This window comes from Janthinobacterium sp. TPC_1 (genome assembly GCF_056037845.1).
Map to the genome: position 1 here is coordinate 1429123 of NZ_CP195157.1, position 57671 is coordinate 1486793.

General features: G+C 60.6%; 33 protein-coding genes, 4 tRNA genes, 6 rRNA genes and 4 pseudogenes (1 of these 47 running past the window's edge). 16 read left to right on the forward strand and 31 right to left on the reverse strand.

The genetic code is table 11. From position 1 onward, the window contains the following. From ACQVLG_RS06960 to ACQVLG_RS06985, 6 genes and pseudogenes are all read right to left on the reverse strand, one after another. Positions 1-1422 carry the 5' end (the start) of a hypothetical protein gene (locus tag ACQVLG_RS06960; protein ID WP_474293598.1) on the reverse strand. 2985 nt of this gene lie to the left of the window's left edge, so only the first 1422 of its 4407 coding nucleotides appear in the window; it begins with the start codon at positions 1420-1422; its stop codon lies off the left edge, out of view. A gap of 1903 nt (positions 1423-3325) precedes the next feature. Continuing rightward, positions 3326-9133, reverse strand: a complete 5808-nt coding sequence (locus ACQVLG_RS06965; RefSeq protein WP_474293600.1) for a two-partner secretion domain-containing protein — start codon at positions 9131-9133, stop codon at positions 3326-3328. 206 nt (positions 9134-9339) lie between these two features. Further along, complete coding sequence (locus tag ACQVLG_RS06970) at positions 9340-9756, reverse strand: FecR family protein (RefSeq protein WP_474295920.1); 417 nt, start codon at positions 9754-9756, stop codon at positions 9340-9342. Positions 9757-9865: 109 nt separating this feature from the next. Further along, positions 9866-10291: pseudogene (locus ACQVLG_RS06975) on the reverse strand (DUF4880 domain-containing protein); the annotation flags it as partial. After that, positions 10284-10841: an RNA polymerase sigma factor gene (locus ACQVLG_RS06980; protein ID WP_230542042.1), complete on the reverse strand. Its 558-nt coding sequence runs from the start codon at positions 10839-10841 to the stop codon at positions 10284-10286. The gene ACQVLG_RS06980 and the pseudogene ACQVLG_RS06975, both read right to left, overlap by 8 nt. Before the next feature lie 2 nt (positions 10842-10843). Then, positions 10844-11500 (reverse strand): secretin and TonB N-terminal domain-containing protein, encoded by a 657-nt coding sequence (locus ACQVLG_RS06985; RefSeq protein WP_474293603.1) that lies wholly within the window; start codon positions 11498-11500, stop codon positions 10844-10846. A 387-nt stretch (positions 11501-11887) separates the two neighbouring features. On the opposite strand from ACQVLG_RS06985, the gene ACQVLG_RS06990 reads away from it, so the two are divergent. The 5 genes from ACQVLG_RS06990 (at position 11888) to ACQVLG_RS07010 (ending at position 16066) form a co-directional block, all read left to right on the forward strand. Further along, entirely contained in the window at positions 11888-12133 is a 246-nt protein-coding gene (locus tag ACQVLG_RS06990; RefSeq protein WP_474293605.1) for a hypothetical protein, read from the forward strand. Positions 12134-12227: 94 nt separating this feature from the next. Beyond that, positions 12228-14579, forward strand: coding sequence for a Tex family protein (locus tag ACQVLG_RS06995; protein WP_474293607.1), 2352 nt, complete (start codon positions 12228-12230; stop codon positions 14577-14579). Positions 14580-14583: 4 nt separating this feature from the next. After that, positions 14584-15054, forward strand: a complete 471-nt coding sequence (locus ACQVLG_RS07000) for a GNAT family N-acetyltransferase (protein ID WP_474293609.1) — start codon at positions 14584-14586, stop codon at positions 15052-15054. Positions 15055-15159: 105 nt separating this feature from the next. Then, complete coding sequence (gene grxD, locus ACQVLG_RS07005) at positions 15160-15471, forward strand: Grx4 family monothiol glutaredoxin (RefSeq protein ID WP_034753766.1); 312 nt, start codon at positions 15160-15162, stop codon at positions 15469-15471. Further along, a complete protein-coding gene (locus tag ACQVLG_RS07010) occupies positions 15464-16066 on the forward strand; it encodes a UbiX family flavin prenyltransferase (protein WP_230542046.1) in 603 nt (200 codons plus the stop codon). Before grxD ends, ACQVLG_RS07010 begins: the two co-directional genes overlap by 8 nt. A gap of 202 nt (positions 16067-16268) precedes the next feature. On the opposite strand, the gene ACQVLG_RS07015 is transcribed toward ACQVLG_RS07010, so the two are convergent. Beyond that, positions 16269-16595, reverse strand: coding sequence for a hypothetical protein (locus ACQVLG_RS07015; RefSeq protein WP_131689791.1), 327 nt, complete (start codon positions 16593-16595; stop codon positions 16269-16271). An 89-nt stretch (positions 16596-16684) separates the two neighbouring features. Next, on the reverse strand, positions 16685-17092 hold the full coding sequence (locus ACQVLG_RS07020; protein WP_034753756.1) for a hypothetical protein: 408 nt from the start codon (positions 17090-17092) through the stop codon (positions 16685-16687). A 706-nt stretch (positions 17093-17798) separates the two neighbouring features. Here ACQVLG_RS07020 and ACQVLG_RS07025 point away from each other — a divergent pair. The 6 genes and pseudogenes from ACQVLG_RS07025 (at position 17799) to ACQVLG_RS07050 (ending at position 24474) form a co-directional block, all read left to right on the forward strand. Then, a pseudogene (locus ACQVLG_RS07025) lies at positions 17799-18204 on the forward strand (MerR family transcriptional regulator). 126 nt (positions 18205-18330) lie between these two features. Further along, positions 18331-19515 carry an isovaleryl-CoA dehydrogenase gene (locus ACQVLG_RS07030; RefSeq protein ID WP_070260712.1) on the forward strand — a complete coding sequence of 395 codons (1185 nt, stop codon included), beginning with the start codon at positions 18331-18333 and terminating at the stop codon, positions 19513-19515. Positions 19516-19568: 53 nt separating this feature from the next. Beyond that, positions 19569-21371: pseudogene (aceK, locus tag ACQVLG_RS07035) on the forward strand (bifunctional isocitrate dehydrogenase kinase/phosphatase). After that, positions 21368-22564, forward strand: coding sequence for an acetyl-CoA C-acyltransferase (locus ACQVLG_RS07040; RefSeq protein ID WP_474293612.1), 1197 nt, complete (start codon positions 21368-21370; stop codon positions 22562-22564). The pseudogene aceK and the gene ACQVLG_RS07040 overlap by 4 nt, the downstream one beginning before the upstream one ends. Before the next feature lie 73 nt (positions 22565-22637). Beyond that, a complete protein-coding gene (locus ACQVLG_RS07045) occupies positions 22638-23306 on the forward strand; it encodes an SDR family oxidoreductase (RefSeq protein ID WP_474293614.1) in 669 nt (222 codons plus the stop codon). Between the two features lie 40 nt (positions 23307-23346). Continuing rightward, positions 23347-24474: an acyl-CoA dehydrogenase family protein gene (locus tag ACQVLG_RS07050; RefSeq protein ID WP_474293616.1), complete on the forward strand. Its 1128-nt coding sequence runs from the start codon at positions 23347-23349 to the stop codon at positions 24472-24474. Positions 24475-24872: 398 nt separating this feature from the next. Here the strand turns inward: ACQVLG_RS07050 and ACQVLG_RS07055 are convergent, their stop codons facing one another. The 5 genes from ACQVLG_RS07055 to ACQVLG_RS07075 all read right to left on the reverse strand — a co-directional run bounded on the left by ACQVLG_RS07055 (position 24873) and on the right by ACQVLG_RS07075 (position 31812). Beyond that, the gene (locus tag ACQVLG_RS07055) at positions 24873-25766 is read right to left on the reverse strand and encodes a YihY/virulence factor BrkB family protein (RefSeq protein WP_230542061.1); all 894 of its coding nucleotides are present in this window, start codon (positions 25764-25766) and stop codon (positions 24873-24875) included. Between the two features lie 85 nt (positions 25767-25851). Next, positions 25852-26226 carry a hypothetical protein gene (locus tag ACQVLG_RS07060; RefSeq protein ID WP_474293618.1) on the reverse strand — a complete coding sequence of 125 codons (375 nt, stop codon included), beginning with the start codon at positions 26224-26226 and terminating at the stop codon, positions 25852-25854. Then, a complete protein-coding gene (locus ACQVLG_RS07065; RefSeq protein WP_474293620.1) occupies positions 26144-26932 on the reverse strand; it encodes a S66 peptidase family protein in 789 nt (262 codons plus the stop codon). The genes ACQVLG_RS07060 and ACQVLG_RS07065 overlap by 83 nt, the downstream gene beginning before the upstream one ends. Before the next feature lie 88 nt (positions 26933-27020). Beyond that, the gene (locus tag ACQVLG_RS07070) at positions 27021-29777 is read right to left on the reverse strand and encodes a TonB-dependent receptor (RefSeq protein WP_474293622.1); all 2757 of its coding nucleotides are present in this window, start codon (positions 29775-29777) and stop codon (positions 27021-27023) included. A gap of 217 nt (positions 29778-29994) precedes the next feature. After that, positions 29995-31812, reverse strand: a complete 1818-nt coding sequence (locus ACQVLG_RS07075) for an ABC transporter substrate-binding protein (protein WP_474295569.1) — start codon at positions 31810-31812, stop codon at positions 29995-29997. A 219-nt stretch (positions 31813-32031) separates the two neighbouring features. Between ACQVLG_RS07075 and ACQVLG_RS07080 the strand changes: the two genes are divergently transcribed. From ACQVLG_RS07080 to dacB, 3 genes are read left to right on the forward strand one after another with little or no spacing between them, the layout of a single operon-like run. Continuing rightward, the gene (locus ACQVLG_RS07080) at positions 32032-32487 is read left to right on the forward strand and encodes a nucleoside recognition domain-containing protein (protein ID WP_474293624.1); all 456 of its coding nucleotides are present in this window, start codon (positions 32032-32034) and stop codon (positions 32485-32487) included. Then, positions 32457-33269: a spore maturation protein gene (locus tag ACQVLG_RS07085; protein ID WP_474293626.1), complete on the forward strand. Its 813-nt coding sequence runs from the start codon at positions 32457-32459 to the stop codon at positions 33267-33269. Before ACQVLG_RS07080 ends, ACQVLG_RS07085 begins: the two co-directional genes overlap by 31 nt. Before the next feature lie 8 nt (positions 33270-33277). Then, a complete protein-coding gene (gene dacB / locus ACQVLG_RS07090) occupies positions 33278-34786 on the forward strand; it encodes a D-alanyl-D-alanine carboxypeptidase/D-alanyl-D-alanine endopeptidase (protein WP_474293628.1) in 1509 nt (502 codons plus the stop codon). Position 34787: 1 nt separating this feature from the next. Here the strand turns inward: dacB and ACQVLG_RS07095 are convergent, their stop codons facing one another. From ACQVLG_RS07095 to ACQVLG_RS07145, 11 genes are all read right to left on the reverse strand, one after another. Further along, positions 34788-35651, reverse strand: a complete 864-nt coding sequence (locus ACQVLG_RS07095; protein WP_474293630.1) for a lysostaphin resistance A-like protein — start codon at positions 35649-35651, stop codon at positions 34788-34790. A gap of 214 nt (positions 35652-35865) precedes the next feature. Continuing rightward, positions 35866-35978 (reverse strand): 5S ribosomal RNA (gene rrf / locus ACQVLG_RS07100). Positions 35979-36117: 139 nt separating this feature from the next. After that, positions 36118-38993: ribosomal RNA gene (locus ACQVLG_RS07105) — 23S ribosomal RNA — on the reverse strand. A gap of 247 nt (positions 38994-39240) precedes the next feature. Further along, a tRNA-Ala gene (locus ACQVLG_RS07110) sits at positions 39241-39316 on the reverse strand. An 18-nt stretch (positions 39317-39334) separates the two neighbouring features. Next, a tRNA-Ile gene (locus ACQVLG_RS07115) sits at positions 39335-39411 on the reverse strand. Between the two features lie 100 nt (positions 39412-39511). Beyond that, positions 39512-41042: ribosomal RNA gene (locus ACQVLG_RS07120) — 16S ribosomal RNA — on the reverse strand. Positions 41043-41742: 700 nt separating this feature from the next. Then, positions 41743-41855, reverse strand: a 5S ribosomal RNA gene (gene rrf, locus ACQVLG_RS07125). 164 nt (positions 41856-42019) lie between these two features. After that, positions 42020-44894, reverse strand: a 23S ribosomal RNA gene (locus tag ACQVLG_RS07130). Between the two features lie 247 nt (positions 44895-45141). Continuing rightward, positions 45142-45217: transfer RNA gene (locus ACQVLG_RS07135), tRNA-Ala, on the reverse strand. A 19-nt stretch (positions 45218-45236) separates the two neighbouring features. Then, positions 45237-45313 (reverse strand) — tRNA-Ile (locus ACQVLG_RS07140). Positions 45314-45411: 98 nt separating this feature from the next. Further along, positions 45412-46943 (reverse strand): 16S ribosomal RNA (locus tag ACQVLG_RS07145). Together the 16S, 23S and 5S rRNA genes with 4 tRNA genes alongside form the textbook arrangement of a ribosomal RNA operon. Before the next feature lie 506 nt (positions 46944-47449). On the opposite strand from ACQVLG_RS07145, the pseudogene ACQVLG_RS07150 reads away from it, so the two are divergent. After that, positions 47450-48828 (forward strand): annotated as a pseudogene (locus ACQVLG_RS07150) (sodium-dependent transporter). Here ACQVLG_RS07150 and ACQVLG_RS07155 read toward each other — a convergent pair. From ACQVLG_RS07155 to ACQVLG_RS07185, 7 genes are all read right to left on the reverse strand, one after another. Then, positions 48825-49442 (reverse strand): M15 family metallopeptidase, encoded by a 618-nt coding sequence (locus tag ACQVLG_RS07155; RefSeq protein ID WP_474293632.1) that lies wholly within the window; start codon positions 49440-49442, stop codon positions 48825-48827. The pseudogene ACQVLG_RS07150 and the gene ACQVLG_RS07155 overlap by 4 nt on opposite strands. Then, positions 49442-50344 carry a LysR family transcriptional regulator gene (locus ACQVLG_RS07160; protein ID WP_474293634.1) on the reverse strand — a complete coding sequence of 301 codons (903 nt, stop codon included), beginning with the start codon at positions 50342-50344 and terminating at the stop codon, positions 49442-49444. Before ACQVLG_RS07160 ends, ACQVLG_RS07155 begins: the two co-directional genes overlap by 1 nt. Before the next feature lie 82 nt (positions 50345-50426). Next, positions 50427-51227 carry an N-acetylmuramoyl-L-alanine amidase gene (locus tag ACQVLG_RS07165; RefSeq protein WP_474293636.1) on the reverse strand — a complete coding sequence of 267 codons (801 nt, stop codon included), beginning with the start codon at positions 51225-51227 and terminating at the stop codon, positions 50427-50429. Beyond that, positions 51224-52168: a BadF/BadG/BcrA/BcrD ATPase family protein gene (locus tag ACQVLG_RS07170; RefSeq protein WP_474293638.1), complete on the reverse strand. Its 945-nt coding sequence runs from the start codon at positions 52166-52168 to the stop codon at positions 51224-51226. The genes ACQVLG_RS07165 and ACQVLG_RS07170 overlap by 4 nt, the downstream gene beginning before the upstream one ends. 131 nt (positions 52169-52299) lie before the next feature. After that, a complete protein-coding gene (locus ACQVLG_RS07175; RefSeq protein ID WP_474293640.1) occupies positions 52300-53961 on the reverse strand; it encodes a glycoside hydrolase family 10-like protein in 1662 nt (553 codons plus the stop codon). A gap of 90 nt (positions 53962-54051) precedes the next feature. Beyond that, positions 54052-55350, reverse strand: a complete 1299-nt coding sequence (locus ACQVLG_RS07180; RefSeq protein WP_474293642.1) for an MFS transporter — start codon at positions 55348-55350, stop codon at positions 54052-54054. Between the two features lie 45 nt (positions 55351-55395). Further along, entirely contained in the window at positions 55396-56277 is an 882-nt protein-coding gene (locus ACQVLG_RS07185; RefSeq protein WP_230539998.1) for an N-acetylmuramic acid 6-phosphate etherase, read from the reverse strand. Between the two features lie 187 nt (positions 56278-56464). On the opposite strand from ACQVLG_RS07185, the gene ACQVLG_RS07190 reads away from it, so the two are divergent. After that, positions 56465-57523, forward strand: a complete 1059-nt coding sequence (locus ACQVLG_RS07190) for a helix-turn-helix transcriptional regulator (RefSeq protein WP_474293645.1) — start codon at positions 56465-56467, stop codon at positions 57521-57523. Positions 57524-57671: the final 148 nt, after the last annotated feature.

Here is a 57671-nt window from a genome sequence, read left to right on the forward strand (position 1 = left end):
ATTGCGCACGGCGCCGCCCAGCACCGTGCCGGCCGGCAATTCCACGGCGGCAGTCAGGGTGGCTTGCGACGGCAGCGCCGTGCCCGCCCGCAAGCTCATCGGTTTCATCGGCAGGTCGTAGTTCAGGGTGCGGCCGGACTGGAAGAAGGTGTCGTCGGCCAGCGTGACCAGCTGGCCATGCGGCACGATGACGTCGGCGCCGAACGGCACCCGGCCCTTGGCCAGCATCCAGCCCTTGTCGTCCGGCGTGACCGGCAAGGCCTTGCCATCGAAGCCGTCATTGATGCTGCCGAAGACGTTCAGGTTGCCGCCGGCGCGCAGCACCAGCGCGCCCGCTTCGCCGGAGCCGGCCACGCCGGTCTTCTGCGTGTGCGGATTGACGCTGGCGTAGCGGTGGCCCGACAGGTCGATGTCGCCATCGACATGCAGGTCGCCGTCCGGCGTGGCGCTGAGGATGGCCACGCCCGGACGCAGGTGGAAGGCGTCCCGGTAGTTGCGCAGGCCGGACAGGCGGCCGTTCATCAGCCCGTCATTCGCCAGGGCGCCCGTCATGAAAGCCACGCTATCGTCGTGCTTGCGGTCCAGGTAAGCCTGGTCGATGACCTGGTAAGGGCGGCCGTCCGCCGTCGTTTCCGTGCCCGGGCGGGCGTCCGTGTACGACCAGAAACCGTTGACCGTGATGGCGCGGGCGCCGTCGATGGCCAGCGGACCGGCCGCATCGATGGCGACGTCGTTGCCGGTGGCGCCGCCGAGGCGCCGGGCGTTCAGTTCCAGCGTGCCCAGCGAGGCGATGCGCTCGGCCTTGCCGGCCGTGCCGGCGCGCAAGTCCATGCGCGCGCCGGTATCGAGCACCAGGCGGCCGCTGCCGGCATCGATGTCGATCACGGCGCGGTTGGGCGCCTCGATCACCTGGCCGTAGCTGTCGACCCGCAGCACGCTGCCGTGGGCGTCGAGCAGCGCGCTGCCGGCCACGCTGACGCCGTCGCGCGCGGCCAGGCGGATGCTGCCCACCTGCTCGCCGCTGGCGTCGACGGTGCCGTTGACGGCCAGACGGCCGCCATCCACCGAAACCGTGATTTCGCGCGCCTTCAATTCATTCTCCAGCACCAGGTCGCCCTGCTTGAGCTGGAAGCTGCGGCTGCCGAACACGCCGCCCTTGCTCAGGCGCTGGTTCAAGCCCTTGAAATCCTCGATATGCTGGCCGCGCACGTCGAGGCCGCCCGCCGCGAACGGCACGTCGGTGCCGCCCGCGTCGTAGTGGCCGCTGCTGCCGCCGGTGATGCTGCCCAGCAACGCCACGCTGCCCGCCTGCGCGTCCAGCGCGGTGGCGGTGAGCTTGCCGGCGCGGTTGGAGACAGCCGAGAAATCGATGCTGGACGCGGCCGCCTGGCGCACGTCGCCGTGGCGGCTGTCGAGCACCACGTCGCCGCCCCCCAGCTGTACTTGGGCACGCCGTTGAAATCGATCTTGCGGCCGGCCAGGTCGAGCCGGGCACCGTCGCCCAGCACCACGTCTTGCTCAGCAGACACGCTGAGCTTGCCGCTTGGCAACAGCACGGCCGTGTCGAGCGTCACGCTGCGCCCGTCCAGCGCCACTTCGGCGCCCAGTGCGCCGGCCAGCGCGGCCGCATCCGGGGCGGTGGCGGCCGCGCCGGACGGCCTGGCGACATGGATGTCGCCGCCCGCCTTGATCTTGTTGACGGAGCCGGCGGCGCCCGTGAGCAGCGCCGTGTTCAGCGCCAGGTTGCCGCCGCTGCGCAGATAGCCCTTGCTGGCCGTATCCCAGCCGCTTTGCGACTGGTACACCGACAGCGAACCCGTATGGTTGGCGGTGATGCGCTCGCTGGCATTGATGGCGACATCGGCAAAGCCGAGGATCAGGCGGTCCATGCCGTGAATGGTGTCGGGCCGGCTGTTCGGACCATAGCCGAACTCGACCTGGCGGGCGTCGACCTGCAGGCGTCCGCTGCCGCCGCCGGCACCGCCGCTGGCGACCAGGCCGGGCGCCGTCGTGGCGCCGTTCCATACCAGCACATCGGTCTTGATGCGCGCCACGGCGTCGCTGCCGCCGGCGCCGTAGATCGCCGGGGTGCCGATCACCAGCCGTTCCAGCGACGATTTTCCCGTGCTCGCGTTGATGGTCGACAATTCGACGCTGTCATAGAAATTGATGGCGTCGCGCGCCGTCAGCGCCAGGCTTTCCAGCGCCGGCGCGCCCGCGCTGGCGTCGCCGCGCAGCAGGCGGTCGAGGATGCCCTGGTTCAGGGTCAGTCCGGCCGGCAACGCGTCGCGCGCAGCCATGGCGGCCAGCGACGCTTCGCTGCCCACATTGATGCCGCCCACGGCCAGCACCAGGTTGCGCGTGCCGTAGGTGGTGGCGTCGCGCAGGTTGAAGCTCTGGTCGGTGGCGGCGACAATGCTGCCTTCCGAATACAGCGGCGTGCTGCCGCTGCACACGGCGCCCGCCGCGCAGGCGCCGATGTCGATGCGGCCCGGTCCGGATCGCGGATCGGTACTCACGCCGGGCGCCAGCATGTCCAGCCGGCCATTCGACACGGCCAGCACGCTGGACTTGCCCGGCGCATACACATAGCCGTTGCCCGAATCCCAGGCGGCGGCGCCACGGCCCAGGGTATTGATGCCGCCCCCCTGCTCGATGACGATGCCGCCTGCCTTGCTATTGGTCACCAGGAACACTTCGCCAGCCTTGAGCACGGCGCCGTCGCGCACCACGATGTTATCGACGCCGCCCTGGAACTGGGCGATATTGGCTTGCTGGTTGCCGTTGGTGCTGCTGTAGTTGACGGTAGGCAAACCGCCGATGCCCAGGCGCGGGGCGCCGATGGCGTTCAGGGCGTCGACCCGCACCGCCATGCCCTTGAAGTCGACGGTGGGCGCGCTGGCGCCGCCGATGATTTCGTAGTTCTTGCCGGAGCCGCCCAGCAGCAGCGCGCTGCCGCCGAAACCGTCCTTGCCTGGCGTGTAGTTGGTCGTGCCGGCAAAGCGCAGCGCATCTTGCATCACGCCCGTGCCGCCAGCACCCGCATTGGACTGCACCAGTTCAATGTGCAGCGCCTTGGCGTCGCGTTCGAGCAGCGGCCGCGGCACGCCGTCGCGCACCGCCTGCGCCAGCGCGAATGCGCCGTAGCTCGTTTCATTGTATTGCGAATAGCTGCGCAGCACGTCGGCCGGCGTCAATACCGCCTGCGATGGCAGCGCCGCGCGCCGGTCGGTATTGCTGGTGCCCAGCTGCACTGCGGTGGCAAACGAGCCGTTGCGCATGGCCGTGGCCGACCCGACGGGCAAGCCGCCGGCGGCCAGGCCGTTCAATTCCACCCGGAACGCGCCGGGCAGCAGCGCAAAGCTCGACGGCAGCAAGGTATAGGTGCCGGCGGCCAGGCCCGGCACGCCGGCGCCGATGGTGATCTGCGCCCCAGCGCCGGATCGCCGGCGCCATTCTCGGCCACGATGGGCGCATACCCCGGCTGCGCGCCCGGAACGATGGCGTAGACGGGATTGGTGGCCAGGCCCGGCAGCACGAAGCTGCCTTTGCCGGACGTCTGCACCAGCGGGTTGAGGCGGGCGTCCGTCGAGCCGCCGCGTCCGGCCAGGAAGGCCGCGCCGGTCAGGGTGCCGCCGCCTGACAGGTCAAGCACGGCGCCGGCGCGCACATCGACGTGTTTGCCGGTGAGCACGACGGCCGGGTCATTGCCCACGCCCTTGTACACGACGTCGACGCCGTCCATCATGTAGCTCAGGCCATCGAGCGAGCCGCCGTACGGCATCACCAGGCCGTTGGCGCTGACCGACGTCACGCTGCCAGGCAGCAGATTGGTGTGGCCGGTCACTGCGCCATTCGTATTCTGGCCCAGCGTGATTTTGCCCAGCGGCGCGCGCACCACGCCCCCCTGGTTCACCATGCCGGCACTCAGTTCAAGCGAACCGAACACCGAGTAGGGCAGGGCCGGCAACGGCGCGGCAGGGTCGCCGCTGCGCTCGATGGTCAGCCTGCGGGCCGGATCGAACTCGGTCGCCAATTGCCCGAATTCGTTGATCACGTTACGTTTGCCCACCTCCACCTTGCCGGTAGCGCCGCTCACCGGATAGATTTGCGCGCCCGCCAGGGTCAGATTGCCGGGCGTGTACAGCGCGGCCGCCGTGCGCATGCGGATGTCGCCGCTCGAACGCAGCGCCAGCTCGCCAAAGGCATCGCGCTTGACTTCCAGGTCGGCGGCGGCGTTTTGCCCGATCACGCCGTTGCTGCCGACATTGACGGCATTGGCGAGGTCGATCATCGCGGCATTCAGCGTCAGGCTGGCGTGGTCGTCCACGTTGGGCACGCCCAGCTTGCCGGCGCCGACGCCGCCGTTGCCGGAGCCGCGCACCGGATTGGGCATCAGGTGGTCGTCGCTCTGGGTGCGGCTGGTGCCGGCCAGGCGGATGTAGGGCGCCGCCAGCTTGACTTGCGCGCTGGCGCCGTCGGCATGCCCGGCCAGGGCCAATGCACTGGATGTCAGGCGCAGGCTCTGCCCCAGCGACAGGTCGAGGTTGCCATCAAAACTGATCAAGCCGTTCGACAGCAAGGCCAGGTGGTCGAAGCCGCCGGCGGCCACGCGATCCGCACCGAGGCGGGCCACGCCGTAGCGCAGCGCAGGATCGCTGTCGCCCACCTGCAGGTCGGCGGCCAGGCTGCTTTCGCCCTGCAGGCGCGACAGCACCAGCTCGCGCGGCACGCGCACCGCGTCTTCCACGCCCAGGCCCTTCAAGTCGAGCTTGCCGACGATGCCGTAGTTCGGCGCTTCGAGGTTGAGCGCCAGCGTGCCGCCGGCAGCGCCTGTCCCGCCCGCTGCCGCATGCATGGTGCCGTCAAGCAACAAGCCGCGGAAGGAGCTCAGCGCGATGCTGCCGCCGTCGCTGGCCACCTGCACGCTGCCCTGACCGGGCAAGTCGAGCAAGGCGGCGGCGCCGGACGCTTCCAGGCGCGCGCCGGGGCGCACGATGACAAAGGCGTCGGCCGCCTCGACCTGGGTGGCGTCGAGGTTATGCCTGGCGCCGATCTCGATGGTGCCGCCGGCGCCCACATGGCCATACACGCCGCCCTGGGCGTCGGTGGCGGTGGCCGCCCGTCCGGCCACGTCGAGTACCGCGCGCTCGCCGATCCAGATCGACTGGGCATTGGCGCTGCCGTCTGGACGGTTGATCTCGCCACCGGTGATCAGCATGCCCGGCAACACGGAAATGCGGCCGCCGGCCGCGCTCAGCGTGCCTTCCACGGTGATCTGGCCATTGCCGGTCAGGCTGATGCTCTTGCCGTCATCCACGCGCAGCGTGGCGCCCTGGCCCACCACCAGCGGCGCCTTGGCGCTGCGGGTGCCGGCCGACAGCGCGATATCGGCGCCGGCGCGTTGCTTGAGCACGCCTTTTGCGGCATTTTCCTGCCACAGCGGGGCCAGCCACGGTTGCAGGACGGCGGCGGAATCGGCGCCGGTCGGCAATTGCGCCGCCAGCGCCAGGTCGGCGCGCAGCAAGGGCATGCTGACGTCGATGGTGGCGCCCTGCGCCACCTGCACGCCCTGCTGGCCGTTGATGTTGTAGTGCGCGAAGCCGCGCTGGAACAGCTCGTTGTCCAGCACCAGCAACGGCTTGACCACCAGGTCCTGCGGCGCACGGTTGCCGGCCAGCAAGCGCTCGCCCGCCTGCAAGGTCACATCAAACGCGAACGCGGTACCGGCGGCCACCCTGGCGTTGAAAGCGGGCACCGGCATGCCGTTCGGGAAGGCGTTGGCCGGCACCAGGTAGCCGGAACCGAGCTTGCCGCGCGCGCCCGTGAGCGTGACGCCGGCCGGCACGGTCATGCCGCTGGTGTAGACGATGCCTTTGCTGTCGGTGATGAAGATGAATTCATAGCTGATCGAGGCGGGCGGCACCACCCAGGCGACCGGCAGGGTGTAGGGGCGCGCCGCGCTGAAATCCGGCAAGTCCAGCAAGGGCTGGCCGGCAGGGACCAGGGTACTCACATAGCTGAAGTCGGCATCGAGCACGGTGCCGGCCTTGATGGTGAAGGCTTCCGCCAAGGTCAGGTGCACAGGGACGGACTGGCCTGCAAGCAACACGCCATTGCCGGCCAGCACGCCGCCGCCCAGCGCCACGCCGGTACCGCTGTCGATGGTCAGCGTGCCGCCGCCGTTGACGCCGTAGCCACGCAGTTCGCCATCGAGCACCAGCGTCTCCGACTTGACGCCGTTGGGATCGTTCTGATTCGAGCGCAAGCTGATGTCGCCGCCGCGTCCGCCCTTCAGTTTGCCATCGGCCAGCACGGCCGCGCCCGAGGACGTGTCGATCACGCTGCCGGCCGCCAGGTTGACGGTACCGCTGCTGACCAGCGCCACCGCGCCGCCGTTGACATAGGGCAAGCCGGACGTGTTGCCCGGATCCAGCTTGAGCTGGCTCCACAGGCCGCGCGTGTCGAGCGTCACGCCGGCCGTCACCTCGATGCCCACCTTCGCTCCGGCCGCCGGCGTGGCGACCGGCGTATCGAGCCAGGCGGCGGTGCCGGTGGTCGGCTTGCTGACGATGTCGCCCAGCGCAATGCTGCCGCCGCGCGCCGTCAGCCCGGCGTTGACCTTGACCTGGGGCGCATGCAGCGCGATTTCGCCGCCCGGCGTGACCTGCACCGCCGCATCGACCTCGATGGCGCTGCCGGCGTAGGCCTTGATGCCGCCCAGGTGTTGTGCGTTGAGCCAGCCGGCGTCCAGGTAGGTCTTGCCGACCAGATTCTCGGGCAGCGCGTCTTCGCGCAGGAGATCGCCGGCGCTGGCGCCGCCGGCGCCGATATGGATGGCCTGCAGCAGCGCCGCGGGATTGTCGCGCAGCTGCGCGCTGGCGGCGTCATACACGGGCGCCAGCTGGCCCAGCACCAGCTGGCCGCTGCGGGCGGCGGCCAGTTGCGACTGGCGATAGCCGTCGAGGGTGGCGTCGCGCGCATCCTGCTGACGCTCGCCCTGGAATACGCTCGATTCGATCGCGCCTTCGAGCACGGCCGATGTGGTTCCCACCACTACGCGGCCCGCATCGCGGCCCACGGTATAGCCGTTTTCCAGCCGTTGCTGGGCGCCGATCAGGGGATTGGCGAAATTTTCCGTCGTTTCCGCGCCCCAGCGCTGGTGGTGCGCGGCGTAGCCTTGGTAGACGCCCGTATACAGCACGTCGCCGGGCGCCGTCGACAGCCTGTACAGCTGGCCATCCTTGCCGCTGAGCCAGCTCTGGCGAATCATGCCCGTCTGGACGTCGAAAGTGCCGCCGGACACGTTGAGCTTAGAGCCGGCCTGGGTCACCAGTTCGCCGCCCTGGAAGGCCACCGTGCCGCCCTGCGCCGCCCATTCGCCGATGCCGTGGCCGCTGGTGTTCAGATAGCCGCTCACTTCGAGCAAGCCGCCGCCCGTGTACCAGCGGTCGGTCGGATAACCGTTGGTGCCGGCCGCGACCCGCACCAGGTCGCGCCGGTCGACCCACAGGTCGGTGCTGTTGAGGGCCTTGCTGTCGCGGTTGCCCGGTGCGTCGCGCTGCTCGTTGCCCTGCGCATTGATCAGCACATTGTTCGAAGCCATCGCCACGTTCACGCCGACGGCGCCGGAGACGTCGATGCTGGCGCCGCGCGCCACTTGCGTGCGGCGCGTGGCCAGCGCATTCACCTGGCCGCCGGTGGCCAGGGTCAGCGAACCGGTATCGAAAGCGATGTCACGGCCGGAGGCAATCTGGATCAGCGACAGGTCGCGGCGGTTGTAGGCGCCGTCGCTGGGCAGCGCCGAATCCTTGATGAGCGCGTCGCGCTGCACGTCCAGCGCGGTGGCGCCGCTGTCGTCAAGCAGCACCGTGGTGAGGCTGTCAGGGGCCAGGGTGACCAGGCCTTCGCTGCCGTCGGCCTTCAGGTGCACGGTGCCGCGTGTCGTCACGCTGGTGCTGCTGAGCAACACGCCGGCCTGCTTCACGTCGCGGCCCGTCAGGGTGACGTCGCCGGTCAGCGCCTGCACCAGACCCGCATTCGTCACCTTGCCGGCGCCGCTTTGCGCGTTGAACTTGACGTCGACCTCGTTGCCGCGGGTGCTAGAAGTCTGGTTGGCGTCCGTCCCCAGCCCCTTGCGGATGACGAAGCTGTCGCCGGCGGCCAGCGTGACTTGCCCGTTCGGCGCCGACAGGCTGCCGCCGTTATGCACTTCGCGGCCGGCCAGCAGCACGTAGCCGCCGCCTTCCGTCACCGTCTGCGGCTTGCGCGTGCCGATCTGCGCGCCGGCCTGCACCACCACGTCGGCCGTGGCGTTGGCGTGCGTGACCACGCTGCCGTTGAGCACCAGGTCATTGGCCAGCGTGGGCTTGAAGCCCGAGCCCTGCGTTTCGCTGTAGATGCCCTTGCGGAATTGACTGTCGCTCATGCCCACGGCGGCGGCCACCAGGCTGCGCGTGTCGACCTGGCTGCTGCCCGTAAACACGATGCCGTTGCGGTTGACCAGCATCACCGTGCCGTCGGCCTTGATCTGGCCACGCACCTGGCTGGGACGGGCCAGCGGATCGTTGACGCGGTTGAGTACGGACCAGTTCGCCAACTGGTCAAATTGCAGGGTGGTATTCTGGCCGATATTGAACGTTTCCCAGTTCAGGATCGCCTTGTCGGCCGTCTGCTTGACGGTGACCACGGTCTTGCCGTCGGCCTGCGCCTGCGTGGGGCCATTCGCATTGAACCAGCCGGCCGTCAGGCTGTTGCTGTCGACTTTCAAGCCGCCTTCGGCCAGGCCTTCCGGTACCTTCGAGCCGGCGGCGATGGCCGCCTGGCGCGCCGCCTGCTGGGCCGCCTGCTGCACGGCGATGGCGCGCGCGGCCAGTTGCAGATTGTTCAGCGAACTTTGCAGCTGCGCATTGGCTTTTTGCTGCTGCGCCTGCTTATTGTCCGTCGCGATGATCGGCTGGCCATTCGGCAAGCGTCCCGAACTGGCGGCAGCACCCTGGTTGGCGCCCTTGCCCGCAAACCAGGCGCCGCTGAACGGCTGCTGCGCCTGCGCGCCACCCGCCTGCAGCAGCATGGCGATGGCCAGCGCCAGCGGTTTCAATTGCACCGGGCGACCGCTCCGGTTGCCCGCCATGGCGGAGGAGGATGCGTGTTTCGTGACCGACTTGCTTCGCTGCATGGCGACATTCCCTTTTCATGTTCCGTTGCTGACCGATATCGCGAGGCGGCGCGCACCACGCACGAGGGCGGGCGGCAAGCACTGATTCGCGGCTTCCAGCAGCATTGACAGGGAACAAGGTCCGGGACTGCAAAAGGTCATGAAAATGTCATAATTCGCTGTCAGCCAAACAGCACGATGCCGCCCGGCAGCCGCGTCACGCGCGCGCCGTACGCGTCCTGGATCAGGGCGATCACGTCATCGAGGCGGTCGAGCGAAAAGCTCGCTTGCACGCGCGTCTGTTTCAAGGCGTCGCCATTGAGGATCAGCTTGCCGGGGCGGTAGCGGTTCACCTCGTCCACCACCTCGGCCAAAGTGCTTTGCTTGAACACCAGCAGCCGGTGGCGCCAGGCGCTGACGTCGCTTTTTGCCACCGCGCGGGCGATGCCGAAATGCTCGGGCCGGTAGCTCAGCTGCTGGCCGGCCGCCAGCTCCGCATCGTTGCCGGCCTGCGCCACGCGCAAGCGGCCCGCCAGGCACGTCACGCACACTTCCTGGCCAAACAGGCGGATATTGAAGCGCGCGCTGCCGGCCGACACGCTGCCATCGCCCGCCTGCACGCGCACGCGCGCGCGCCGCGCCGCGCAAGCCGGCCTGGAATTCCGCCTCGCCCGCCAGCAGCACCAGCGACGCGGCGCCGTCCTGCCCCTGCGCCGCATCGAGGCGCGTCTGCGTATTCATCTGCACCAGCACGCCGCCGTCGAGCGCCACTTCGCGCTGCTCGCCCGTGCCCGTGGCATAGTCGGCGGCAAGACCCGCGACGGCCGGCCACAGATCCGTCGGCGGGCGCAGCACCAGCAAGCCCAGCGAGGCCGCCACGGCACCGCCCAGCCAGGCGCGCCGCGCCACATTCACGGGCGCCTGCGCCCGCTTGACGGCGTGCGCGGCGGGCGCCATCGCGCCCCACACGGCGCGCGCCTCGGCAAAGGCATTGGCATGCCGGCGGCTGCGCGCGCACCAGTGGCGAAACACTTGCGCATCGCGCTCGCTGACCTGGCCCGAGGCCAGGCGCACGACCCACGCCTGCGCTTCCTTCTGGATGACACCCATGTCGTCTTCCGCTTGTTCAGTCATGATGTTTAGACGTTTTTCCCGCGCCGGGACCGAAGCGCTGGATGAAATCGCGTCCCATGCGTTCGCAGCAATGTTCGAGGCCGGCGCGCAATTCCTTCTCCACGGTGCGGGCGGAAATGCCGAAGCGCTCGGCGATGTCGCGGTGCGGCAACTGGTCGACGCGGGCGGCGATGACGATGGCGCGCCGGCGTTTCGGCAACTCCTGCAAGGCCCGCTCCAGTTCTTCCAGTTCGGCGCGCGCGCTGAAGGTGCGGGCCGGGTCGGCCAGCTCATCGGCCATCTCGTACAGATCGTCGATATCGGGCAGGCTGAGCAGGCGCGCATTGTCGCGGCGTTGATCTTCCGCAATATTGATGGCGATGCGCATCAAATACGCGGACGGATAGCTGATCGCTTCGGGCGCGTTCATCCGTTCCACGCGCAGATACGTTTCATGCAGCGCGTCATTGGCCAGGTCTTCCGAGCCCAGGCGGCGCTGCAGGTGGCGGCGAAACTGTCCGTAGCGTTCCAGGAACAGCTTGCGCAAGGAGGTCTTGAGTAATTCCGGCATGCTCAGGGCGCCCCGGCCAAGGCGAGATACGGTGCGCAATCGGCGTCCGGGTCGGGCCGCGGCGTCAGCAGGATCGTCAGCGGCTGCGGTAAGCCCGCCGGCGGCGCGCCATCCATCAGCAGGCTGCGCAGGCGCTGCAACACGGCGCGGTCGCGCTGTTCCACGCCGCTCGCTTCGAGCACGTGGACGGCGCGCACCTTGCCCCGCTCGTCGAGCCACAGCTGGAAAGCCAGGCGGTAGCGGCCGAAGGCGTCCGGATGCAGACGGCACAGGGCGCGCGTCAGCGAGCGCTGCAGGATGGCCGCATAGCCTTGCAATGGTGCGGCGGCGGGGGCAGCTTCGGCCGGCGCGGGCGCCGGCGCCACGGGAGCGTCGGCCAGCGCCAGCAAGGTAAACGCATTGCTGCCGCTGAAGCGCGCGCCCAGCTGGGTACCGGCCAGCAGGCGCTGCAGCGCCTCGGCCGGCGTGTAGTCGCCGAGCACGGGCGCCGCCGTGCGCCCCGCCGCCAGCTGGCTGCTGACGAGCACGGAATACCCGGTCACTTCGCCGAACGCCACCAGGGCCGCATCGAGCGGCTGGGCAGGCAAGTCGAAGCGCACGGTGGCCGGCGCGCCCGCATCATTACCGGCCGCGCCCGCCGCCGGCCGCATGAATGTCATGAATGTCATCAGCAAACAAGCGGACAGGGCCAGGGCATTGCCTGTTGCGGTGCGGCGGTGAGTTCGTGTCATTTTCCAGGGGAATCAACGAAAAATCCTGCTCATGAAGTGTCTTGACTGCAATGTTGTCTGCAGAATGGCAAGATGGTAGCTTCGTAAAATGACAACTGCATGACATCGGTCACATAGTTGGCGGGCTGGCGTGTCATCACTGCGACACATGGCTTTGCTATGCTGAACGCTTCCCCACCGCTCCGGGAGCCGCCATGGCACGCCTGTTATCGCTGTTGCTGTTGACCTGTGCCGCCCTGCCCGCGCAGGCGGACGAGCACACCGTCGTGGTGACGGCCGCCGCACCGCAAAAGGGCTGCGTGGAAGTGGAAGTCGATGGCAAGCGCGCGCAATCAATGTCTTGCCTGCCGCGAAAAATTACTGCCGCCGGCCAACGCCGCAGCCAGGCCGCAGCCCGCCCTGTCCGGTGCGGAAGCGACCATGCAGCGTCCGTCCAACCAGCTGGGCCTGTACAACCGCGCCGCCCTCGAACACCGCATGGGCAATGCCTTCGGCAAGTCCGTCACGCCGCAGAGGCCGGCACCGCCGCCGCCCGCCAGCCCGCTGCTGCCGCCCCGTTAAAGGTGTTGTCAACGCACAGTCCATTTGCGCTGTCAAGATTGCGCAATCGCGCCGATTGCGTATCATTCCAGGCTTGATCGCTCTGGAAACAACCATGCTGCCCACTATCGAACAACGCCTTGCCCTTGAACTTGCCGCCAAACCGGTGCAGGTTGCCGCCGCCATCGAACTGCTCGACGAAGGCGCCACCGTGCCCTTCATCGCCCGTTACCGCAAGGAAGCGACCGGCGGCCTCGACGATATCCAGCTACGCCTGCTCGAAGAGCGTTTGCGCTACCTGCGCGAACTGGAAGAGCGGCGCGCCGCCATCGTGGCCTCGATCACGGAACAGAACAAGATGACGCCCGAACTGCTCGACGCCGTCATGCACGCGGAAGACAAGACGCGCCTGGAAGACCTGTATTTGCCATATAAACAGAAGCGCCGCACGAAGGCGCAGATCGCCATCGAAGCGGGCCTGATGCCGCTGGCCGACGGTTTATTGGAGAACCCGGAACTGACGCCGGAAATGGAAGCGGGCAAGTTCCTGCGCGAGGCGTTTACGAGTGCCGACGGCAACAACCCGGGCGTGGCCGACACCAAGGCGGCCCTCGACGGCGCGCGCCAGATCCTGATGGAGCGCTTCGCCGAAGACGCGACCCTGCTGCAAACCTTGCGCGAATACGTGCAGGAACACGGCATCGTCGAATCGAAAGTGGTGGAAGGCAAGCAGGACGAAGGCGAAAAATTCGCCGATTATTTCGACTACTCGGAAACCATTTCCACCGTGCCATCTCACCGCGCGCTGGCGCTGCTGCGCGGCCGCCGCGAAGGCATCCTCGACGTCACCCTGCGCCTGGACACGGAAGCGGAAAAACCGAAATGGGATGCGCCGCACAACCCGTGCGAAGGCCGCATCGCCGCCCGCTTCGGCATCAAGCAGCAAGGCCGCCCGGCCGACAAGTGGCTGGCGGACACGGCGCGCTGGACCTGGCGCGTGAAAAGCTTCATGCACCTGGAAACGGAACTGATGGGCGCGCTGCGCGAACGCTCGGAACTCGACGCGATCAACGTCTTCGCCACCAATCTGAAGGCGCTGCTGCTGGCCGCGCCGGCCGGCCAGCGCGCCACCATGGGCCTCGATCCCGGCCTGCGCACGGGCGTCAAGGTCGCCGTCGTCGATGCCACCGGTAAAGTGGTCGACACGGCCGTGATCTACCCGCACCAGCCGAAGAACGACTGGGATGGCTCCTTGCACACCCTGGGCCGTCTTGCTGCCAAGCACAATGTGTCGCTGATTTCGATTGGCAACGGCACCGCCTCGCGCGAGACGGACAAGTTGGCGCAAGACTTGATCAAGCAGCACCCGGAAGCGAAGATGACGAAGATCGTCGTCTCGGAAGCGGGCGCGTCGGTGTATTCGGCGTCCGAATTCGCTTCGAAAGAGTTGCCGGACATGGATGTGTCCCTGCGCGGCGCCGTGTCGATCGCGCGCCGCCTGCAAGACCCGCTGGCCGAACTGGTCAAGATTGACCCGAAATCGATCGGCGTGGGCCAGTATCAGCATGATGTAAGTCAAAGCCAGTTGGCCCGCTCGCTCGATGCCGTGGTGGAAGATTGCGTGAACGCCGTGGGCGTGGACGTGAACACGGCGTCCGCTCCCCTGCTGGCGCGCGTGTCCGGCCTGTCGGCCAGCGTGGCGCAAAGCATCGTCACCTACCGCGACATGAAGGGCGCGTTCACCTCGCGCGCGGCCTTGAAAGCCGTGCCGCGCCTGGGAGATAAAACGTACGAACAGGCGGCGGGCTTCCTCCTGCGCGTGATGGGCGGCGAGAACCCGCTGGACGCCTCGGCCGTCCACCCGGAATCGTACCCGCTGGTGGAAAAGATTTTGGCGGACATCAAGAAGGATATCAAGGCCGTCATCGGCGAAACGGCGCTGCTGAAAACCCTCAGCCCGGCAAAGTACGCGGATGAAACCTTCGGTGTGCCGACCATTAGCGATATTCTGAAGGAACTGGAAAAGCCGGGCCGCGACCCGCGTCCGGAATTTACCACCGCCACCTTCAAGGAAGGCGTGGAAGAAATCCGCGACTTGCGCCCGGACATGATTTTAGAAGGCGTCGTCACCAACGTGGCCGCCTTTGGCGCCTTCGTCGACATCGGCGTGCACCAGGATGGCCTCGTGCACATCTCGGCCCTGTCGAACACCTTCGTCAAAGACCCGCACACGGTGGTCAAGGCCGGACAAGTCGTGCGCGTCAAAGTGCTGGAAGTCGACGAGAAGCGCAAACGCATCGCGCTGACCATGCGTTTGACGGACAGCGCGCCGCAGGCGGGCAGCAAGCCGGAGCAGCGTGGCGACCGCAACGACCGCCGCAGCATGGCGCAGCACCAGTCGCAGTCGCGCAACGCGCCGGAGCCGGCCGGCAGCATGGCCGCCGCCTTCGCCAAGCTGCGCGGCTAAGCCCATGGCCGCCGGGCATGACCTCGTCATCCTGGCGGTGGATGCCGCCGGCCCGGATGCCCGGCTGCTGCTCGACGCATTGTCGGACGCGCTGCTGCGCATCAATGGCGACAGCGGCCGCTCCTCCTTCGACGTGGAGGCGGCAACGCCGCGCGGCGGCTTTTATCTGGCCCGCGACAGCGCCGGCACCCTGCTCGGTTGCGCCGCCCTGCGGCCGCTGGGCGAAGCGGACAGCGCCATAGGCGAACTCAAGCGCATGTATGCGCGCCCCGGCAGCACCGGCGCGGGCGCGGCCCTGCTGGCCCATGTGGAGGCGCAGGCGCGTGGACATGGCTACCAGGCCCTGCATTTGTCCACCCGCGTGGCGAATGGCCGCGCGGTGGCGTTTTATGCCAAACACGGCTATGTGCCGGTCATTGCCTGGGGTAAATACGTGGGCGCGGCGCAATCGACCTGCCTGGGCAAGACCTTATAAGCGTCAACGTGGCTGACTTGCCCGATTTATGACCTGAGCGCATACCCGTGCCGTCGTTTTCTTATAAAATGACGGCATCTATTTATTTACCCATCAGAGGCAGCTATGAGCGACGTACAAACCTGGATCAAAGAAACCGTGACGAACACGCCAGTCGTGCTGTTCATGAAGGGCACGGCCCAGTTCCCGCAGTGCGGCTTTTCCGGCCGCGCCATCCAGATCCTGAAAGCATGCGGCGTAGAAAACATCGCCACCGTCAACGTGCTGGACGACCCGGAAGTGCGCCAGGGCATCAAGGATTACTCGAACTGGCCAACCATTCCACAGCTGTATGTCAAAGGCGAGTTCATCGGTGGTTCCGATATCATGAATGAAATGTTTGAATCGGGCGAACTGAAGTCCCTGCTGGATGCCTGATAGCCAAACGCAGCGGCCGCGCCGTATCGTCGTGGCCATCACGGGCGCCACGGGCGCCGTGTATGGCTTGCGGCTGCTGCAATTGCTCGGCGCCATCCCCGGCGTCGAGACGCATCTGATCCTGTCCGATGCCGCTGTTTTGACCCTGCACCAGGAAACGGGCGTGGGGCGCAAGGACATCGAAGCGCAGGCGCACGTGGTGCACAAGCTGCGCGATATCGGCGCGTCAATCGCCAGCGGCTCGTTTCAATCGGATGGCATGGTCGTCGCGCCGTGCTCGATGAAGACCCTGGCGGCCGTCGCGCATGGCTTGTCGGATAATCTGATCACGCGGGCAGCCGATGTGGTGCTCAAGGAGCGCCGGCGCCTGATCCTGATGGTGCGCGAAACGCCGTTCAACCTGGCGCACCTGCGCAATATGACGGCCGTGACCGAAATGGGCGGCATCATCTTCCCGCCATTACCGAGCTTTTACCACCACCCGCAGAGCATTGCGGACATGGTCGACCATACGGTGGCGCGCGTCATCGACCTGCTCGGCATCGAGCACGCCCTGGCGCCGCGGTGGAATGGCCTTAAAGCGTCAGAAACCTGACATCACCAACGCAATCAACTTATAAGCGGGGAAACCCCTGCCAAGTCACGATGCCTGACAAAAGCGTAGCGAGCGGCAGTGAGGCTCGGCGCCCCCTTGTGGCCAAGAAGCGCAACCGTGCTGAAGCACGGGGGCGCCGAGCCGGTGAGCATCGCAGACTACCTATGCCGACGCGCAGCAGCTTTGGTCAGGCATCCACCACTCAGCGTTTTTCGAACTGAACGGCACTGGCCTGCTTCAAATCCCTGGCTTCTTCAACCATCCTGCGGTGGGCGATCCGTTTGCGCATCACTTCCGCATGTTGCGCGGCAGTCATGGGGGGCACGGTCATCAAGTCTTTCAGCTGCGCGGTATTGCTGTAGTTACTTTTCATAAGACGGCTCAAATGCTCGGCTCCGTAGTGGATGAACTGGCTGCTTCTGATGTGATTATGCGCTGGTATTGGCCGCTGCGCCGCTGCGTGCGGGATTATTGTCAAATAATTCCGCTGCAGCGCAACATGCGAGGTCTTATTGTGCGGCAAAATCATGTCTCCAGTATGACCTTGCGCAAATAAAAGAACAGGAAGAGCACCGTCAGCAAAAAGCGGACGGCGCCGGCCGGGGATGGCCTGAATGCTTACTTTTGGTAGTTGACTCTCACCAGCATGCGAATAAATTCTCGCGCGATTTGACGATGATGTTCATCCAATCTTTGCAAATCGGCAATTAATTTCACATCAGCGGACTCAAAACGCGACAAAGCGCTGCCCGCTTCGCCATTCGGCGTGGCGCTTTCCGGACCGCCAAAACGCAACCATTCCGCCGGAACGCCCAACCATTGGGCAATCATGCGCAATTTCTCTTGCGTGGGAATTGCTTCACCTACTAACCATTTCCTAGCTGCATGCACAGTAATCGGGCGTCCGTCGAAACGGATGTTGAATTCCCGGGCCAGTCTGGTCGGGCTGTCTGGAGAGTAATGGGCGTTTTTGAGAGCCAACTGAAGTCGCTGGCTGAAGCTTTCGCGTTCGTTAGAAGAATTCATAGGTGTACTATTTCATGTTGTAACATGAAAGTCAGTTTCTTGAATGACCATACAGATTGTTACATTTGAAAAGAGTATCAATTAACAATTAACACTCCGGCCGGCCTTTCCGGGTGAAAATGTGGGCCGAATTTTCTCTTGCGATTCTGTGTGGCTTCGGGTCAAATTCGCGGCTAGCCTTGATTTTCGCACTGCAGCACGATTCAAAGCCTCGGTTTGGCATTACAACGTACGGTATCGGATAATGCCCTCCTCTATCGATACGCGCAATGCCTATGCCATACAATTTCTTGTAGACAAAGTTTTCAGAAGGGCCATTTTGTTTTCAATATAGAAACAATCTGAACAGCGTACTCATAGTGGAACGTTGTTTTTTGATCGTGCCTAATGGAAAGAATCTGCGCCAAAAAAATTTTACTGCCATCGTAGCGAAAAGAATGTCGCAGTTATGCCAGGAAAGCTCTTTTTGGTGTCATCTTGGCCACCAACTCTCGATCTTAAGCGCGTTTGCGCAAGAAGAATCAATTTATTTTCAGTAATTGTTGTCTTATTCGCCAAATAGCCCCCCTCTGCGCCTTCTTTTGTTGCAGCACGGGCAGGGCACGCTACAATAGTATTGACGTTGACGTAAACGGCACTTTGCCCCCTTTTCTCGCAGTACCCATCGAGCTACCGATCACCCATGCAACCGACACCGCCCGCCCCCATGACGACCTATACCATCACCGAACTGGCGCGGGAATTCGACATCACGGCGCGCGCCATCCGTTTCTATGAAGACCAGGGCTTGCTCAGCCCGAAACGCGCGAAGGCGCAGGCGGGCGCAGCCGGTCTACACGCCGCGCGACCGCACCCGCCTGAAGCTGACCCTGCGCGGCAAGCGCCTGGGCCTGGCGTTGTCGGAGATCAAGAGCCTGGTCGACATGTACGAGTCGCCGAAGGACACGCGCGCGCAGATGGACCGCTTCCTGGGCGTCCTGGCGCAGCACCGCCAGACCCTGGAGCAGCAGCGCATCGATATCGAAATGGCACTGGCGGAAATCAGCGCGCATGAAGACGCGTGCGCGCGCATGCTGGCGGACTTGAACCTTGATAAGGCGCAAACAAACTAAAGACGCAGGCAGGGGACAGTTGCCGCGCGCAGCGCTTTACGTTTACGTAAACGTCACAACTGAGTATCATAGCTTCACTGACCCGGCACCCATGACCGCCACACTTATAACGACGACGAGGACGACATGCTCCATCTCCCAGGCTTGACCTTTGACCACGGCGACGACATCGCCTCGCTGCGCGAAGCGATCCAACAATTTGCCGCCGCCGAAATCGCGCCGCGCGCGGCCGAGATCGACCGCACCGACCAGTTCCCCATGGATCTGTGGCGCAAGATGGGCGACATGGGCTTGCTCGGCATTACCGTCAGCGAAGAATACGGCGGCGCCGGCATGGGCTACCTGGCGCACATCATTGCCATGGAAGAAATCTCGCGCGCCTCGGCTTCCGTCGGCCTGTCCTACGGCGCCCACTCGAACCTGTGCGTGAACCAGATCAAGCGCAACGGCACGGCCGAGCAAAAAGCCAAATACCTGCCGAAACTGATCACGGGCGAGCACATCGGCGCCCTGGCCATGTCGGAACCGAATGCCGGTTCCGACGTCGTCAGCATGAAGCTGCGCGCCGACTTCAAGGGCGACCGCTGGGTCTTGAATGGCACCAAGATGTGGATCACCAACGGCCCCGATGCGGACGTGCTGGTGGTGTACGCGAAGAACGACCTGGAAGCGGGCCCGCGCGGCATGACGGCTTTCCTGATCGAAAAGAATTTCAAGGGCTTTTCCATCGCGCAAAAGCTCGACAAGCTGGGCATGCGCGGTTCGCACACGGGCGAACTGGTGTTCCAGGATTGCGAAGTGCCGGCCGAAAACGTGCTCGGCGGCCTGGGCAAGGGCGTCAACGTGCTGATGTCGGGCCTCGATTTCGAGCGCACCGTGCTGTCCGGCGGCCCGCTGGGCATCATGCAGGCCTGCATGGATCTGGTCGTGCCCTACGTGCATGACCGCAAGCAATTCGGCCAGCCCATCGGCGAATTCCAGTTGATGCAAGGTAAGCTGGCCGATATGTATTCGACCATGATGGCGTGCAAGGCCTATGTGTATGCCGTGGGCCAGGCTTGCGACCGCGCCACCACGCCGGAAGCCGTGCGCCAGCTGCGCAAGGATGCGGCCGGCGCCATTCTGTATAGTGCGGAGAAGGCAACCTGGATGGCAGGCGAAGCGATCCAGGCCCTGGGCGGCAACGGCTACATCAACGAGTATCCGGCCGGCCGCCTGTGGCGCGATGCCAAGCTGTACGAAATCGGCGCCGGGACCAGCGAAATCCGCCGCATGCTGATCGGCCGCGAACTGTTTGCGGAAACCAAGTAAGCACGGGCGCGCGGCGATCGACTGGGTGAGGAGCCATTCATGCGAGCACAGCTATGACGCACATTGCCTTCCCCAAATTGCTTTCTTCCCAGATTGCATTCGATATCGCGCGCACCATCCGCGACGGCTTCGACAAGCATTACCGCCTGTTCCGCGCAACGAGCCAGCAAGCCAAGCAGTATTTCGAGCAAGGCGCCTGGAGCGCGGCACAGGCGGCGGCCCGCGAACGCATCGACTTTTATGACAAGCGCGTGCAGGAATGCGTGCAGATGCTCGAAGATGAGTACGAAGAGTCGGAGTTGAGCGACGAAGTGTGGCGCGAACTCAAGCTGCACTACATCGGCATGCTGACGGAACACAAGCAGCCGGAACTGGCGGAAACCTTCTTCAATTCCGTCTGCTGCAACAAATCCTGCACCGCACGTATTTCAATAACGACTATATTTTCGTGCGCCCCGTCGTTTCCACGGAATACATCGAAACACAAGACCCCGCTCCTACTTACCGCGTGTATTACCCGGGCAAGGATGGCTTGCGCCACACCTTGCAGCGCATGGTGAGCAACTTCCAGCTGGACTGCGCATTTGCCAACCTGGAGCGCGACGTGGCCCAGGTGGAAGCGCGCCTGCGGCAGCTGTTCGGCAGCGACCGGCTGGAGCCGAACCACCAGCTCCAGGTACTGACCAGTTTGTTCTACCGCAACAAGGGCGCCTACCTGGTCGGCAAGGGCATCAACGGCAACCGCGAATACCCGTTCGTCGTGCCCATCTTGCACAACCGCCACGGCAAGCTGGTGCTCGACACGGTGCTGTTCGAGCAGCAGCAAATCGCCGTGCTGTTTTCGTTTACGCGCGCGTATTTCCTGGTGGATATGGAAGTGCCGTCCGCCTACGTGCAATTTCTCCGAAGTTTTGCTCCCGCGCAAGCCTCGCAGTGAGATTTATACGATACTGGGCTTGCAAAAGCAGGGCAAGACCTTGTTTTACCGCGACTACCTGCAGCATTTAAAACACTCGTCGGATCACTTCGAGAGCGCGCCCGGCATTCGCGGCCTGGTGATGCTGGTATTTGCCCTGCCGTCGTTTCCGTATGTCTTCAAGGTGATCAAGGATTTCTTTCCTCCTCCCAAGGAAACCACGCGCGCGCAAGTCCAGCAAAAGTATTTGCTGGTGAAACACCACGACCGCGTGGGCCGCATGGCCGACACGCTCGAGTATTCCAATGTGGCTTTTCCCCGTGCCCGTTTTGCCGCGGAACTGCTGGCAGAACTGAAGCAGTTCGCCCCCTCGCTGATCGAGGAAGAGCACGGGCAGATCATCATCCGCCACCTGTACATCGAGCGGCGCATGGTGCCGCTGAACATGTGGCTGAGCAATGCCGAAAAGGAAGGCCGCGACGACCTGGTCGAACACGCCATCGTCGAATACGGCAACGCCATCAAGGAATTGGTGGCGGCAAATATTTTTCCGGGCGACATGCTGTACAAAAACTTTGGCGTGACCCGTCATCAGCGTGTCGTATTTTACGATTACGATGAAATCGAGTACATCACCGATTGCCAGTTCCGCGCCATCCCGCAAGCCCGCACGGAGGAGGAAGAAATGTCGGCCGAACCGTGGTATCCCATCGGCAAGCACGATGTGTTTCCCGAGCAATTCGGCACCTTCCTGCTGGGTAATCCCCGCATCCGTAAATATTTCATGCAGCACCATGCCGACCTGCTGACGGCGCAATATTGGCAGGCGCGCAAGCAGCGCATCGAAGACGGCCATATCGAGGACGTCTTCCCGTATCCGCAGCACCTGCGTTTTTGTATGCAGTCACCTTCCCTACCCTCAACCGGAGATCCAACATGAATGATCCAGTCGTAATCGTCGGTGCCGCGCGCACCCCCATGGGCGCCTTCCAGGGCGACTTTGCCAACGTCACCGCCAGCGACCTGGGCGCTGTCGCCATCCGCGCCGCCGTCGAACGGTCCGGCGTGGCGCCGGATGCCGTGGAACACGTGTTTTTCGGCAATTGCCTGATGGCTGGCCAGGGCCAGGCGCCCGCGCGCCAGGCCTTGCGCAAGGCGGGCTTGCCCGATTCCACGGGCGCCGTGACCCTGTCGAAAATGTGCGGCTCGGCCATGCAGACGACCATGTTCGCGCACGACACCTTGCTCGCCGGCAGCGCCGATGTGGTGGTGGCGGGCGGCATGGAATCGATGACCAACGCCCCCTACCTGGTGCCAAAGGCGCGCGGCGGCTACCGCATCGGCCACGGCATGATCTATGACCACATGATGATGGATGGCCTGGAAGACGCCTACAGCCGCGACGAAAAGGGCAATGCCCGCTCGATGGGCACGTTTGCCGAAGAATGCGCCAGCCAGTACCAGTTCACGCGCGAAGCGCAGGACGCGTTTGCCATCGAATCCGTGAAACGCGCGCAAGCGGCCACCAAGGATGGCAGTTTCGAATGGGAAATCGTGCCAGTCACCGTTTCCGGCCGCGGCGGCGACACCGTCGTCAGCATCGATGAAGGCCCGCAAAAAGCCCGCCTGGAAAAAATCCCGACCTTGAAGGCGGCCTTCAAGAAGGATGGCACCATCACGGCCGCCTCGTCTTCGTCGATCAACGATGGCGCGGCAGCCCTGGTGCTGATGCGCGAATCGACGGCGAAAAAACTCGGCTGCACCGTCATCGCGAAAATCCACGGCCACGCCACGCACGCGCAGGCGCCGAACGAGTTCACCACGGCCCCCATCGGCGCAGTGAAAAAACTCTACGCCAAGACGGGCTGGAGCAGCAGCAATGTGGACTTGTTCGAGATCAATGAAGCGTTCGCCGCCGTGCCCATGGCTGCCATGCACGACCTGGACATTCCGCACAGCAAGATCAACATCCACGGCGGCGCCTGCGCGCTGGGCCACCCGATCGGCGCCTCGGGCGCGCGCATCATCGTCACTCTGCTGGGCGCCCTGAAAAAAACCGGCGGCAAGCGCGGCGTGGCGGCCCTGTGCATCGGCGGCGGCGAAGCGACGGCGATGGCGATCGAACTGGTATAAGCTCTTCCCGAGCACGGGCGCGCACGGCAGTTCACGGTGCGCGCCTTTCATTTTATTTTCAGGGAGAAAATATATGCCAACCGCATTGATCATCGGCGCCTCGCGCGGCATCGGCCACGAAATCGTCCGTCAATACCGCCACGACGGCTGGCGCGTGATCGCCACGGCGCGCACGCCGGACGCTTGCGACACCCTTGCGCAACTGGGCGCGGAAGCGCACCAGCTCGACGTGACGGATGTGGAAGGCTGTGCCGGCCTGGGCTGGAAGCTCGACGATGAAAAGCTCGACGTGGCGATCCTCAACGCGGGCGTGTACGGCCCCCGTCACGACGGTTTCCCTGCGCAAGCCGATTTCGACCTCGTCATGCACACCAACGTGCTGGCGGCCATGCGCCTGCTGCCGATATTGGCGCCGCTGGTGGCGAATGCCAAGGGCAAGCTGGCCGTGCTGTCCTCGCACATGGGCTCCCTGAGCGAACGGGGCAACCCCAGCGGTTCGCTGTACCGCGCCAGCAAGGCGGCCTTGAATTCCGTGCTGATCGACACGTCCCTCGTGCATGGCCCGCAAGGCGTCAGCTGCGTGGCCTTCCACCCGGGCTGGGTACGCACGGACATGGGCGGCGCCGGCGCCGATATTTCCCCCGAGGAAAGCGCAGCCGGCATCCGCGCCACGCTGGCCAGCCTGCCGGCCACGGACAAGGCCGTGTTCCGCAACTACGACGGCAAGCCCATCGCCTGGTAATTCCCTGAATCCACCATAAAAACAAACGAGACGACGTCCCATGATACTCAATGAAGAACAAACGATGATCCAGGAAGCGCTGCGCAGTTTTTCGCGCGAGCGCCTGGCGCCCAACGCGCCCCGCTGGGACAAGGAACATCATTTCCCGAAAGAAGAATTGCAGGAACTGGCCGCGCTGGGCGCCTTTGGCGTGGCCGTGCCGGAAGCGCTCGGTGGCGCCGGCCTCGACTACGTGTCCTTGGCCCTGGTGCTGGAAGAAATCGCCGCCGGCGATGGCGGCACCTCGACCATCATTTCCGTGAATAATTGCCCCGTGTGCAGCATCGCCATGATGTACGCCAACGATGCGCAAAAGGAACAATGGCTGCGTCCGCTGGCGCAAGGGACCATGCTGGGGGCGTTTTGCCTGACAGAACCGCACACGGGCAGCGACGCCTCGGCCCTGCGCACCACGGCCAGCCGCGACGGCAATGAATACGTGATCAACGGCACGAAACAATTCATTACCAGCGGCAAGTATGCGGACGTGGCCATCGTCATGGCCGTCACCGACAAGGCGGCCGGCAAGCGCGGCATCAGCGCCTTCTGGGTGCCGACGAACACGCCGGGCTACATCGTGGCGGGGCTGGAACAAAAGATGGGCCAGCATTCGTCGGACACGGCGCAAATCCTGTTCGAGAACTGCCGCATCCCGGCGGAAAATCTGATCGGCGAAGAAGGACAAGGCTACAAGATCGCCCTGTCCGGCCTGGAAGGCGGACGCATCGGCATCGCTTCGCAAGCCGTGGGCATGGCGCGCGCCGCGTATGAAGCGGCCCTGAGCTATGCGCGCGAACGGGAAAGCTTCGGCAAACCCATCTATGAACACCAGGCCGTGCAATTCCGCCTGGCCGACATGGCCACGCAGATCGAAGCGGCGCGCCAGCTGATCCGCCACGCGGCGGCCATGAAGGATGCGGGCCTGCCCTGCCTGAAGGAAGCGGCCATGGCCAAGCTGTTTGCGTCGGAAATGGCGGAAAAAGTGTGCTCGGACGCCATCCAGGTGCACGGCGGCTACGGTTATGTGTCCGACTTCCCCGTCGAGCGCATCTACCGCGACGTGCGCGTGTGCCAGATTTATGAGGGCACCAGCGATATCCAGAAGATACTCATCGCCAGAGCTTTGTAAACCCGAGGCAGATGCTGGGGTCGTACCCTGCAGGGTACGACCCGGGGTGACGCCCTTGGGTTTTCAATAGACGAAAAAAAAGCCTACTCAGGGTAGGCTTCGTTCCAATGTATTACCAATGCTTTAATCGTGTCATGGACGCCAGTGCTATCTGCAAAGTGCCTCCTGATTTTCGGACTCCCATGCTATCTGCATGGTGACTCCAAGTGTAAAATCGACCATCGTATCCGGAATTACAAAATCCATTTCTTCGCACTGTCACGCCATCGACATTACACCTGTCGGTCGCCGCGCTGAAACTGGATGGTGAGATGATTTGTTGCCAAATCTCAATCACTGAACGGAGTATAGCACAGCTTTTTGTGCGGTGCAACAACGAATTGAAGCCATACTTTAAATCAAGTCCTTAGCGCCAGCGGCTTGTCCTCTTCGCCGCCACGGGCCACTCTTTCATATTCGGAAATCACTTGCGCGCCCAGCAACAGCAAGGTGGCGCCGATTTCCAGGCTGAACATGACGACGATGGCCGTCGTCATCGAGCCATACACGACATTGACCTGCGACAAGGTGGAAAAATACCAGACCAGCACGTGGCGCGCGATTTCCCACAGCAGGGCCGCCGTCACGCCGCCGATCAGCGCATGCGTGATCGACAAGCGTCCGACCGGCATGACCAGGTAAATCGAGCTGAGCACGAGAATCTCTCCCGCCAGCCCCAGCAGATACAACAGCACGCCGGACACGCCTTCCAGGCCCCAGTCGTGGCGCAGGAAGCGCACGCTTTCCTCGCCCATCACCTGCAGGCTGCCCGCCACCAGGGTAATGAGCAAGATCCCCACGCCCAGGCACAGGATGTAGCAGTAGGGCAGCACGGCGGAAATGAGGAAATGGCGGCGGCGGATGGCGACGCGGTGAACAAAGATCACGCTCATGGCGTTTTCCAGCACGGTAAACGCCAGCGAGCTGAAAAACAGCATGGTCAGCAACAGCAGCCAGCCGATCACGCCCCGGTTGTCGAGAAAATGCGCGATCTCGCCCACGATGGCCTTCGATTGCCCCGGCACCAGCCATTCCAGGTAATGGCCGATTGTCTGCAGCAATTCATCTTGCGCGATCACGTGCGACAAGGCCACCACCACCAGCATCAGCAGGGGCACGATGGACAGCAGCGAGTAATACGCAACGGCGCCCGCCAGCAGCAAGCCCTGGTTGGCGCGGAAACCCTTGAGCACCTGCAGCGCGAAGGCCAGCGGGTGGCTGAGGATGTAGGTACTGGCGTGGCGGTTGATCATGTCGGGAGCGGTGTAGAAGGCGGCGCGGCCTCGTGCCACGCCTTATCACACTAGCATACTGACAATCTCCCCACTGCACCGTGCGCTAGCAGACGGCCGGCTCCAGCAGGGTCAAGGTTTGCCGGTCCGCATCCAGGGTCGCCAATATGCCCATCGGTAGCGTGAACTGGTGGCGGATGTGGCCAAACGAATAACCGCTGACGGCCGGCACGCTCAAGGGCAGCAGATGCTGGTCCAGGGTAGCATCGAGGGTCAGCGCCGTATCGCCCTCGGCCGCCTCGCAATGCTCGAAGATGCCCAGCATCAAGGCCGCCGCGTGCTTGAAACCAATGGACAGGTCGAGCTGGCACAGCATGCGGTCGATGCGATACGGCACTTCATTGATTTCTTCGAGGAAAAGGATGCGCTCGCGGAAATCGGCCGCATACGGCGTGCCGGCCAGCGCGCTGACCAGGCACAAGTTGCCGCCCGTCAAGCGTCCCGTCGCCTGGCCGCCGTGCACGGTGCGGATGGCGAAATTCGGCTGCGTCTGCGCGCGGCGGTGGTTGTCCAGCGCCATCGGTATCGTGTAGCTGTCTTGCGGCGTCATCAGCACATTGCGCAGCTGCGTCACCGTGTAATCGGAAAACGTGGATGAAGCCACGGGGCCGTGGAAAAGTCACCAGGCCCGTCTGGCGGCCGATGGCCAGGTGCAGGGCCGTGATGTCGGAATAGCCGATCAGCACTTTCGGATTGCGCTGGATCAAGCCATAGTCGAGCAGCGCCAGCAGCGAAATGCAGCCGGAACCGCCGCGGATGGCCCAGATCGCCTTGACCTCGGGATCGGCGAACGCCGCCTGCAGATCGTCGAGGCGCTGCTGCACCGTGCCCGCATAGTTGCCGTGCACGGCGCGGATATTCGCGCCCAGGCTGGCACGCAGTCCCAGCGATTCGATATTGCGCTGGGCCCTGGCGATGGCGTCCTCATCCGTAAAACCGCCCGGCGCGATGATGGCCACCAGGTCGCCGTCGCGCAGGCGCGCCGGTTTGATCAATGCGTGTTGCTGTTGCATGCGTTTGCCCTTCCCTTGCGCGGCCGCCGCCCACGCCGGTGTGCCTGCCGCCCCCACGGTGGCGGCCAGCAAGCCGCCGAAGCGGCGCCGGCTGAGATTGGTCTGACTGGACATGCGGCCCTTTCTAAAACAAAAAACGGCGACGCCAGGCGCCGCCGCACGAGGTTAGCATGCCAGCGGGATCACCGCCGGCAGCGCCGCCTTACATGAACTTGTACTTCAGCTGGAAGGTGAAGGCGCGGCCGCGCGGGTCGGCCACGCGCGGATCCCAGCCGGCGCCCACCACTTCATCCACGTTGTGCGCGGTGAACGGCGGATCGCGGTCGAACAGGTTCTGGATGCCCAGGGTCAAGGTGGTATTCTTGAAACCCGTGTAGCTGCCCGACAAGTTATACGTGGTGTAGCTGGAGACGTCCGGCTTGAAGCCTGGCGGCGGCGTGCCCTTGCCGTCATTCGGGACCTGGTCCTTGTAGCCGGAAGCAAAACTCTGGATCAGCAAGCCGCTCCAGTCGCCGCGCGACACGCTGAAGCTGGCATTGTGTTTCCAGCGCAAGTACAAATCACGCGTGTAGAAATTGCCAACCAGCTCCTTGTATTCTTGCCCCTTGTATTCGGCAAATTTGAAGCTGTCCATGTACGTGCCGTCCAGGGTGGCCGTCCACTTCACTTCCTTGACCTTGCCTTCGCCGCGCAAGCTGACGTCCAGGCCGCGCACGCGGCTGCCGCCCGCATTGAACCAGCCCGCTTGCACGTAATCGATGGTGCCATCGGCCTTGCGGAAAATATACTGGTTCAGCGCCTGGTAATTGTCCAGCACGACTTTCGGCGTGCGTTTCAGGAGCTGATCCTGGGTATTGATGGCCCAGTAATCGAACGAGGCAGAGTAACCCTTCACAGGTTCGATGACGATGCCGACGCTGCCCTGCTTCGACGTCTCCGGTTTCAGGTTCAGGTTGCCGCCCGTCGTATAAATGAGGCGGGGAATGGAACAGTATTCGGTCACGCCAGGATGCTTGGCGCAGCCTTCCTGATCCTTCGCGCCATTCGGCAGTTCCTGCGTCAGCACGCCCGAATACAGCTGGTCGAAACTCGGCGCCAGGAAGCCCTTGCTGCTGGCCGAGGCGCGGAACAGCACGAAGTCGGCCGGCTGGTAACGCAAGGCAATCTTCGGATTCGTCGTAGCGCCCACCTGGCTGTAATCGTCGCGGCGCACGGCCAGCTGCATTTCCAGCTCTTTCATGATGGGCACCAGCAACTCGGCATACACGGCCTTGACGTTGCGGCTGACATCCTTCAATGCAGCATTTCCTGGCGCCAACAAAATCAGGTTGGCATCGACATCCTGCTCAAAGCTGTAGCCCTCGCGGCGCAAATCAAAACCGGCCGCCATCGCCACGGCACCAGCCGGCAGCTGGAACAGCTCGCCCGAGACGGAACCGTCGATCTGGGTGAGAGTCGTCTTGCCGTGCTGGAAGGCGCCACGGAACTTGGTCGACTCGATCAACTGTTTGGCCGCGTCCGTCTGGCTCTGGCCCGCGCCTACCCAGGGATTGATGATGCCTGTCCCCAGGGCCGCGTACAGCTTGTCCGTGTAGGAATAGCCGTCCGTCAGCTTGGTCTTGGTGGTGCTCTGCGCGTAGGAAACACCGGTCTTGTAATCCCATTTGCCGAAGTTGCCTTCAAAACCCAGCAGTACGCGGGCGTTATCGGTCGTATTTTCCTGCGTGCGGTTGCCCACGTCATTCGCGCGCCATTTGTAGGCAATCGGCTTGCTCTTGTCGAACGACGGGATGTAGGCCGACAAATCCTGGTAATACGCGCCGCCCACGGGGTAGACGGCCTTGTTGGCGATGCTCGTCTGCACCTGCATCGGCGTCAAAATGGCCGTGGCCTTGGTGCGCGAACCGAGCGCCTCGACAAACATGCGGTGGTCGGGCGCCAGCTTGAACGTGCCGCGCGACAGGAAATTGGCCCGCTCGACGGGGAATTGCAGCACATAGTCGGCGCCGTAGTCATACGCACAGGAATGCGTGGTACTGCGCGGTGACGTCACGTCTTTCCACAGTGCCGTCTGATATTGCGACATGCCGGCGACGCTGTCGCACTTGCCCTGGAAGCTCAGCGGATTGGCTTGCAGGTATTGATTCGGGTCGCCAGGCAGCTGGAACGACGTACCCAGCGCCGTGCCGGCTCCCGCCATCTGGTTGGCAAACGGCGTGCCCGTGGTGTCGGGCGACAGGCCCCGGCCAGGCTGGTAGCCGTTGACGAAGGAGCGGTCACGGCCATTGAGCTGTTGCGCTTTATCAACGGTCAGGCTGGCCATGAGGTTGTAGCCATCCTCTTCCAGCGAGCCCGTGCCGGCCAGGATGGAAGCGCGGCGCGTGGCACCGCCGCCCGCTTGCGTATCGTTGGTGGAAACGGAGGCTTCCACGCCGCTGTAATTGGTTTTCAGAATGAAATTGATCACGCCGCCGATGGCGTCCGTGCCGTAGATGGCCGAGGCGCCATCCTTGAGGATTTCCACGCGCGAAATTGCACCGAGCGGTATCGAGTTCAAGTCGACGGCGCGGCCACTGGCGCCATGCGTGGCCACGCGGCGGCCATTCAGCAGTACCAAGGTCGCGCCTGGCCCCAGCCCGCGCAGCGAGGCGAACGAGGCGCCACCGGCAAGACGGTCGGCGTCGGCGCCAAACACGTTATTGCCCGAAGTCATGTTCTCTGCGCCCGTGCCGTTGGCCGACAGGGTACGCACCAATTGCTCGGCCGTCGTGATGCCCTGCTTTTCCATCTGGTCAAAGGTGATGACTTGCACCGGCAGCGCGCCTTCCTTGGCGACGCGCTTGATGCTGCTGCCCGTCACTTCGACCCGTTGCATCGCTGGCGCCGCCGCTTCCTGTGCCATCACCGGCCCCACCACCCCCATCAATGCCACCAACTGCGCTAGTTTCTTCAATTTCACTGGTCTCTCCTTGTTGGGCAATCGAAACTTGAGTTCTCAAGTCCAGGCTGTTTTGTAAGGTCGCGGCGTCTGTCTCGCGGTACATTTTTTTATGACGCCAGCGCTTTACTTTATTTGTTTTCATTTTCAGAGTAGCGCGATGCAACCAGGCCCAGCCAATGAAAAATGCTTTCCTAACCATAACTTTTTGGAATGAATGCCCTTTTCAGCGACGTGGTCACTTGCCTGCGGGGCGGCCCTTGGCGGGATCGACGTCCAGATAGCGCCAGGACGTGAATTCCACGGGGTGGCGCCTGTAGTTTTTTAGCCACGGTTGCTGCAGGTCGGCAGAGATGGGATGCGTCAGCAACACCCACGGCGTGTAAGCGTGGATCAGCTGAAACAGGTCGAAGTACAGACTGCGTCGGCGCGGCGTATCGGATAGCAGGCGCGCCTCCTCATAGCGTTTATTGTAATCGGGCAAGTTGAAGCGGGCATAGTTGGCACGGCCAACGTTGCCACCATACAACAATTGCATAAAGTTATCGCCATCGGGGAAGTCGGCGATCCAGTTGGTCTCGAACATCTGCACCTTGCCCAGGCGCGAGGCCTTGATGATTTCCGTCTTCTTGTCGCTTTTAAATTCCACGCGCAGGCCGATGGCGTTCAGGTTACGCCGCCACAATTCGTCGCGCAGCCGCCCCACCGTGCTCGGTTCCGTATGCATGGTGAGCAGCAAGGGCGTGCCGTCCGGCTGCGTGCGGAAACCGTCGGGCCCCGCCTTGTAGCCGAAGCGCTCCAGCAGGGCGCGCGCCAGCACGGGATCGTAGCCGACGGGGCTGCGGTAATGCTTGTCGTAGCCGAGCACGTTGGGCGGCAGCGGCGACTGCGCCGGCAAGGCCAGGCCTTTCTTTAATAGCGCGATATCTTCGCGGCTGTTGTAGCTGAGGGCGATGGCACGGCGCAGGGCCAGCTTGTCCTTACTCGTGCCGCCCAGCACGGGATCGTCCATATTCATCCACATGTAATACGTCTGCAGCACGGGAAAGCGCGTCAGCTGCAAGCCCTTGGCGGCCAGCGCCGGTTTCAGCGCGCCGTTTTCCAGCACCATGTCCGTCATCGATTCCGGCACTTGTTCCAGGTAATCGAATTCGCCTTTCAGAAAACCCAGCATGCGCGATTGATATTCCTCAACGATGCGCACCTCGATGCGCTCGACCAGCGGTAATTGCTTGCCTTCCAGCGCCGTGGCGATGGCGCGCGCGTCGGCCGGCAAGGCGGCCAGCGCCTTGGCATCCGTATGGAACACGGTGGCACGGAAAGTCGGGTTGGCCTGCAGCACAATCTTGTCGCTGCGCTTCCACTCCTTCACCAGGAACGGCCCCGTGCCCACGGGGTGGTTGCCGATCTGCCCTGCCGCCGGGTACGCTTCAGCCACTTCGCGCGCCACCACGGCTGTCGCCGGCATGGCCAGGTAAAACAGGAAGTTCGGATCGACACCGTTCAGGCGAATGCGCAAGGTGTATTTGTCCAGCGCCTGCAAGCCGGCGATCGGCGTGTCGTAGCTGAATCTGGCTTTCAGGGCTGCATCGCCCACCAGCTTGTCTTCCAGCAAGAACAGCCACGGCGACTTCAGGCTGGGGTCATACAGCCGCGTCAGGCTGTAGACATAATCCTGCGCCGTCACTTCGCGCGGCTGGCCCTTGAAGGCAGGATCGGGCGTGAAGAAAATGCCGGGCTGCAAGTGAAAGAGATACGTGCGGCCGCCATCTTCCACGGTGGGCAGGCCGCGCGCCGTATTGCCCTGCAGCTGCACCGGGCGCGCCAGATAGTCATAGCGCAGCAGCGGGTCAAAGATGTTTTCCATCAAATTCAGGCTGGCCAGGTCCGAGGCTACGGCCGGGTCCAGGCCCGTCTCGCTGGTGCTCAAAAACAAGTGCAAGGTCTTGTTCGCGCGGGCGGTGCTGGCGGACGCAGCCTCGGCGGCGTGGGCCGGTACATTCAACAGTGTCAACAGGGCCAGGCCGGCGGCGCAGGCGGTTTTACGTAACAACATCATCAGTGGTCCAGTGCAGACAAGGGTAAGGAACGGCGATAAGCGGCAGGCATCCCCCACACTACGCGGGCAAGCTATGGGGCGCCAATGAAAACAGGCTGCCAGCTTATAACTTTTTGGCATGCGATTGCTGCATTCTTTCATCAACTCGTATCGGGCTGCCTCTATACTTTGCTTGCAGCACCTTTTCACCTCCCCGAAATACAGAACTGATCGCATATGGCACTTAATTACATCTGGTCCGGCTTTTTCCTCGTTGGCTTCCTGGCCGCAGTGCTGCAGTGGCTGTTTCTCGGCGATACCGATATCTTCAAGCGCATCATCGACGGCACCTTCGAGACGGCGCGCATGGGCGTGATGGATATCGCCCTGCCCTTGGCGGGCGTGATGACCTTGTGGCTGGGCATCATGAACATCGGCGAAAAGGCCGGCATCGTCGGCTGGCTGGCGAAAGTCATCGCGCCCTTCTTTTCGCGTATCTTCCCGGAAATTCCGAAAGACCATCCGGCCACGGGCCACATGGTGATGAATTTTTCGGCCAATCTGCTGGGCCTGGACAATGCGGCCACGCCGTTCGGTTTAAAGGCCATGGAAAGCCTGCAAACCTTGAACCGAACAAGGAAGAGGCGACGAATGCGCAAATCATGTTCCTGGTGCTGCATACCTCGGGCCTGACCCTGATTCCGCTGGCCATCATGGCGCAGCGCTCGATCCTCGGCGCGGCCGACCCGTCCGACATCTTTATCCCCTGCATGATCGCCACCTACGTCGCCACTATGGTCGGCATCATCACGGTGTCCATCAAGCAACGCATCAACTTGCTCAACCGGGTCGTGCTGGGCTGGATGGGCGGCATGACGAGCGCCATCGTCGCCATGATCTGGTATTTCACGCAATACCTGACGAAACAGGAAATCGAGCTGGTCTCGAAAGTGGTCAGCAACCTGGTGTTGATCAGCGTCATCGCCATCTTCATCATCGGCGCCCTGCGCAAGAAGGTGAACGTGTATGACGCCTTCATCGAGGGGGCGAAAGGCGGCATCCAGACCTCGATCACCGTGATTCCCTACCTGGTCGGCATGCTGGTGGCCATCAGCGTGATCCGCAATGCGGGCGTGTTCAATTTCCTGATGAGCGGCATGAACTGGTTCTTCGCCAACCTGGGCATCAATACGGACTTCGTGCCCGCCCTGCCGACGGCCATGATGAAGCCGCTCAGCGGCTCCGGCTCGAAAGCCATGATGATCGACGCCATGAACACCTATGGCGTCGACTCGTTTGTTGGCCGCCTGGCCTGCGTCTTCCAGGGCTCGGCCGACACCACCTTCTATATCGTGGCCCTGTACTTCGGTTCCGTCGGCATCCGCAAGACGCGCTATGCGATCACGGCCGGCCTGATCGCCGATCTGGCCGGCGTGATCACCGCAGTGTTCGTCGCCTACGTCTTTTTCCACTAAGGAGAGCCATGTTCCGTCCCATCCTCATCGCCGCCTTGCTGGCTGGCATCGGCTTGTCGAATGCCCAGGCGCAATTGCCCGAATCCGTCAGCCTGCTGTTGCGCAGCGCGAATATCCCCGAAGACGCCATGGGCGCCATCGTCTTGCGCGGCAACACCACCACCGTGCTGTCGCATGGGGCGGAGCGCAGCATGCAGCCCGCATCCACCATGAAGCTGGTGACGACGGCCGTGGGCCTGGAGCAGCTGGGCCCCATCTTCCGCGGCCGCACGGAACTGCGCACCAGCGCCGACGTCATCAATGGCGTGCTGAAAGGCGACCTGATCCTGCGCGGCGGCGCCGACACGGATTTCAACGCGGACGTGCTGGCGCACATGCTGCAAACCCTGCGCAACCAGGGCATCGTGAAAATCAAGGGCGACCTGATCCTGGACCGCCAGCTGTTCCAGCCGGCCCGGCCCGACATCGGCGCGCCGCCGTTCGATGAATCGGCCGAGTTCCGCTACAACGTCATCCCCGATGCCTTGTTATTGAACACCAATTTGCTCGATATCAACATGAACTCGACGGACCGGCAATTGAGCATCCTCATGCAGCCGCCGCTCGAGAACGTCAGCATCAGCAGCGACATGAAACTGGTCAAGGGCAGTTGCGCGCGATGGGAAGAAGATGGCTGGCGCCCGCCCGAATACCGGCGCGATGCGAGCGGCAAGCTGCAGGTGATACTGCACGGCACCTTCCCGCAAAATTGCAGCAAGGCTACCAGCATCAATGTGCTCGACCGCAATGATTATGCGGACCGTTTATTCCGCGCCACCTGGAAACGCCTGGGCGGCACGATCACGGGCACCGTGCGCGAAGCGCCGTTTACGGGCTTGCCGCCGACGGCCGAACCGGTCGGCACGCGCATGCTGGCCGACCACGTGGCGCGCGCCTTGCCGGAGGTCTTGCGCGATATCAACAAGACTTCCGACAACACCCTGGCCCGCACCCTGTTCCTGAGCCTGGGCAGCCTGCAAAGCGATGGCTGGCTGGGCAGCCGCCCCGTCGCCATGGCCGCGCCGGAAGACACGGCCACGCGCGCGCGGCAAGTCATCCAGGAATGGTTCCAGCGGCACCATATCGACACCCAGGGCATGCTGGTCGACAACGGTTCCGGCTTGTCGCGCACGGGACGCATTGCGCCAGCGCAAATGGCCGGCGTCTTGCAGGCGATGCAGCAAAGTCCGTGGGCGCCCGAGTTCCAGTCCAGCCTGCCCATCGTGGCGCTGGACGGCACCATGCGCAAGCGCCTGCTGAACAGCCCCGCAGCCACGCGGGCCCGCATCAAGACGGGAACATTAAAGAATGTGGTGGCCATCGCCGGCTATGTGCCCGACGCCAACAACCAGCAATGCGTGGTGGTCGCCATGATCAATAGCGACCTGGTGGGTAACGGCAATGGCCGCGCCGCCGTCGACGCGCTGATCGAGTGGGTGGCCAGGAGCGGCGTCGCGCCGGTGGTCGCCGGTCAATAGACTAGTCCCGTGCCGTGCGTGGTACGCTGGCGAACGCCAGGCGCAGCACGTAGGCGGCGACGGCGCCGATCAGCAAGACGGTCACCAGCGACGCTTCCACGCCGAAGGCGCCGCCCGTCAGCATGGCATTGCCCACCAGTTTCCCCCGCAGCAGGCCGTCCGTGGCCGCATGGCCCGATACCGTCGAGGAAAACACCTGGCTGACGCAATAATTCCAGCCGACATGCGTGCCAATGCAAACCCACAGGCGGCGCGTCTGCATGTACAGGGCGGCTTGCAACACGCCATACGCAGCAATCGCGGCGATGGCCAGCAGCGAAAATCCGGCATTGGGCAAATGGGCCAGGGCGAACACCAGCGATGAAATCACGATGGCGGCCTTGCTGCCCAGCGCACGTGCCGTCACGCCGAACACGATGCCGCGAAACATCATCTCCTCGGCCATGCCGACCAGCACGAGTTCAGCCAGCGGCAGCAGCAACATCAAGCTCAGGGCGTTGACGCCGCTAAACTGATATACCCCCAGCGCTGCCAGCACGACAAAGGTAAGAAAGACCAGTCCGGCGCCGAGCAGCAATCCGCGTCCCAGTTCAAGCGCCATGCCCGGCATTGCCAGTTCGGCCGGCTGGCGCTTTTCGATGCGCCGCACATAGAAACGGTAACCGAACCACACCAGTACCGCCGCCAGCAGCTGCGGCCACAGGACGCGGTAAGGCTTTTCCACCAGTTGGGAGGCAGTCCCCATCACCAGCGGCACCGCGGCAAAGGTCAGCACCATGCCCAGCACAATCTGCACCAGTGGATAGGCCATCAGGCGCGCCAGGGGGGATTTTTTCGTTGCCATGCTCAGGGTGTTGTCCATCATCGCTTTCCTCGTGGGTTGTCAGGGTATGGTTGCTAGTTGTTTCATACAGCGATAGTAGCAGTATTTATATAAGCACTTATATAAATATCGAAAGATGTTGTATTTTAAGCACCCGTGGGGAATGAGTGAAAGCGGGAAAAGGATGGCGAGGAATCAGCGGACGAAAAAAAACCCGACCATTTCTGATCGGGTTTTTCTCTACTGCGTATAACAAGCCTGACGATAACCTACTTTCACACTGGTTGCAGCACTATCATCGGCGCAAAGTTGTTTCACGGTCCTGTTCGGGATGGGAAGGGGTGGGACCAACTTGCTATGGTCATCAGGCATAACTTGTACTGGCACTTGTTCTCTGTTGAGCAACAAGGCCATGAATCTGGAAGAAGCAAAGATTGGGGTAATGAATCGGTGTATCAACACACACGCAACGTTGTACCGTCTTATCCTCTGTACCTGCTAAGGTTATAGGGACAAGCCGTACGGGCAATTAGTACTGGTTAGCTTAATGCATTACTGCACTTCCACACCCAGCCTATCAACGTCCTGGTCTCGAACGACCCTTCAAAGAGCTCAAGGCTCTGGGAAATCTCATCTCAAGGCAAGTTTCCCGCTTAGATGCTTTCAGCGGTTATCTCTTCCGAACTTAGCTACCCGGCAATGCCACTGGCGTGACAACCGGTACACCAGAGGTTCGTCCACTCCGGTCCTCTCGTACTAGGAGCAGCCCCCTTCAAATTTCCAACGCCCACGGCAGATAGGGACCAAACTGTCTCACGACGTTTTAAACCCAGCTCACGTACCACTTTAAATGGCGAACAGCCATACCCTTGGGACCGGCTACAGCCCCAGGATGTGATGAGCCGACATCGAGGTGCCAAACTCCCCCGTCGATATGAACTCTTGGGAGGAATCAGCCTGTTATCCCCAGAGTACCTTTTATCCGTTGAGCGATGGCCCTTCCATACAGAACCACCGGATCACTATGTCCTACTTTCGTACCTGCTCGACTTGTCAGTCTCGCAGTTAAGCACGCTTATGCCATTGCACTATCAACACGATGTCCGACCGTATCTAGCGTACCTTCGAACTCCTCCGTTACACTTTAGGAGGAGACCGCCCCAGTCAAACTGCCTACCATGCACTGTCCCCGATCCGGATAACGGACCAAGGTTAGAACCTCAAACAAACCAGGGTGGTATTTCAAGGTTGGCTCCACGAGAACTAGCGTCCCCGCTTCAAAGCCTCCCACCTATCCTACACAGATTGGTTCAAAGTCCAATGCAAAGCTACAGTAAAGGTTCATGGGGTCTTTCCGTCTAGCCGCGGGTAGATTGCATCATCACAAACATTTCAACTTCGCTGAGTCTCGGGAGGAGACAGTGTGGCCATCGTTACGCCATTCGTGCAGGTCGGAACTTACCCGACAAGGAATTTCGCTACCTTAGGACCGTTATAGTTACGGCCGCCGTTTACTGGGACTTCAATCAAGAGCTTGCACCCCATCATTTAATCTTCCAGCACCGGGCAGGCGTCACACCCTATACGTCCACTTTCGTGTTTGCAGAGTGCTGTGTTTTTATTAAACAGTCGCAGCCACCAGTTTATTGCAACCCTTTCACCCTCATGGAGTAAACCAATCAAGCTACCGGGGCGTACCTTTTCCCGAAGTTACGGTACCAATTTGCCGAGTTCCTTCTCCCGAGTTCTCTCAAGCGCCTTAGAATACTCATCTCGCCCACCTGTGTCGGTTTGCGGTACGGTCTCGTATGACTGAAGCTTAGAGGCTTTTCTTGGAACCACTTCCGATTGCTTCGTGAACAAGTTCACTCGTCCCATCCCCTTGAATTCCGCGCCCGGATTTGCCTAAGCGCCTTCTATGAGACAGAAACTGACTATTCCAACAGTCAGACAACCTTCCGCGATCCGTCCCCCCATCGCATCATACGACGGTGCAGGAATATTAACCTGCTTCCCATCAGCTACGCATCTCTGCCTCGCCTTAGGGGCCGACTCACCCTGCTCCGATGAACGTTGAACAGGAAACCTTGGGCTTACGGCGTGGAGGCTTTTCACCCCCATTATCGCTACTCATGTCAGCATTCGCACTTCTGATACCTCCAGCATCCTTTACAAGACACCTTCGCAGGCTTACAGAACGCTCTCCTACCATATCCAATAAAGGATATCCGCAGCTTCGGTGACTGGCTTAGCCCCGTTACATCTTCCGCGCAGGACGACTCGATCAGTGAGCTATTACGCTTTCTTTAAATGATGGCTGCTTCTAAGCCAACATCCTGACTGTTTTAGCCTTCCCACTTCGTTTTCCACTTAGCCAATCTTTGGGACCTTAGCTGGCGGTCTGGGTTGTTTCCCTCTTGACGCCGGACGTTAGCACCCGACGTCTGTCTCCCAAGCTCGCACTCATCGGTATTCGGAGTTTGCAATGGTTTGGTAAGTCGCAATGACCCCCTAGCCATAACAGTGCTCTACCCCCGATGGTGATACTTGAGGCACTACCTAAATAGTTTTCGGAGAGAACCAGCTATTTCCAAGTTTGTTTAGCCTTTCACCCCTACCCACAGCTCATCCCCTAATTTTTCAACATTAGTGGGTTCGGACCTCCAGGGCGTGTTACCGCACCTTCATCCTGGCCATGAGTAGATCACTTGGTTTCGGGTCTACACCCAGCGACTGATCGCCCTATTCGGACTCGATTTCTCTACGGCTTCCCTATTCGGTTAACCTTGCCACTGAATGTAAGTCGCTGACCCATTATACAAAAGGTACGCAGTCACGGAACAAGTCCGCTCCTACTGTTTGTATGCACACGGTTTCAGGATCTATTTCACTCCCCTTCCGGGGTTCTTTTCGCCTTTCCCTCACGGTACTGGTTCACTATCGGTCGATTACGAGTATTTAGCCTTGGAGGATGGTCCCCCCATATTCAGACAGGATGTCACGTGTCCCGCCCTACTTGTCGTACGCTTAGTACCACCGGTCCGATTTCACATACGGGGCTATCACCCACTATGGCTCCTATTTCCAGAGGATTCTGTTATCGGTCCGACTATCACGTACAGGCTCTTCCCATTTCGCTCGCCGCTACTTTGGGAATCTCGGTTGATTTCTTTTCCTGCAGCTACTTAGATGTTTCAGTTCGCCGCGTTCGCCTTGCATACCTATGTATTCAGTATGCAATACCCTAAAAGGGTGGGTTGCCCCATTCGGAAATCTGCGGATCAAAGTGTGTTTGCTCACTCCCCGCAGCTTATCGCAAGCTACTACGTCCTTCATCGCCTGTAATCGCCAAGGCATCCACCATGTGCACTTATTCGCTTGTCCCTATAACGTTAGCCTCTTCATTTTTTCAAACGAAAAGAGCGCTACAGGGATAAGAAAGTACAACGTTGTTGCTTGTTTGTTGATACATACAATCATTACCCATCGATTTGCGTTTTACGGCAAACCGATCAATAAATAATCTTTACTTCTTCCAGATTGTTAAAGAACGAAACAGCTTTGATCGCTAAAAGATCAAACCTAAACCACAGTCTTGTTGACCGGCTTACGTTTGCACTTTCAAAGTACTTGGTGGAGGATGACGGGATCGAACCGACGACCCCCTGCTTGCAAAGCAGGTGCTCTCCCAGCTGAGCTAATCCCCCTGAGATTTACTAATTAGCTGGTAGGGCTGGTTGGACTCGAACCAACGACCCCCGCGTTATCAACACGGTGCTCTAACCAGCTGAGCTACAGCCCCAACGCGGTGCTACTACGACTACTGTTTCTTCTTAATTAAACAGCCGATAAGTGTGAACATTTGATGCGTGAACCATTTAACTGGTTCGTGCAAACTCTAGAAAGGAGGTGATCCAGCCGCACCTTCCGATACGGCTACCTTGTTACGACTTCACCCCAGTCACGAATCCTACCGTGGTAAGCGCCCTCCTTACGGTTAAGCTACCTACTTCTGGTAAAACCCGCTCCCATGGTGTGACGGGCGGTGTGTACAAGACCCGGGAACGTATTCACCGCGACATGCTGATCCGCGATTACTAGCGATTCCAACTTCATGCAGTCGAGTTGCAGACTACAATCCGGACTACGATACACTTTCTGCGATTAGCTCCCCCTCGCGGGTTGGCGGCGCTCTGTATGTACCATTGTATGACGTGTGAAGCCCTACCCATAAGGGCCATGAGGACTTGACGTCATCCCCACCTTCCTCCGGTTTGTCACCGGCAGTCTCATTAGAGTGCCCTTTCGTAGCAACTAATGACAAGGGTTGCGCTCGTTGCGGGACTTAACCCAACATCTCACGACACGAGCTGACGACAGCCATGCAGCACCTGTGTACTGGTTCTCTTTCGAGCACTCCCCAATCTCTCGGGGATTCCAGCCATGTCAAGGGTAGGTAAGGTTTTTCGCGTTGCATCGAATTAATCCACATCATCCACCGCTTGTGCGGGTCCCCGTCAATTCCTTTGAGTTTTAATCTTGCGACCGTACTCCCCAGGCGGTCTACTTCACGCGTTAGCTGCGTTACCAAGTCAATTAAGACCCGACAACTAGTAGACATCGTTTAGGGCGTGGACTACCAGGGTATCTAATCCTGTTTGCTCCCCACGCTTTCGTGCATGAGCGTCAATCTTGACCCAGGGGGCTGCCTTCGCCATCGGTGTTCCTCCACATATCTACGCATTTCACTGCTACACGTGGAATTCTACCCCCCTCTGCCAGATTCTAGCCTTGCAGTCTCCAATGCAATTCCCAGGTTGAGCCCGGGGATTTCACATCAGACTTACAAAACCGCCTGCGCACGCTTTACGCCCAGTAATTCCGATTAACGCTTGCACCCTACGTATTACCGCGGCTGCTGGCACGTAGTTAGCCGGTGCTTATTCTTCAGGTACCGTCATTAGCAAGAGATATTAGCTCTCACCGTTTCTTCCCTGACAAAAGAGCTTTACAACCCGAAGGCCTTCTTCACTCACGCGGCATTGCTGGATCAGGCTTTCGCCCATTGTCCAAAATTCCCCACTGCTGCCTCCCGTAGGAGTCTGGACCGTGTCTCAGTTCCAGTGTGGCTGGTCGTCCTCTCAGACCAGCTACTGATCGATGCCTTGGTAGGCTTTTACCCTACCAACTAGCTAATCAGATATCGGCCGCTCCACGAGCATGAGGTCTTGCGATCCCCCACTTTCATCCTTAGATCGTATGCGGTATTAGCGTAACTTTCGCTACGTTATCCCCCACTCTAGGGTACGTTCCGATATATTACTCACCCGTTCGCCACTCGCCACCAGAGCAAGCTCCGTGCTGCCGTTCGACTTGCATGTGTAAGGCATGCCGCCAGCGTTCAATCTGAGCCAGGATCAAACTCTTCAGTTTAATCTCTGTTACTTTGCCATTTTATTGGCACCGTCATTGCTGACGGGTCGCTCACTCAAAAAACTGACAGGCCACTACTTTCGTAGCGCCTATTTCATTATTTCTTGTGAACATTTGATATTTTAAGTATGACGCCAATCCGAAGATCGGCGCTGCACTACATCAAATGTCCACACTTATCGACTGTTAATTGTTAAAGAACTGTATTCGGCACTGCTTATTTACGACTCTCGCGCTATCGACAAAGCGTTGTGTTTGTCAGCTGCGAAGAAGGAAGAGTATGAAGCATTTCGCTAAATCCGTCAACCTTCTTTTTTACTACCCTCACCGTTTCCAGTGATCCCGTTGTTTCGCAAACTACAGCGCCTCATTGGGGAGGCGAACTATAGCAAAGCTATACGCAGGCAGCAAGGTTTATTCTAAGAAAGTGTGAAATTTAATGACGCGATGCCATATCACTATCAAATTGACCAGGCAATACCATTCGGAATGCCCTGGTGGCCATTGACGCTTGCCTATTAATGAGCGGATTCACGGGCAGCTGCACCAGGTCGGCGCTGGCCAGACGAGGACAACAGCCTTGTAAGGGATAAAGCACAGCTTGACGACTGCATTTCCAGTAATACCTGGAGAGTAAACCGCCAGACGAAAAAAAACCCGCCAATTGCTTGACGGGTTTTTCTCTTACTGCGAATAACAAGCCTGACGATAACCTACTTTCACACTGGTTGCAGCACTATCATCGGCGCAAAGTTGTTTCACGGTCCTGTTCGGGATGGGAAGGGGTGGGACCAACTTGCTATGGTCATCAGGCATAACTTGTACTGGCGCTTGTTCTCTGTGGAGCAACAAGGCCATGAATCTGGAAGAAGTAGGATTATGTATTTGGTATTAGTGTTACAACACTAAGGGGTAATGATTGCGATCAACATTCACGCAACATGTACTTTCTCATCCTCTGTACCTGCTAAGGTTATAGGGACAAGCCGTACGGGCAATTAGTACTGGTTAGCTTAATGCATTACTGCACTTCCACACCCAGCCTATCAACGTCCTGGTCTCGAACGACCCTTCAAAGAGCTCAAGGCTCTGGGAAATCTCATCTCAAGGCAAGTTTCCCGCTTAGATGCTTTCAGCGGTTATCTCTTCCGAACTTAGCTACCCGGCAATGCCACTGGCGTGACAACCGGTACACCAGAGGTTCGTCCACTCCGGTCCTCTCGTACTAGGAGCAGCCCCCTTCAAATTTCCAACGCCCACGGCAGATAGGGACCAAACTGTCTCACGACGTTTTAAACCCAGCTCACGTACCACTTTAAATGGCGAACAGCCATACCCTTGGGACCGGCTACAGCCCCAGGATGTGATGAGCCGACATCGAGGTGCCAAACTCCCCCGTCGATATGAACTCTTGGGAGGAATCAGCCTGTTATCCCCAGAGTACCTTTTATCCGTTGAGCGATGGCCCTTCCATACAGAACCACCGGATCACTATGTCCTACTTTCGTACCTGCTCGACTTGTCAGTCTCGCAGTTAAGCACGCTTATGCCATTGCACTATCAACACGATGTCCGACCGTATCTAGCGTACCTTCGAACTCCTCCGTTACACTTTAGGAGGAGACCGCCCCAGTCAAACTGCCTACCATGCACTGTCCCCGATCCGGATAACGGACCAAGGTTAGAACCTCAAACAAACCAGGGTGGTATTTCAAGGTTGGCTCCACGAGAACTAGCGTCCCCGCTTCAAAGCCTCCCACCTATCCTACACAGATTGGTTCAAAGTCCAATGCAAAGCTACAGTAAAGGTTCATGGGGTCTTTCCGTCTAGCCGCGGGTAGATTGCATCATCACAAACATTTCAACTTCGCTGAGTCTCGGGAGGAGACAGTGTGGCCATCGTTACGCCATTCGTGCAGGTCGGAACTTACCCGACAAGGAATTTCGCTACCTTAGGACCGTTATAGTTACGGCCGCCGTTTACTGGGACTTCAATCAAGAGCTTGCACCCCATCATTTAATCTTCCAGCACCGGGCAGGCGTCACACCCTATACGTCCACTTTCGTGTTTGCAGAGTGCTGTGTTTTTATTAAACAGTCGCAGCCACCAGTTTATTGCAACCCTTTCACCCTCATGGAGTAAACCAATCAAGCTACGGGGCGTACCTTTTCCCGAAGTTACGGTACCAATTTGCCGAGTTCCTTCTCCCGAGTTCTCTCAAGCGCCTTAGAATACTCATCTCGCCCACCTGTGTCGGTTTGCGGTACGGTCTCGTATGACTGAAGCTTAGAGGCTTTTCTTGGAACCACTTCCGATTGCTTCGTGAACAAGTTCACTCGTCCCATCCCCTTGAATTCCGCGCCCGGATTTGCCTAAGCGCCTTCTATGAGACAGAAACCAACTATTCCAACAGTTGGACAACCTTCCGCGATCCGTCCCCCCATCGCATCATACGACGGTGCAGGAATATTAACCTGCTTCCCATCAGCTACGCATCTCTGCCTCGCCTTAGGGGCCGACTCACCCTGCTCCGATGAACGTTGAACAGGAAACCTTGGGCTTACGGCGTGGAGGCTTTTCACCCCCATTATCGCTACTCATGTCAGCATTCGCACTTCTGATACCTCCAGCATCCTTTACAAGACACCTTCGCAGGCTTACAGAACGCTCTCCTACCATATCTATTGCTAGATATCCGCAGCTTCGGTGACTGGCTTAGCCCCGTTACATCTTCCGCGCAGGACGACTCGATCAGTGAGCTATTACGCTTTCTTTAAATGATGGCTGCTTCTAAGCCAACATCCTGACTGTTTTAGCCTTCCCACTTCGTTTTCCACTTAGCCAATCTTTGGGACCTTAGCTGGCGGTCTGGGTTGTTTCCCTCTTGACGCCGGACGTTAGCACCCGACGTCTGTCTCCCAAGCTCGCACTCATCGGTATTCGGAGTTTGCAATGGTTTGGTAAGTCGCAATGACCCCCTAGCCATAACAGTGCTCTACCCCCGATGGTGATACTTGAGGCACTACCTAAATAGTTTTCGGAGAGAACCAGCTATTTCCAAGTTTGTTTAGCCTTTCACCCCTACCCACAGCTCATCCCCTAATTTTTCAACATTAGTGGGTTCGGACCTCCAGGGCGTGTTACCGCACCTTCATCCTGGCCATGAGTAGATCACTTGGTTTCGGGTCTACACCCAGCGACTGATCGCCCTATTCGGACTCGATTTCTCTACGGCTTCCCTATCTGGTTAACCTTGCCACTGAATGTAAGTCGCTGACCCATTATACAAAAGGTACGCAGTCACGGAACAAGTCCGCTCCTACTGTTTGTATGCACACGGTTTCAGGATCTATTTCACTCCCCTTCCGGGGTTCTTTTCGCCTTTCCCTCACGGTACTGGTTCACTATCGGTCGATTACGAGTATTTAGCCTTGGAGGATGGTCCCCCCATATTCAGACAGGATGTCACGTGTCCCGCCCTACTTGTCGTACGCTTAGTACCACCGGTCCGATTTCACATACGGGGCTATCACCCACTATGGCTCCTATTTCCAGAGGATTCTGTTATCGGTCCGACTATCACGTACAGGCTCTTCCCATTTCGCTCGCCGCTACTTTGGGAATCTCGGTTGATTTCTTTTCCTGCAGCTACTTAGATGTTTCAGTTCGCCGCGTTCGCCTTGCATACCTATGTATTCAGTATGCAATACCCTAAAAGGGTGGGTTGCCCCATTCGGAAATCTGCGGATCAAAGTGTGTTTGCTCACTCCCCGCAGCTTATCGCAAGCTACTACGTCCTTCATCGCCTGTAATCGCCAAGGCATCCACCATGTGCACTTATTCGCTTGTCCCTATAACGTTAGCCTCTGATAGTCGAAACCATCAAAGAGCGCTACAGGGATAAGAAAGTACAACGTTGTTGCTTGTTTGTTGATACATACAATCATTACCCATCGATTTGCGTTTTACGGCAAACCGATCAATAAATAATCTTTACTTCTTCCAGATTGTTAAAGAACGAAACAGCTTTGATCGCTAAAAGATCAAACCTAAACCACAGTCTTGTTGACCGGCTTACGTTTGCACTTTCAAAGTACTTGGTGGAGGATGACGGGATCGAACCGACGACCCCCTGCTTGCAAAGCAGGTGCTCTCCCAGCTGAGCTAATCCCCCTGAGATTTTACTAATTAGCTGGTAGGGCTGGTTGGACTCGAACCAACGACCCCCGCGTTATCAACACGGTGCTCTAACCAGCTGAGCTACAGCCCCAACGCGGTGCTACTACGACTACTGTTTCTTCTCTTACTAACAGCCGATAAGTGTGAACATTTGATGCGTGAACCATTACTGGTTCGTGCAAACTCTAGAAAGGAGGTGATCCAGCCGCACCTTCCGATACGGCTACCTTGTTACGACTTCACCCCAGTCACGAATCCTACCGTGGTAAGCGCCCTCCTTGCGGTTAAGCTACCTACTTCTGGTAAAACCCGCTCCCATGGTGTGACGGGCGGTGTGTACAAGACCCGGGAACGTATTCACCGCGACATGCTGATCCGCGATTACTAGCGATTCCAACTTCATGCAGTCGAGTTGCAGACTACAATCCGGACTACGATACACTTTCTGCGATTAGCTCCCCCTCGCGGGTTGGCGGCGCTCTGTATGTACCATTGTATGACGTGTGAAGCCCTACCCATAAGGGCCATGAGGACTTGACGTCATCCCCACCTTCCTCCGGTTTGTCACCGGCAGTCTCATTAGAGTGCCCTTTCGTAGCAACTAATGACAAGGGTTGCGCTCGTTGCGGGACTTAACCCAACATCTCACGACACGAGCTGACGACAGCCATGCAGCACCTGTGTACTGGTTCTCTTTCGAGCACTCCCCAATCTCTCGGGGATTCCAGCCATGTCAAGGGTAGGTAAGGTTTTTCGCGTTGCATCGAATTAATCCACATCATCCACCGCTTGTGCGGGTCCCCGTCAATTCCTTTGAGTTTTAATCTTGCGACCGTACTCCCCAGGCGGTCTACTTCACGCGTTAGCTGCGTTACCAAGTCAATTAAGACCCGACAACTAGTAGACATCGTTTAGGGCGTGGACTACCAGGGTATCTAATCCTGTTTGCTCCCCACGCTTTCGTGCATGAGCGTCAATCTTGACCCAGGGGGCTGCCTTCGCCATCGGTGTTCCTCCACATATCTACGCATTTCACTGCTACACGTGGAATTCTACCCCCCTCTGCCAGATTCTAGCCTTGCAGTCTCCAATGCAATTCCCAGGTTGAGCCCGGGGATTTCACATCAGACTTACAAAACCGCCTGCGCACGCTTTACGCCCAGTAATTCCGATTAACGCTTGCACCCTACGTATTACCGCGGGCTGCTGGCACGTAGTTAGCCGGTGCTTATTCTTCAGGTACCGTCATTAGCAAAGGATATTAGCCTTCACCGTTTCTTCCCTGACAAAAGAGCTTTACAACCCGAAGGCCTTCTTCACTCACGCGGCATTGCTGGATCAGGCTTTCGCCCATTGTCCAAAATTCCCCACTGCTGCCTCCCGTAGGAGTCTGGACCGTGTCTCAGTTCCAGTGTGGCTGGTCGTCCTCTCAGACCAGCTACTGATCGATGCCTTGGTAGGCTTTTACCCTACCAACTAGCTAATCAGATATCGGCCGCTCCACGAGCATGAGGTCTTGCGATCCCCCACTTTCATCCTTAGATCGTATGCGGTATTAGCGTAACTTTCGCTACGTTATCCCCCACTCTAGGGTACGTTCCGATATATTACTCACCCGTTCGCCACTCGCCACCAGAGCAAGCTCCGTGCTGCCGTTCGACTTGCATGTGTAAGGCATGCCGCCAGCGTTCAATCTGAGCCAGGATCAAACTCTTCAGTTTAATCTCTGTTACTTTGCCATTTTATTGGCACCGTCATTGCTGACGGGTCGCTCACTCAAAAAACTGACAGGCCACTACTTTCGTAGCGCCTATTTCATTATTTCTTGTGAACATTTGATATTTTAAGTATGACGCCAATCCGAAGATCGGCGCTGCACTACATCAAATGCCCACACTTATCGACTGTTAATTGTTAAAGAACTGTATTCGGTACTGCTTATTTGCTACTCTCGCGCTATCGACAAAGCGTTGTGTTTGTCAGCTGCGAAGAAGGAAGAGTATGAAGCATTTCACTACATCCGTCAACTCCTTCTTTTACTACTCATCGCCGTTTCCGGTGATCCTCAACTGCCGCATTTGACTGCGTCTCATTGGGGAGGCGAACTATAGCAAAGCGCCCCAGTGGAAGCAAGGCTTTTCCGGGGTATTTGCGGCCAACTGCTACAATTTCGCCCCCTCCGCGCCAAACGGCGCTTGCCTATATATAGAACCATAGAAGATTCACCATGAAACAACAAGCTCAAGGATCAGGCCTGACCCTGAAACGAGCTGGCTTTACCACTGGCTTCGGCGTGCTCGCCGCCACCCTCGGTTCCGCAGTCGGTCTCGGCAATATCTGGAAGTTCCCCTATCTGACAGGCGCCAATGGCGGCGCCGGCTTCCTGCTCATCTATCTGCTCGCTACCTTGTTAGTGGGATTGCCCGTGATGATCGCGGAAATCACCCTGGGGCGCCGCGCCAAGGTCAATCCCATCTCCACCATGGAACGGCTGGCACCGAAGGGCAAGCCCTGGTGGCTGGTCGGCCTCATCGGCATGGTCGCCGCCTTCCTGATCGTCGCGTTTTATTCGGAAGTGGTGGGCTGGGTGTTTGCCTATATCGCCAAGGCCATCGATGGCTCCATCTTGAGCAGCGACAAGCTGGTGACGGAAGCGGCTTTCGCCTCCCTGATCAGCAATCCTTTGCAATCGCTGTTGTGCAATGGGGCGTGCTGCTGTTTATCGGCGGTATATTGATGCTGGGCGTGACCAAGGGCATCGAGGCGATCGCCAAGAAACTCATGCCGCTGCTGTTCCTGCTGTTGCTGCTGCTGTGCGCGGTCAGCCTGTCGCTCGATAAGGCGGGCGAAGGCCTGGCCTTCCTGTTCCGTCCTGATTTTTCCAAGCTGACGGCTTCCGTCGTGCTGACGGCCATGGGCCTGGCCTTCTTTAAATTGTCCGTCGGCATGGGCACGATGATGACCTACGGCAGCTATTTCCGCGATGACCAGAATATCCCCGTCACCACCTTGCGCGTGATGGCGGCCGACCTCGGTGTATCGATGCTGGCCGGTATCGCCATCTTCCCCGCCGTATTCACATTTGGTTTCGCCCCCAGTGCGGGACCGTCGCTGGTGTTCATCACGATTCCCGCCGTGTTTTCGCAAATCCCGATGGGGCAAGCCCTGATGGTGGTGTTCTTCATCCTCGCCGCCGTTGCCGCCACGGGGGCGATGCTGTCGCTGATGGAAGTGCCCGTGGTGATTTTCCATGAGCGCTTCGGCTGGACGCGCACGAAGGCCACGGTCGTAACCATGCTGCTGCTGGCCGTGCTCGGCTCCGTGTGCGCGCTGAGCAACAGCAGCCTGGCAGACTTCAAGCTATTCAATTTGAATATGTTTGATCTGTTCGACTTCGTCTCGTCGAATATCTTCCTGCCCGTGGGCGGCATCGCGATTGCCTTGTTTACAGGCTGGGCCTGGGGCAAGCACAATTTCATCGAGGCAATCAGCAATCACGGCCAGTTGCAAAATCAAACCCTGGCGCATGTGCTGCTGTTCCTGCTGCGCTTTGTCTCGCCCGTGCTGATCCTGATCGTGATGCTGAAGGGCCTGAAAGTCTTCTAATTAGAGAACCCGGGTGTAGGTCTGGCGCACCAGCACCCGGTCGCCGCAATCGAAGTGCCACCATTCGCTGTTGATGCCGAAGAAGCCCGCCTGGACATGGCGTCGCGCAGCAAGCGGCGATGCTCCACTTGCTCCTCCGTAATTTCCCCCTTCTCCAGCAAAGCCAGCTCCAGCGCCGGATGCGAGCGCTCACTCAGATCGTCAAAGCCCGTGCCCATGTCCAGTTCCCTGCCGTCCGGCCCCACAATGGTGATGTCGAGCGCCATGCCGAACGAGTGGATCGAGCCGCGCGACGGTTCGGCGATGTAACCCAGCAACTCCGTTCCCTGCAGCGCATCCCACAGCTGCTGCTGCACGCGTTGCGGGCGCAGGGCATCGAGCACCAATAAATGGTGATCGGGGCGATGCTCGGCCAGCCAGGCCACGGCCTGCTCCAGCGCGGCGGCCGCGTCACGGTGCAGCCAGGCGCAATCGATGGGGCTGTATAAGTCGCGGCCGACGAAATTGTCGGGCGTGGCATAGCGCAAGTCGACGGCGATGCCGGCGATGCTGCTCAGGTGGCGAAATTGCGGATCGTTGCCGACCGCTTCCAATTGCAAACTTGCAACAGACATCAGACTCCTCTTTCCAGGCAGTTGCGCGCCGCCACGCCGATGCTGTCGGCCAGGCGCCGCGCGCCATGCGACAGCGGCGAGTGGCTCGCCGTCAATAAATACAGTTGGATCGGTATCGTGGGCGCCCAGGGACGGCGCTGCAGCCGCTCGGGCGAGCCGGACGCGGCCGTGAACGGGTCGACCACGGCCATGCCGGCGCCCGCTTCCACCAGGGAACGGGCGATTTGATAGGTCTGCACCACGGTACTGAAGACGGGGTGGATATCCTGCGCCTCGCAGGCGGCGACCACCAGTTCGCCCAGCGGATCGTTGTCCGCATGGCCGATCAGCTCGCCATTCAGGCCATGCGCCGTCAACGGTGTGCCGCAATCGGCCGCATGCCAGGTGCCGGCCGGGGCGATCACCGTCATGACGCCCTGCGCGAGCGGTTCGGCCACGATGCCCGGATGGCGCGGGTCTTGCAGCGATACGGCCAGGTCCGCTTCACCCAGGCGCAGGGTATTGACGATCTCGCCCGTGTGATGGGTGGCCAGCTGGCAACGTGTGTGTGGAAAGTCGCGCCGCCATTCCGTCATGGCAAACGGCAAGACGCTGATGGCGAGCGTCGGCGTGGACACCAGGCGGATGGTTTCCACCGCGTGGCCCTTCAGGCTGGCCGCCAGGCGGCGGATGCCCAATAAATCGCGGTTGAGCTTTTCCGTTTCGACAAACAAACGGTGCGCCTCGGGCTTCGGGTACAGCTTGCCCCGCACGCGCTCGAACAGCGGCATGCCCAGTTGCAACTCGCAATGCTGCAAGACCTTGGTCACGGCCGGCTGCGAGATATGCAGCACCTGGGCCGCGCCGCTGATGGTGCCAACTTGCATGATGGCGTGAAACACTTCGATATGACGCAGCCGCATGAGCTATTCCTTTACCTTGCCGTGGCCGCCTGGGCCGTCAACGTTCAGCATATAAGAAAAAGTCATGGGCTGGAACGCCGTGCTACTTTGCTACAACAGCTGCGGCCGGTGTCGTCAGCACTTCCAGCAAGGCTGCCGTCTCGCCGTCGGGCATGCCGTCAAAGCGCGTATTGCGGTATTTCATCTGGAAGGCGATCAGTACATTGCGCGTCGCTTCGTCGAACAGGCCCGTCTGCGGCGTCGCATAGCCATGCTGGGCCAGCTTTTTCTGAAACCAGACTGCATCCGGCACTTGCTGCTCAAAAATGAGGCGCTGCGCGGCGACACGGTTGGCATCGGGCCAGACGATCAGGCCCGCATCGGCCAGCTGACGCCATGGAAACAGCGGACCCGGATCCTGCTTGCGCTGCGGGGCGATTTCGTTATGGCCGAGGATGTTTTCCGGCGCGATGTTGTAGCGGGCCTGGATATCTTTCAGCAGCGGAATCAGCTCATCGATCTGTGCCTGGGGAAACGGATACCAGAGGCGGCCTTCCGGCGTGTCCTTGTAGCCGGGATTGACGATCTCGATGCCGATCGAGCTGACATTCAACTGTGTATAAGTCTTCCAGTTACTCACACCCGCGTGATTGGCCTGGCGCGATTCGTCGACCAAAACGTAAAACTTCGGCTTGTCCGTGTCCGTCAGCAAATAATGGCTGCTGACCACTTGTTCCGTCAGGATCTTGATCGAGCGGGGCAGGTCGCTGACCGTGTAATGAATGACGATGAATTTTACGCGCGGGCTCTGGCTGCGCGCCGTCAAGCTATGGTCGAGGTGCGGCGCGGGCGTGGTACAGGCGGAAAGCAGGGCCACCAGCAGGGCGAGGGCGATTTTTTTCATGAAAGATCCGTGTTCGGGTTAATAAAATAGTCAGTTCTTGCCAGTACGCTGGCCCGCTGCCCGGGCTGCCACCTTGGCCGCGGCCTCATGCGAACGGGCAACTTTTTGCTCCATCTGCAACGATACAGGCAAAGCGGCACGCATGGCAGCCGCGATGGCCGGGTGCAATTGCGCCGCGCGCCCGGCCAGCACCAGGGACGGGGGCCATAGCGCGCCGTCAGGGCCAACGCCAGGCGCGTCAGTTCCTGTCCTGCGCGCTGCAAGATGTCCAGCGCCAGCGGATCGGCATCCGCACTGGCGGCCACGGCCAGCGCCAGGCGGCCGATGGCGCCCCGGTCCTGGCCATACATGAAATTGCGCGACAGCGACCAGTCACTGCCGCCGATATGCGCAAACACGGCCCCGGCCATGGGCGAGCTTTGCCAGCTGCCGGGCGCCTCGTCTTCGCGGCGCCAGATGTGGCGCAAGGCTTCGCGCGCGATCCAGTAGCCGCCGCCGCCATCGTCGAGCAGCACGCCGCGCCCGCCCGCGCGGTGAAACACACCATCCGCATCGATCCAGGCGGCAATCGAGCCCGTGCCTGCGTAGACCAGATAACCTTCGCCTGGTTCAAAACTGTCGCGATAAGCGATGTCGATATCGTTGCCGATGCTGACGTCGCCAGCATCCAGCGCCAGCAAAGCGGACAACATTTGCGCCAGCGCAAGGTCGTCGCCGCCAAAACCCGTCAAGCCCGCCACCACGGCGCGCGGCCGGCCGACGGCCAGCACGGCCTGGCATAGCCCGGCAAACGTGGCGTGCACGGCCGCGCGGCCCGCGGCGCTGCCCATTTGCAAAGCAGACAAGCCTTCCACGGCGCCGTCGGCCACGATGACGCCATCGGCGGTGGCCAGGGCCCAGCGCGTCTGCGTGCCGCCCGCGTCGATGCCCAGCCCAAGCACGGCAGTGTCAGTATTGGTTGCAGGGAAGGAAATCATGGCATGAGTGTAAAGCCAAGCGGAGCTTGCAGGCATGAAAGCTTACGCATGTTTCATGCCTGCAGGTTATGGACTGCCGGTGATCCGGCAACAAATTACTTGGCGGGGGCCGTAAACGGTTCGCGCACGGTGACGCGGGGGCTTTCATTGCCGAGGCGGTCCACGGCGCTGACCACCACCGCATTGACTTTGCCGGTGGCATCGTCGACCAAGGTCAGCTCGCTTTGCACGCCCGTGACCACGGTAAAACGCCAGTCTTCGCCATAACGGGCCCAGACGGCGTACTGCGCCACGGGTTTGCCACCGCCCGACGTCAGCTTGACGTTCAGGCTGGTGGAATCGCGGCGCAAGGCCAGCACGGGCGTGCCGGGCGCTTCCTTGCCCAGCCATGGCGTGGCGGGAATCAGGGCAGGGCTTTGATACACGGTCGCCTTGAGTTGCTCGCTGACACCTTTGCGGTTCTGCATCAGCGGCACCATGCTGAAATGCACTTGCCCATTCGCGCCGGGGCGCGTGCGCGTCACTTCGATCTGCTTGATGATCTCTTGCGGCGTGAAGGACTTGGCGGAATTGTCGATGCGGCTCGTATATAAACCGGGCCACACGTGGCGGCCGTACGGATTTTGCGCCAGCCAGTAGTCGAGCAGCACGCCAAACGCTTGCGGCGCCTGAGCCACAGGCCAGTACAGCTGCGGCGACAGATAATCGAGCCATCCCTTGGCCAGCCACAATTCCGCATCCGCATACAATTTATCGTACTGGCTGAAGCCGACGATGCCGGCAGGACGGCGGTCGGGACGGCCGATGCCGAACGGACTGATGCCGAAGCGCACCCAGCTCTTTTCGCGGTGGATGCCGGTATATAACGCTTCGATCAACTGATTGACGTTCTGGCGGCGCCACGAAGCGCGGTCGAGATCGCCACCGGCCAGCAGATATTGCTGCCAGGAAGGCTCATCGGGGAAAGGCAGTTCGCGCTTGGCGCCGCCATTGCCCGCGTCCAGCGCGGCCGTTTCCGCACCGGCACCGGCGCCAGGCGCGTCGATCGGATACGGATAAAAGTAATCGTCGATGTGCACGCCATCGATATCGTAGCGGCGCACCACGTCCAGCACCACGTCCGTCGTGTGCTTCGAGGCGGCCGCGTCGCCCGGGTCCATCCACAGGTAGCGGCCGTATTGTTTGACGGACGCCGGGTTGGTGGACGCGAAACTGTCGCGCGCCAGCGGCGACTTGGCCGTCGCGTGGCGGGCACGGTAGGGATTGAACCAGGCGTGCAATTCCAGGCCCCGGGCATGCGCCTGGACCACCCAGAAAGCCAGCGGGTCATACATGGGCAACGGCGGCTGGCCTTGCTTGCCCGTCAGGTATTCCGACCACGGTTCCAGTTGCGACGGGTAAATCGTGTCCGCGCTGGGACGCACCTGCAGCACAATCGCGTTCAGATTCAAGGACTTGGCGCGGTCGAGGATGGCGATCGCCTCGGCTTGCTGCTTGGCGACCGGCAAATTGCTGCGGCTGGGCCAGTCGATATTGGCCACCGTCGAGACCCAGGCGGCGCGGAACTCGCGCGGCGCCGGCGGCGGCACTTCGCCCGTGATGTGCTGCACGGGCGGCACGGCCGGCAAGCCCGCTTCGCCTGGCGTCACTGCGGAGGGCAGTTTGGTGCTGGTACAGCTGCTGAGCAATGTGGCGGTGGCCAGCGCGGCCAGTACGCCGGCCGTGGTGCCCAGGCGTTTTTTGAAAGTAGACAACAAAACAATTCCTTGCAGTGGTGAAGCGCAGGTCTATCGGTGGGGCATTTTACTGTGCGCCCGCCATCCTTGCGGGCGCACGGTTCAAAAGAATCAGGCCTCGGCCTTCTTGCCGAATTCCGGGTCGATCTTGACCAGCGCGGCCATGATGAAAGCGGGAATCGTGGCGATGCACACCCAGATGAAGAAGTGCTGGTAGCCGAGCATTTGCTGTATCCAGCCGCTGGCCATGCCCGGCAACATCATGCCCAGAGCCATGAAGCCCGTGCAAATGGCGTAATGGGCCGTTTTATGGGCGCCATCGGACACCATGATCATGTACAACATATAAGAAGCGAAACCGAAGCCATAGCCAAATTGCTCCAACGCAATACCACCGGCGATCACATAGATGTTGCTGGGCAGGGCGCTGGCCAGGTAGACGAAGACCAGGTCGGGCAAGTGGACGGACAGCACCATGATCCACAGGCAACGTTTCAAGCCGAAGCGGGAAATGATGAAGCCTCCCAGCAAGCCGCCGAGGGTCAGGGCGATCACGCCGATGGTGCCGTAGACGAGGCCCACCTGTTCCGTCGTGAGGCCCAGGCCGCCCTTGGCGACGGGGTCGAGCAGGAAGGGTGCGGCCAATTTCAGCAGTTGCGCTTCGCCGAGCCGGAACAGCAGCAAAAATCCCAGGATGACGAGAATATCCTTCTTCCGGAAAAACGCGGCAAAGGTGGCGACGAACTCCTGCAGCGGGGAAATACCAGCGTCCTGGATGCTGGGGCGGTCGTCCTGCGGTTTCGGCAGAATAAAATAGTGGTACAGGAAGAGGGTGATGAACAGGCCCGCCAGAATGGCAAACACGACGGACCAGGCCAGCTGTACATTGCCCGTCGCATGCGTCAGATAGCCGGCCAGAAACACCAGGCCGCCCTGGCCCGCGATCATCGCCAGGCGATAGAAAGTGCTGCGCACGCCGACGAAGGCCGCCTGCTGGTGCTCTTCCAGGCCCAGCATATAAAAGCCGTCGGCGGCGATATCATGCGTGGCGGAACTGAAGGCCATCAGCCAGAAAACGGCCAGGCTGATCTGGAAGAAATGGGGCAGGGACGTCGTCAGGGCCACCAGCGCCAGCGCGGCGCCGATCACCAGCTGCAAGCCGACAATCCAGAAGCGCTTGGTGCGGTACATATCGATGAAAGGCGACCACAGGGGCTTGATGACCCAGGGCAAGTACAGCCAGCTTGTGTACAGCGCGATATCCGTATTGGAAAAGCCGTAATTCTTGTACATGATCACGGACAAGGTCATGACCACTACATAGGGAATGCCCTGGCCGAAATACAGGGAAGGGATCCACAGCCATGGCTTATTGGTGCGCGCCGGGGCGGCTTGTTTCACTAGCTCCATACATCCTTCTTGGTCTCCCAGACAGAAGAATGCCGCGCCATCGGATCACGCCGCCAGTGCTGCCCGCACACTGCCGTCCGCGCCGGCCAACAATGCCTGTGCCTGGTTTGTGTTGATTTTTTTGATCAAGGCAACAATCGCCACCTTGACGTGATAGTGGCATTGCTCCAGCACGGCCCTGGCCTGCGCCTCGCTGGCGCCCGTGGCATGCATGGTCAGACGCACGGCCCGCCAGATCAGCTTGGCGTTGGTCGGCTTCAAGTCTACCATCAAGTTTCCGTAAGTTTTGTGCAAACCCACCATCAGGGCGCTGGAAATCGTGTTCAGGGTGATTTTTTGCGCCGTGCCCGCTTTCAGGCGCGTGCTGCCGGAAATGACTTCCATACCCGTGTCGAGCACGATGCCGCATTGCGCCTCGTGCGCCACGGGGGCGTCCACATTGTTGGCGATGCCTATGGTCAAGGCACCCGCCTTGCGCGCGGCCAGCAGCGCACCGAGCACATACGGCGTGGCGCCCGAGGCGGCCAGCAGGATCACCACGTCATTTACTTGCGGCAACAGGGCCAGCACATCGCGCTCGCCTTGCTGTACATCATCTTCCGCCCCTTCGACGGCCGTGAACATGGCGCCCGCGCCGCCGGCCAGGATGGCGACGGCCCGCTCGGGCGGCCAGGAGAACGTGGGAGTCAATTCAACGCTGTCGAGCACGCCCAGGCGTCCCGACGTGCCCGCACCCACGTACAGCAGGCGTCCGCCGGCGGCGATGCGGGGCAGGGCGGCCGTGATGGCGGCAGCGATTTGCGGCGAGGCCAGCCGCACGGCTTCGACGGCCCAGAACTGGTCATCGACCAGCGCCGCCACCAGTTGCTCCACCGGATACAGGTCCAGATCCGGATGCCGCCGGCTCGGGGTTTCAGTTTTCAACATGATTTCAGAACATGGTTGAAGGTGAAACCAGTTTAATACCGATATGCAAGATCAACCATGAAAGGATGGCGGGCGGGCATAACGGGAGTTTATGGCTGATGCAGGACGTGGTGTACTACTTGTACTTCGATACGCTCCCGTTTGTGTGTCTATACTTGGGTTCGACGCCACAATCCACGACACGCCCATGATCGCTCGCCAATTGCTGTTCCTGTTTAGCGCCCTGGGCGCCATCAACGGCATCTTCCTGGCCGTCTATTTTTTCAGCCGCCGGCCTCGCTGCCTGGCCGATTGCATGCTCGGTGCATTGCTGCTTGCCGTGGGGGTGCGCACCGCCAAATCCGCCTTCCTCTACTTCAACCCGGCGATCGCCATCGAATTCCGCCAGCTGGGCCTGTCGGCCTGCCTGCTGATCGGCCCCTTGACCTATCTGTATGTACGCTCGTTCCTGGCCGGGCGCGCGCAACAGCCTGCCGGCCAAGAATGGCGCTGGCATCTCGGCCTGTCCTTCCTGCTGATAGGCATAGGCGTTGCCTTTCCGTATTCCGCGTATCGTGCTGTGTGGAACCAGTCGAGCCATGCCATTCATGTGTTCTGGTTATGCTACCTGCTGGCAACTGCCAAGTTGCTCTGGCAAAGCCGCCATGCATGGCTGAACGACGGACAGCGGATGGCGACCGGCAGCGTACTCCTGCTGAGCGTCTTTGCAGGCAGCGGTGTCATGCTGGCGGCGTACGCGAGCACGCCGTTCACGTCGTATATTGTCGGCGCCTTGTCATTTACCTTCTCGCTGCATGTCGCGGTCATGGTCTTTCTGCTGAGAAAGGAAACCTCGACGCCTTCCGACCCGAGGCAGAAGTACCAGAACAGCCGCCTGACGCACGAAGATGCGCTTGCCGTGCTCGCTGCGCTGGAACAACAGATGAGCGGGCAGAAATCCTATCTGAATCCGAACCTCACCCTGGCGCAACTGGCCAAACGGGCAGGGTGCACGCAGGCGCAGGTGTCGCAAGTGCTGAATGACAAGCTGAGCAAGAGCTTCACCACCTACGTCAACGAATACCGTATCGCCGAAGCGAAACAGGTCTTGGCCGACGAGCCGCAACTGAACATGGATACCGTTGCCGAACGCTGCGGGTTCAATTCCAGTTCCACCTTCTACTCGGCCTTCAAGAAAGTTACTGGGCAGACACCCGCCAGCTTCCGCGCCCAATCCAGCCTAGCGGCCAGGGCCGTTTCCGCGTAAAACCGCTCCGGAATCGCCATTCCGGAGTCTGAAATCATGTTTGGCGACATCAACTCCCCTGCATTTCGATAACTTATCGACCAGCAACGACCTGAAATAGTCGTTGCTCCGATAAACGCAGTTATTCATTCAGGGTAAAGTCATGATT

What these genes read in the sequence shown, in the direction of transcription:
- ACQVLG_RS07040 (WP_474293612.1), top strand. Translation starts at nt 21,368, where the DNA reads ATGAATGATCCAGTCGTAATCGTCGGTGCCGCGCGCACCCCCATGGGC.
- ACQVLG_RS07055 (WP_230542061.1), bottom strand. Translation starts at nt 25,766, where the DNA reads ATGATCAACCGCCACGCCAGTACCTACATCCTCAGCCACCCGCTGGCC.
- ACQVLG_RS07085 (WP_474293626.1), top strand. Translation starts at nt 32,457, where the DNA reads ATGTTCCTGGTGCTGCATACCTCGGGCCTGACCCTGATTCCGCTGGCC.
- ACQVLG_RS07185 (WP_230539998.1), bottom strand. Translation starts at nt 56,277, where the DNA reads ATGTTGAAAACTGAAACCCCGAGCCGGCGGCATCCGGATCTGGACCTG.
- ACQVLG_RS07030 (WP_070260712.1), top strand. Translation starts at nt 18,331, where the DNA reads ATGCTCCATCTCCCAGGCTTGACCTTTGACCACGGCGACGACATCGCC.
- ACQVLG_RS07010 (WP_230542046.1), top strand. Translation starts at nt 15,464, where the DNA reads ATGCCTGATAGCCAAACGCAGCGGCCGCGCCGTATCGTCGTGGCCATC.
- ACQVLG_RS07050 (WP_474293616.1), top strand. Translation starts at nt 23,347, where the DNA reads ATGATACTCAATGAAGAACAAACGATGATCCAGGAAGCGCTGCGCAGT.
- ACQVLG_RS07075 (WP_474295569.1), bottom strand. Translation starts at nt 31,812, where the DNA reads ATGTTGTTACGTAAAACCGCCTGCGCCGCCGGCCTGGCCCTGTTGACA.
- ACQVLG_RS06995 (WP_474293607.1), top strand. Translation starts at nt 12,228, where the DNA reads ATGCTGCCCACTATCGAACAACGCCTTGCCCTTGAACTTGCCGCCAAA.
- ACQVLG_RS07065 (WP_474293620.1), bottom strand. Translation starts at nt 26,932, where the DNA reads ATGTCCAGTCAGACCAATCTCAGCCGGCGCCGCTTCGGCGGCTTGCTG.
- ACQVLG_RS07000 (WP_474293609.1), top strand. Translation starts at nt 14,584, where the DNA reads ATGGCCGCCGGGCATGACCTCGTCATCCTGGCGGTGGATGCCGCCGGC.
- ACQVLG_RS07180 (WP_474293642.1), bottom strand. Translation starts at nt 55,350, where the DNA reads ATGGAGCTAGTGAAACAAGCCGCCCCGGCGCGCACCAATAAGCCATGG.
- ACQVLG_RS07045 (WP_474293614.1), top strand. Translation starts at nt 22,638, where the DNA reads ATGCCAACCGCATTGATCATCGGCGCCTCGCGCGGCATCGGCCACGAA.
- ACQVLG_RS06980 (WP_230542042.1), bottom strand. Translation starts at nt 10,841, where the DNA reads ATGCCGGAATTACTCAAGACCTCCTTGCGCAAGCTGTTCCTGGAACGC.
- dacB (WP_474293628.1), top strand. Translation starts at nt 33,278, where the DNA reads ATGTTCCGTCCCATCCTCATCGCCGCCTTGCTGGCTGGCATCGGCTTG.
- ACQVLG_RS07155 (WP_474293632.1), bottom strand. Translation starts at nt 49,442, where the DNA reads ATGTCTGTTGCAAGTTTGCAATTGGAAGCGGTCGGCAACGATCCGCAA.
- ACQVLG_RS07190 (WP_474293645.1), top strand. Translation starts at nt 56,465, where the DNA reads ATGATCGCTCGCCAATTGCTGTTCCTGTTTAGCGCCCTGGGCGCCATC.
- ACQVLG_RS07165 (WP_474293636.1), bottom strand. Translation starts at nt 51,227, where the DNA reads ATGAAAAAAATCGCCCTCGCCCTGCTGGTGGCCCTGCTTTCCGCCTGT.
- ACQVLG_RS06965 (WP_474293600.1), bottom strand. Translation starts at nt 9,133, where the DNA reads ATGGCGGGCAACCGGAGCGGTCGCCCGGTGCAATTGAAACCGCTGGCG.
- grxD (WP_034753766.1), top strand. Translation starts at nt 15,160, where the DNA reads ATGAGCGACGTACAAACCTGGATCAAAGAAACCGTGACGAACACGCCA.
- ACQVLG_RS07015 (WP_131689791.1), bottom strand. Translation starts at nt 16,595, where the DNA reads ATGATTTTGCCGCACAATAAGACCTCGCATGTTGCGCTGCAGCGGAAT.
- ACQVLG_RS07020 (WP_034753756.1), bottom strand. Translation starts at nt 17,092, where the DNA reads ATGAATTCTTCTAACGAACGCGAAAGCTTCAGCCAGCGACTTCAGTTG.
- ACQVLG_RS06985 (WP_474293603.1), bottom strand. Translation starts at nt 11,500, where the DNA reads ATGACATTCATGCGGCCGGCGGCGGGCGCGGCCGGTAATGATGCGGGC.
- ACQVLG_RS07095 (WP_474293630.1), bottom strand. Translation starts at nt 35,651, where the DNA reads ATGATGGACAACACCCTGAGCATGGCAACGAAAAAATCCCCCCTGGCG.
- ACQVLG_RS06990 (WP_474293605.1), top strand. Translation starts at nt 11,888, where the DNA reads ATGGCAAGCGCGCGCAATCAATGTCTTGCCTGCCGCGAAAAATTACTG.
- ACQVLG_RS07160 (WP_474293634.1), bottom strand. Translation starts at nt 50,344, where the DNA reads ATGCGGCTGCGTCATATCGAAGTGTTTCACGCCATCATGCAAGTTGGC.
- ACQVLG_RS07080 (WP_474293624.1), top strand. Translation starts at nt 32,032, where the DNA reads ATGGCACTTAATTACATCTGGTCCGGCTTTTTCCTCGTTGGCTTCCTG.